Consider the following 57,671-nt stretch of genomic DNA (forward strand, 5'->3'; position numbering starts at 1 on the left):
ACAACGAGTTAGCAAGACCCGCGAGATGATGGTGCATAAGTCTGCCGTCAAAACCAAGACACCCCGCCGAATGTCCCGGGCGCAATTGCCCGCTAAGCTGTAAGGGACTTGGTTTGCAGAACCCATCAGGGCCAGCGGTCAAAACCGCGCAAACAGGCCGGACACATGACTGCTTCTGACAAATGCACAAATCTGATCAAAAATGTCTTGCTATGCAGGAGCCATCCACACAGGACATTCGCTGTGAACGCAAAAAAGGACCTACTGCAAATGGAAAGCAGACTTTCGTTGCGATCCACACATCGGGCGCTAGGATCGAGCAGCATGCCAGATGACTGAACCATCTAGAGAATCGCCAATGAGAGCTAGGCCGAATGCAGGAAACAGCAAAAATTGACTGCACGGCTGCCTGACCCAGTCGCTTAATGGCCACATGCATTAAATTCATAAACTTGACGCCATTAGACTTCTTCGAGTTACTTTTTTGGTAGGGGTTCTCTCAAAGCTTCGAATACAGCCTCGCGATCAGACAGCACAAGCAAAAGAACCAAGTCATCGGGTTGGATTTGTTCAAGTACAAATTTTGCACCGGCAGAAGGTGAACTGGCGGAGAAAACTTGTTTATCAGAGAAACCAGCGGCGACTGCCGAAGTCTTGATGAGGTTTGGTATTTCACCAAGCATCCGGCCGCGCAGAAAGTCAGAAATCTCTGCAGCGACGATGAGGTCAGGTCGAAATTGAAGTGCAGTCGCAGTGACCTCATGGATGACTTGATCAGAGTGGTCACCAGGTTGGCTTAGCATCAGAAAACGCCGTTTCGCAGGCATCGTTTCCATCGTATCGCAAACCGACGCGATCGAGTGGGCATTGTGGGCAAAATCAACGATCACGCGCGCCCCGTTGAAGGTAAATTCGTTAAATCTTCCAGGGTTGTTTTGGGGGTCGGACACAAAAGTGGACAGCCCTGTTTTGATATCCTCGCCCGAAATGCCTAAAGCCGCGCAAGCACACATCGCCGCGAGCGCATTGCGCGTGTTATGCTTTGCGGCACCCGATAGAGTTATCGGTACATCCTTTAATGCGATCTGCCACGTCTCGTTGGTATCTGTCTCATAAACCAGTGTGCCTTCTTGGTTATATGCACAAGGTAGGGAAAGGGCCTGCGCATGGGTAATCTGGGGCGAGGCCGCATAAAGAGAAAACCAGCAGATGGTCGCCGAGATGTTTTTGGAAGCATCTACAATATTTGGGTCATCTGCATTCAAGACCAGAACGTCATCCGCAGACAAGGCGCGCGCGACCGCAAATTTGGTCTGCGCCAAATCCTCCAATGTCGTAATCCCGTACTCGCCCAAGTGATCATTGGCTATATTTGTGACAACAGCCACACGGGCACGTCTTGACGCCAAACCGCGGCGCAAGATGCCGCCGCGCGCTATTTCCAGACAGGCGATCTCAACACGGTTGTCGCGCAACGCCATGCGTGCGCCTGCAGGCCCCGAGTAATCTCCGCGATCAAGGATATCGTCGCCGACCTGCACCACATCAGTTGATGTCTGTCCAACGACATGTCCTGCCAAGCGCGCAATTGCTGCGCAAAGACGGGTCGTGGTCGTTTTCCCGTTGGTACCTGTGATGAATGCCAGCGGAACGTCATGGAGATCCGACCACGCTACCTCTTGTGGTTTGGGAACGTTACCGATGCTCCAAGTCCGAGATCCGGTCCCATGGCCAATCGAAATTTCGTCGTCATCAATGAGGATATCGATATCATGGGCCATCGCGGCATCGACCAAGTCCATCAGGGCTGGGTTTTCTTCCTTTGCCCCGACCGCCTTTAGATCATTGATCATAAGGTCAAAAGCCTGCGGCGCGACACTCAAAAGGTCGGCCGCGCAGCAATGCCATGCTGTTTGGACGGCGAAGACGGCGGTGTATAGTTGATCTTGCGGTGCCGATATCGCCAGTGTGGCTCCACCACGGAACAGACGGAAACCTACCCTTTCCGCTTGCCAATCCAGCGCATCCAACACGCGGCGTGCATGGTTTTGCCAAAGCGACACGAGATGCTGTCCATCGATGCCTTCGAAATGGACATCCACGACAGCACCAGTCCGGTCCCACAGCATGCCCGGTCCGGTCAGCCGTCTTACAGGATCGAGGCGTATATGATCAGCTTGCGCCCAATGGATATCAAGTGCGTCCTCTAGGTTTTCAAGATGGTTCATTCTGCGACCTTCCAATCAATCGCCGTCTTCTACGTCGTCGCGTGCCAGTCTTACACCTCGTTCATCGCGGACCATGCTAAAGTCACTGTCGCCGAGGTCCTCAAGAGGTGACGCTACAACGATACTTGCTGATTTGGCTGCCAACTGGGCGCCTTGATCCGGGACGTTGAAGTATATGATCTGCTTCCAGCAACGCGGACTGTTGTCGCCGAAAATGATAACAAGATCATCCGTTTGCGCCATCTCGAGACTGGCGGCAACGGCATCTTCTTCATTTGGAACGACGGAAATCTGATCTTCGGCCACGCCGTGCGATATCAATGCTGCTTTGAACAAAAGGGGTATCTCACCATGGCCACGCTTTCGTCTGTTGTCGTCAGCCTTGCAGATGAAATAATCAAAATGGCCAGCAAGTGTACCCGCCGCATCAACCACATCACTATCCCGACGGTCGCCCGGTATTGAAACCACAACAATCCGCTTGCCTTTGACGTCCAGTCGGTCGGCAAGACCTGCCATCGCACTCATGGCGGCAGGGTTATGACCGTAGTCGAGGATTACCTTGAAGGGGTGTTCATCAAACACGTTCATACGACCAGGTGCTTGGAAATAGCTGGTGTCAAAGGTGCGCAGGCCATGGCGGATATTGTCCAGATCGACATCAAAGCTATAAGCCATAGCCGCGGCAAACATCGCGTTTTGCACGTTATGGATTGCCTTACCTTCAAGGGTTGCCGGGATCAAATGCGACCAAAGGACAGGCATGTGCAGGCCGTTGTCGTAGAGCGTCAGCATATCGCCACTCATGCCCGGCTCCAACACAATCGCCTTGCCCCCGGCCTTGATATGTTCTTTCACAAGCTCATGGCTCGGGTTCACGGTGACATAGCAGATAGACTCCACATCAGCATAATCGGCCATCTTCAGGCAGTTGATGTCATCTGCGTTCAGCACAACGGTTTTTGTCGCGCTTTCAACAACCACGCGCTTGACGACCGCCAATTGCTCTACGGTCTCAATACCGCCAACGCCAATGTGGTCTGCGGTGACGTTCAAACATGCTGCAACGTCAGAATGTTGGTAGCCAAGTCCACTGCGCACAAGTCCGCCGCGGGCGGTTTCCATGACGGCAAAGTCAACGGTCGGATCTCGCAATACCATTTGCGCAGAGTGCGGCCCCGTCATGTCGCCTTTGACGCTTAACTTGCCATCAACATAGACACCATCGGTCGATGTCATACCCACAACCTTGCCACTGGTTTTCATAATATGGGCCAACATACGCGACGTTGTCGTCTTGCCGTTCGTACCCGTTATCGCCGCGATCGGAATACGGCATTTCTGCCCCTGCGGGAAAAGCATATTGATCACATCGCCGGCAACATCTCGCGACTTACCTTCAGATGGTGACACATGCATTCGAAAGCCGGGGGCTGCGTTTATTTCGACAATAGCGCCACCGATCTCCTTATATGACTGGGCAATATTATCGATCAGAAAATCAACGCCGCCGACGTCTAGACCCACCGCCATGATCGCGCGCTCCGCCATATCGCGGTTATCTGGGTGGACGACGTCGGTCAGGTCAATCGCCGTTCCGCCTGTGGACAGATTGGCCGTTGAACGCAGGTAAAACACTTCCCCATCTGGCAAAACGGTTTCGACAGTGTGCCCCGCATCCGCGATCAAGCGTTTGGCTTGATTGTCGATTTCCAGCATGGTCAGCACTTTTTGATGCCCAATACCACGACGAGGGTCCAAGTTTACGACATCAATCAATTCAGCAATTGAATGCTTTCCGTCACCGATTACATGACCCGGCACACGCTTAGCTACGGCGACCAATTTGTTGTTCACAACCAGCATCCGGTGATCAAAGCCGGTTACAAAACTTTCGACCAGTATCGCGGCGCTTTTGGAATGAAGCTCTGCCTCGGCAAAACCCGCTTCGACGTCTGCGTCTTTGGTCAGGTTGATCGAAACACCACGCCCATGATTGGCATCCAGAGGTTTGACCACAACAGGAAAGCCAATCTTTTGCGCCGCCTGAACCGCCTCACTTGCGCTATAAACAATGCGCTGTTGTGGCACTGGCAGGCCAAGATCGTTCAACAAATTATGCGTGTCTTCTTTGTCGCAGGAAATTTCCACTGCGATGTGTTTAGTCTGCGACGTGATAGTCGCCTGAATACGTTGTTGATACTTTCCGTGGCCAAATTGAACGAGCGAATTTTCATTCAACCTGATCCAAGGGATGTCGCGATCCTGAGCCGCATTTACCAAGGCCCCTGTCGAAGGACCAAACTCTTTGCGTTGGGCATGCAACACAAAGCGGCGTAGTTCTGCATCCCAGTCAAACGCGGCGTCGCAGGCGTAGTCGATTTGGTCTTGCAGCGAATTTGGAAGAAGATGCATCAAAAGCCGCAGGGCAAGCTCGCCTGCTGCTAATCCGACATCACGTTGCCGGTAGGCATAGACCATGTTGTAGTGTCCAAGTTTACCGGTGCTACGCGTCCGCCCGAAAGTGACGTCTGTGCCTGCAACATTCTGTACTTCAATGGCACAGTGCTCCAGAATATGGCCCATCCACGTGCCTTCATCTTCGCGCAAACGACGCAAAAAACCCCCAGCCTCGCCATACGAACACCCATGATCCAAAAGACCCGGCAAAGCAGCAACGAGCCCCTCGACAAATTCGGACCCGATTTTCGCAGAAGGCCATTCCTCCAATACTCCCAGATCTATGACGTGACGAATTACAGGAAAACTTGCCCAGACATTTGGACCGACAAAGACATTGGTTGAGACTATTTTCAAATGGTGACCTCATTGAGTGATTGTGTTTTGCGCATGCGGGTCATTTTACGTGTCGGTGTCACTGCCAGACGACAGGCCCAAAAACTGCGGTGGTGGATACCCGACGCGCGCCTTGAGATCATAGCGGCAGCCTTCTCCCAAGACGTCGAGACGAAGTCCGATCAGGCTCAGCGCCTCTCCGGGTTTTGCATCCCACATTGACGAATGCGTTAATTTACTGGCGTCAACGACAGTGACGGTCCCACTTCCAACAACCTCCAAGACGTTGTCGGGTCCGATAAAGGCGGCGGTGTCTTCGTCGATACCAAGACCGATCAGAAAAGGGTTGAACGATGACGCAGTTAGCAGCCGACCAAGCCGATTTCGCTGGGTGAAATGTTGATCGATGATGACTGCATTTGTGAGGCCAATGCCCGGGGCCAATGTAACAGTCCCCTCGGCAGGGGACTCGTTGCCCTGACCTCCCGCCACCATATGCTCTGACATAATTGATGCGCCAGCAGACGTGCCGGCGACAGGAACACCCGCTGCATTCTGTCGCCTGATCTTGGTCACCAAAAGCGTCCCACCCAGAATGGCTGACAGCCGCAATTGGTTTCCACCGGTAATGAAGATGCCCGTGGCTCTATCCAACATCTCAAAAAACGTGGGGTTATCACAATCCAGACGGCGCGTAATTGGCAGGTATTCAACTTTTCCAGCCCCAAGGCTAGAGAAGATGCGATTGTAGTCTTCACCAGTCTCGCTAAGCATGGATGCCGTTGGGATCACGACAATGTACGCGTCGGCCCCTCCCGACAGCTCTACGAATTTGCTGTGAATCTGCATTTCCTTAACGCGGTCTTCACCGCCACCGATCGGGATAATGAATCCGCGGCCATTTTCATCGGTCAACGTCGTTGCGCACATATAACGGAATCATCCCTGAGTATGAATATTTGGGCCCAGTTTCGCGCCCGTATTGGCACACCATAGGGCATAGCTCTGACAATGGTAACTGAACAAAGTCGTCTGGCGTCGACCATTCTTGAACTTAGGGTATAAAAGCGCCATTGGCCGCACCCGGTTGGCAAAAAAGATGTCGCAATAGCAGCTGCTTGAGCCCAGAATGAACAGCAAGGTCGGGTTTCGAACTGGGCTTGCCGATTAGGGTAAGCAAAAATATCGTCCGCATCCCACAAGTAGTCTGCCGTCTTCGATCGATATTATGGACTGATCAGTATTGGCGTAGCTTTAGTCATGACACCAAGGCCCTGGTCGCCGCAGTGTCAGCGACATGCGAACAGCAGTCATGATGAGTGATTGTCCGGTCTGGGAAAGCAAATTAGCAATGAGGATTGATGTATTGAACGACCGGTTTGGGCCGTGAGTGACATAGGCGCCACCCGCGGCACAAGGGGCGGATTCGCAACGAAATTCTTGAGCGTGGGAACGTAGATAAAACTCCCGTGCGATCACCGGGCCGTCCGGGCGTTAGGCAAGCTATCGAAGACTCGTTCCATGCTCTCAATGACGCAGGCAGGATCGATCCAAAGGCAAGCCAAATGTCGCATTACCCAAAGGTCCGGGACTGGCTCGAAAGAAACCGGCCCGATCTAGAAGTGTCGCCAGCACAAATGTCTGGCAAAACAGTAAACAAACATTTTTCACGCCTTTTCAATGAATTGAAGAAAACCCACGATCTATAAATTATTTCGTCTTTTAGAGATATTTTTGGAGATTAGAAATTGAGCCAAGTCTGGAGCATCAGCTATCCACAAGGGAGTAAACAGATGCTGACGCCAGAACGCGCAAACGACAACAACAAGCCCACCGTCGATTATCTCGACGGGTTTATCGACGAGACACAAGCCGCAGACTTCCTCTGCCAGAGCGTGCGCACGCTGCAGAAATGGCTCGTGTCGGGTTTCGGACCGCATTTCTACAAGCCGGGCCGGTCGGTGCGCTATCGCCGCCGCGATCTCCTGGTTTGGGTCGAGAGCTGTCAGGGCACGCAGAGGTGAACTGAAAGGTTTTCGAATTGAACATGTCCAAAGACTAAGCCTCGTTATTTGTATTGTGGCAAAGCTTTAGGAGGCTAAGATACGTTGCCTAAGGTGGCGAGAGCCGAACGCAGAGTTTTAAGTATTTTGATGATGGCGGGCTTTTGGGCTGGTTGAATTGTCGGCCTCCAAAAATGTTATTTAAAAACAGTTTATTGTAACATTTTTTGGAGCGGGTAACGGGAATCGAACCCGTAACTGAAGCTTGGGAAGCTTTCGTGATACCTTTTCACCATACCCGCATCTGAGCCGGTGAAATATGGGTTTGCAGGGGCGCGGTCAAGGGCCGATGCATGAGGGCGGCGATTCCGTATTGCAGTACGCGCGTGGGTTTCACCCACCCTCCGGGTTCGGTTGAGGGGTGTGCCAGATCATGGTGCCGCCTACCCGGCCCGGCACACGCGTGTCGCATCATTGTGTAAGGGGCGGTGCGTATGGGAGAAGTCGCTGCCCGGCGGCGCGGTGCGCCATGATTCCGGGCGTAGGGTGGGTGAAACCCACGCTGGCACAGCGCGACAAAGGAAAACGCCGCCGACCCAAGGACCAGCGGCGTTTCATGTCGTCCCTCGCAGGCGACTGGCTTATTTTGCCAGTGCGGTCTGCGCCTGTGCCACGATCGCGCCGAAAGCGGCGGGCTCGTGAACGGCCAGATCGGCCAGAACCTTACGGTCCACTTCGACACCAGCCAGCGACAGGCCGTTGATGAAGCGCGAATATGTCAGCGCCTCGTCGTGGCTGCGCACAGCGGCGTTGATCCGCTGGATCCACAGCGCGCGGAAATTGCGCTTGCGGTTCTTGCGGTCGCGTGTGGCGTATTGGTTGGCCTTGTCGACGGCCTGCGCGGCCACCTTGAAGGTATTCTTGCGGCGGCCATAGTACCCTTTGGCTGCCTTGATGACTTTCTTGTGACGGGCGTGGGTAACTACCCCACTTTTAACGCGTGACATTGATCATATCCTCCTTAGCGCGCGTAGGGCATCATTGGCTTGATGATACCTTCATCAGCCTTTGACAGCGTTGTCGTACCGCGAGCGTTACGAAGGAATTTGTTGCTGCGTTTGATCATGCCGTGGCGCTTGCCTGCCTGACCGGCAACAACGCGACCACTGGCCGTCACTTTGAACCGCTTTTTGCAGCTCGATTTGGTCTTCATCTTGGGCATTTCCGGCTCCTCTTAGATCGGACGGTATAGGCGCGACTCGGCATGCCACTTTCGGCCGGTCGCGCATTGAGAGGCGCCGTATACGCGCCTCATAGTGAAATCGCAAGGGGTCTTGGCGCGGTTTGATCCGCTTCAGGTCAGATAGCGCGCGATCACCCGGACAAGAACGTTGGGAAGGTCGCTAAAGTCATAACCGCCGGGCTTGTTGGACAGGGCCCACACAATAAGAACGCCAGAGGCGATCATGGCAAAGGCGGCCACGCGTGGCGCGCGCCCGTCCGAGATGGCCGACATGATCGACGGGACGGTAAACACGCCAAGCACAACGCCAATCGCCATAGCTAGATCAGGATCCATTCGTCAACTCCGGAACACACATAAAGGTAAAACTATGCGAGTTTAGCCCGGATCTGTCGCGTAAATCAAACTTTCCTGACAGGGCGCAACCCTTAGGATGTTGGTTGATCCCGGCACGTTGAACGGCACGCCTGCAATCACCACGATCTGATCGGTTTCTTCTGTGTAGCCTTGCGCGCATGCGGCGCGCGCCGCGTTGATCACCGCAAGCTTGAACCGCGTCAGCTCGCCGGTCATGACGCAGTTTACCCCCCAGGTCAGGGCAAGTCGGCGCGCGGTGTCGCGCAGGCTCGTCAAGGCAATGATCGGCACGCGCGGGCGTTCGCGCGCTGTTAAAAGTGCGGTGGTGCCCGATTGGGTGTAACAGCAGATCGCCTCGATATCGGTGGTTTCGGCAATTTCGCGGGCGGCGGCGACGATCGCGTCGGCGACGGTCTGTCGGTCGGCGCGCCGACTTGCCTCAATCACCTCGCGATAGGTCGGATCGCTTTCCACCTCGATGGCGACGTTGTTCATGGTGCTGACCGCCTCGACTGGGTAATCGCCCGCCGCCGATTCCGCTGAAAGCATGATCGCATCCGCGCCCTCGTAGATCGCGGTTGCCACGTCCGAGACCTCGGCGCGGGTTGGCATTGGCGATTCGATCATCGATTCGAGCATCTGCGTCGCCACGATCACCGGCTTGGCCACCGCGCGACAGCGCCGCACAAGGCGTTTCTGGATCGGCGGTACGTTCTGCACCGGAAGCTCGACCCCAAGATCGCCGCGGGCCACCATGATCCCGTCGCTGACCGCGAGGATATCGTCAAAGCATTTCACGGCGGCAGGTTTCTCGATCTTCGACATGATCGCCGTCCGGCCCTTTGTCAGGGTGCGCGCCTCGTTCACATCCTCTGGGCGCTGAACAAAGCTTAGCGCAAGCCAGTCAACGCCAAGCTCGCAGGCAAATTCAAGATCGGCGCGGTCCTTTTCCGACAGGGCCGCCAGCGGCAACACCACATCGGGTACATTGACGCCCTTGCGATTCGCGATCGTACCGCCGGCCACCACGATGCAATTGGCAAAATCCTTGCCGCAATCGGTCACTTTCAGGCGGATTTTGCCATCGTTGACCAAAAGGTTCGCGCCCGGCTCGAGCGCCGCGAAAATCTCGGGATGCGGCAGGCAGACGCGGGTCGCGCTGCCCTCGGTCTTGTCGAGGTCAAGCCGGAACGCTGCGCCCTCTTCAAGCTCTTCCTCGCCATTGGCAAAGACACCGACCCGCAATTTCGGCCCCTGAAGGTCAGCCAGAATGGCAATCGGGCTATCGAGTTCTTCTTCGATCTGGCGAATGATGCGATGGCGTTCGGCGATCTCTTCATGGGCACCATGGCTCATGTTGAGGCGAAACACATCTGCGCCGGCCTCATGCAGGGCGCGGATCGTCTTGTAATCCGACGATGCTGGGCCGAGGGTGGCTACGATCTTTACGTTGCGGTGGCGTCTCATGTGTCTATCCTCATCTCTTCGCGGCGCGCGGAGAATGTTATCGCTAACAAAATTCTTGCTCGCCTTATTGCGCAATTCACATCCTGTCGCAACTGTCCTAGAGGAAGTTCAGAGGAAAAACCAACCCGATGATGTATCAGCCATATGACATAGAAGGGGCCACACGCCCGGGCCGCTGGCTTGTGACCTGCGATCACGCCACCAATATCGTGCCGCCGTTTGTGAATGGTGGCTCGCTAGGGCTTATGGATGAGGATATGAACCGCCATATCGCCTATGACGTGGGGGCGGCGGGTGTATCGCGTGCGCTTGCGGCGGCGCTTGACGGGCCTGTGATCCTGTCCAACTTTTCGCGCCTCGTGATTGATCCCAACCGGGGCGAGGATGACCCGACCCTGTTGATGAAGCTTTATGACGGCACGATTATTCCCGGCAACCGCCACGCCGGGCCGGAGGCGCTGCAAGAGCGGCTGAACAAGTGCCACCGTCCCTACCATACCGCCCTTTCCGAATTGGCGGCGCGGCGTCAGGACACGGTGATCGCGTCGATCCACAGCTTTACCCCGCAGCTGAAATCAGGCCCGCCCAGGCCCTGGCATCTCGGCGTGCTTTATGCGGCGGATACGCGGCTGGCGCGGCCGATGCTGGCGCGGCTGCACGCCGAAACCGATCTTTGCGTCGGTGAGAACGAACCCTACGGCGGCCATTTGCCCGGCGATGCGATCGCGCGCCATGCAATTGCCCATGAGCGGCCCAATATCCTGATCGAGCTGCGCAACGATCTGATCGAAACACCGGCACAACAGGCGGCCTGGGCGGCCCGGCTTGCGCCGATCCTGCAAGAGGTTCTGGCCGAGACCGGCCTGTGACGCCCGCCCCTTGCGCCGCGCCCCCTGCCATCACATCTTGACCCCAGACCAAGGAGACACGCCATGGATGACCAAACCCGGATCGAGCTTGAAGCCGCTGCCTTTCGCGCCCTGCGCCATCACCTTATGGAAAAGCGCACCGATGTGCAGAATATCGACATGATGAATCTGACCGGCTTTTGCCGCAACTGCCTGTCACGCTGGTATCAGGAGGCCGCCAATGAGCGCGGCATCGAGATGACCAAGGACGAAGCGCGCGAGATTTATTACGGCATGCCCTATGACGACTGGAAAGTCCGGTGCCAGACCGAGGCCAGCCCCGACAAACAGGCCGCCTTCAAGACCGCCTTTGCCGAAAACGTTGGCGACAAGAGCTAGACACAGCTGATCTTTCATCTTTCTTCAAATACTCATCCGCGCCGTTGCCCCCGGATGCGCGCCAGAGGCTTGCCATGACAGAGACCTATCGCCTGCACTACGCGCCCGACAATGCCTCGCTGATCATTCGTCTCGCGCTTGAAGAGCTGGGCCTGCCCTATTCCTGCGTTCTGGTTGATCGCGCTGCGGCGGCGCATAAAACGCCCGCCTATCTGGCTCTGAACCCGAACGGGTTGATTCCGGTCCTGGAAACGTCCGAGGGGGTGATGTTTGAAACCGGCGCGATCCTGCTCTGGCTGGCGGATCGGCATGGGCGCCTTGCCCCGCCGATACAAAGCCCGGAGCGGGGTGATTTCCTGAAATGGCTGTTCTTTCTGGCCAATACCCTGCACCCGGCGCTTCGGATGACGTTTTACCCGTCCCAATATGTCGGCGAAGACCAAAGTGCGCAGGAAAAGCTGCGCCGCCATATGCAGGGTGAGATTGCCCGCCACCTTGACACGCTTGAGGGACTGGCCGCCTCCGACCCTGCGTTGTTGTGCGCGCCTGAAATGTCGGCGCTTGATCTTTATCTGGGGCCGCTTTTGCGCTGGATGGTGTTTTATCCGGCACCGCAGGGGGGCACTGACTGGTTTTCGATCAAGAAATGGTCGCGCCTGCATGATATGGTGACGCGACTTGAGAGTCGCGGTTGTGTTATTGCTGCAATAAGGGCCGAAGGTCTGGGCAAGACGCCCTTTAGCGCCCCCATATATGCCACGCCACCAGAAGGTAGTGCCACCTGATGTTTCTTTCGGTTTTCGACATGTTCAAAGTGGGCATCGGCCCGTCCTCGTCGCATACGATGGGGCCAATGGTGGCCGCGGCGCGGTTTCTGGACAAGATGCGCGCGGCGCCGTTTCACTATGGCGGATTGCGCGGTTCGCTGCACGGCTCGCTTGCGTTTACCGGCGTGGGCCATGCTTCTGACCGGGCCACCATTCTGGGGCTGGCCGGGTTTTTGCCCGACACCTATGACCACGAAAAGGCCGAGGCCGCGCTCGAGCAGATTCGCGAGACCGAGACCGTGACGCCACCGGGCCTGCCCGAGCTCAAATTTCATCCCAAGGAAGACCTGATTTTTGATTTCGGTCCCAATCTGCCGGGTCATGCCAATGGTATGATCCTGATGGCGACCGATGCGCAGGGCGACGTAATCCTGCAGGAAACCTATTATTCCATCGGCGGCGGTTTCGTGATGACCGAGGCCGAGCTTGCCGCCGGCAAGAACACCGACGAGGGCGATCCTGTGCCCTATCCGTTCAAATCCGCCGCCGAGATGCTTGAGATGGCCGAGACCAGCGGCAAGACCATCGCGCAGATGAAAAAGGCCAACGAGATCGCGCGCGGCGGGCCGGAAAACCTGCGCTCGGGCGTGGCGCGGATCTGGCAGGTGATGGATGATTGCATCGAACGCGGCCTTAGCACCGATGGCATCCTGCCCGGTGGCCTGAACGTCAAACGCCGTGCCAAGGGCATTCGCGATGCGCTGATCGACGAGCGCGGCACCAACCTGAATGCGCCGCATAAGATCAACGACTGGATGAGCGCCTATGCTATGGCGGTGAACGAGGAAAACGCCGCCGGCGGACAGGTCGTGACCGCCCCCACCAACGGCGCGGCCGGCGTTGTGCCCTCGGTGATCAAATACTGGCTCGAGCATGTGCCGGGCGCCAGCGAGGACCGGATCGAGGATTTCCTTCTGACCGCCGCCGCGATTGGCGGGCTGGTCAAGTTCAACGCCTCGATTTCGGGTGCCGAAGCGGGATGTCAGGCCGAGGTCGGCTCGGCCGCGGCGATGGGCGCGGCGGGGCTATGTGCCGTGCTGGGCGGCACGCCCGAACAGATCGAAAACGCGGCGGAAATCGCGCTTGAGCATCACCTCGGCATGACCTGCGATCCGGTAAAGGGCCTTGTTCAGGTGCCCTGCATCGAGCGTAACGGTCTGGGCGCGATCAAGGCGGTCTCCGCGGCCTCGCTGGCGCTGCGCGGGGATGGCACGCATCTTGTGCCGCTGGATGCCTGCATCGAGACCATGCGCCAGACCGGCGCCGACATGAGTGAGAAATACAAGGAAACCTCGCTTGGCGGTCTCGCTGTCAATGTGCCGAACTGCTGATCGCGCTTGATGGATAATCCGGGCCGGACCTCTTTGGGCATCCTGCTGATGGTGGGCTTTGCCATCATCGCGCCGATGATGGATGCCTGCGCCAAGCTGATCGGCGATGCCTTGGCGGTGGGGCAGGTGGCGGCGACCCGTTTTGCCGTGCAGGTGGCGCTTTTGATGCCCCTGGCGGCGTTGGCGGGGTGGCTGCATCGGCCGCGCTTGGGCGAACTCGGGCTTCATCTGGTGCGCTCTGGCTTGATGCTTGTCGCGACGGGATGCTTTTTCACGGCGCTCAGGGCGATGCCGATTGCCGATGCCATCGCGATCTTTTTCGTCGAACCGTTCATCCTGACCATCCTTGGCGGGCTCTTGCTGGGCGAGCCGATTGGCCCGCGCCGCTATATCGCCTGCGCCATTGGCTTTGTCGGGGCGATGATGATTATCCGCCCCAGTTTTCAGGATGTCGGAGCGGTGGCCCTCTTGCCCTTGGTGACCGCCGGGTGTTTTGCGGTCTACATGATTCTGACGCGCAAGATGGCGACGCGGATGCATCCGATCACCCTACAGGCCTATACCGGGATTGCGGCGCTGGGTCTGGCCTTGCCGGTGCTCTGGATATTCAACGGCTCGGGCGTCGACCCGCTTGATCCTTCCTGGCCGGAGGCGCGAGAGTTGCGCCTTTTGATGATCCTCGGGCTGTTTGCCACCCTTAGCCATGTCTGCATCAGCTATGCGCTGTCGTTTGCGTCGGCCTCTTTGCTCGCCCCGCTGCAATACCTCGAGATCGTGGCGGCGACCGTGCTTGGGTTCTACATCTTTGACGACCTGCCCGACGGTACAAGCTTTGCCGGGATCGCGCTGATCGTCGCCTCGGGGCTTTTCGTGTTCCTGCGCGAACGCCATCTGGGGCGGCGTCCGCGCCGCCCGGTGCCGCCGGTCTAGATCAGGTCGAGCACCTGTTCAGGCGGGCGGCCAATGACGGCTCGTGTCGCGGTGATCGCAATGGGCCGCTCGATCAGGATGGGATTGTCGGCCATGGCCGACAAAAGCGTCTCGGCGTCGCTGTCGCGGGTAAGGCCAAGCTCTTTGAAACGCGCCTCACCGGGGCGCATCATGTCGATCACATCCCCGCCCAAGAGAGCCTGCACACGCCGGAGTTCGGCGAGGTCCGGGGCATCCTCAAGATAACGACGCAGGCTAAGGCGCGCGCCCGCCTCTTGCAAAAGGGCAAGCGCGGCGCGCGATTTTGAACAGCGTGGATTGTGCCAGAGCGTGATCACAGCCAGTCACCCCGCTTGCTGCCAACCGCCTCTGCGACAGTGGCAAACCCATCCTTGGCAAGCAGGGCATCAAGCCCCTGTGCTATCTCGCCCGCCAGCGACAGGCCCTGATAGACCAGTGCCGAATATAGCTGAACCGCGCTCGCCCCGGCGCAAATCTTGGCATAAGCTTGGTCCGCGCTGGCGATGCCGCCGACCCCGATCAGGGGCATTTCGCCGCCTGTCAGCTGTGACAGACGCGCCAGAACGCGGGTGGATTTCTCAAACAGCGGCTGGCCAGAAAGCCCGCCCGCCTGATCCTTCTCCGGGCTTTTCAGCCCGTCTCGCGACAGCGTCGTGTTGGTGGCGATGATCCCGTTCAGCCCGGAGGCGCGCGCCACATCGGCAATCTCGGAAAGCTCGCTGTCGTTAAGGTCCGGCGCGATCTTGAGAAAGATCGGGATCGGATTGGGCAGCCAGTCGCGGGTTTCCATCACCCCCTTGAGAAGCGCCGAGAGCGCTTCGGCCCCTTGCAGATCGCGCAGCTTTTCGGTGTTCGGGCTTGAGACATTGACCGTGGCAAAATCCAGATGCGTGCCGCAATGGCCGAGCACGCGGGCGAAATCTTCGGCGCGGTCATCACTGTCCTTGTTGGCGCCAAGGTTAAGGCCGATCACCGCATCCTTGGGGCGCGTCGCCAGACGTGCGGCGGCGGCCTCCATCCCGAGGTTGTTAAAGCCGAAACGGTTGATCACCGCGCGGTCTTCGCTCAGGCGGAACAGGCGCGGGCGTGGGTTGCCCGGCTGCGGGCGGGGGGTGACGGCACCGACCTCGATAAATCCGAAACCCGCACGCGAGAGCGGGCTGAGGGCCTCGGCGTTCTTGTCAAACCCTGCGGCCAGTCCCACCGGGTTGGGCAGGGTAAGCCCCGCAACATCGGTCCTGAGCCGCGCCGAGGTGACCGGGCCGGGCTGGGGCGCAAGCCCCAGGCGCAGCGCCTTGAGCGCAAGGCCATGCGCGGTTTCCGGATCACACCGGTGCAGGGCCGCAAGGCCGATCCGCTCCAGCGGTGTCATGCGAGGCCTGCGGGAAACTGATGCGCGCCGCCCACCAGCGGCAGCGGCTGCGCCCAGGCCACATCGCTGAGCCGTAAATTACGGTAAAGATGCGGAAACAGAGCCCCGCCGCGCGATTCTTCCCACCTTAGGTCATCGCCAAGCCGGTCCACCTCGATCGCCACAAGCATCAAGCCGTCTTCGTCGGCGAAATGTTTCGCGGCGGTTTCAGGCGCCTGTTCAATCGTCGAGAAATGCACAAAGCCATCGGCCACATCCACCGGCGCGCCGGGCGTTTCGCCCCTGGCGCGCAGGTCGGCCCACTCGGGGGCACGGAAAATCTTGTAAATCTGCATGGCCGTGGTGATGCCTTGCCAATCCATCCGGGTCAAGCGTCAAGCGATGCTTGAGCCTTTGGCGGCAATCGGCTAGCTAGGTGGCCCGGGAAAAAGAGGATGGCACCGATGGCCTTTACCATTGCGATAGACGGGCCTGCCGCGGCGGGCAAAGGCACGATTGGCCGGGCCGTGGCGGCGCATTTCGGCTTTGCCCATCTTGATACCGGGCTTTTGTACCGCGCGACGGGGCGGCGGATGGTGCAGGGGCTTGATGCGGTCGAGGCCGCGCAAAGCCTTCAGGCGAGCGACCTTGAGGCCGATGATCTGCGCACCCCCGAGGTGGGACAGGCCGCCAGCCGCGTCGCCGCCATCCCCGAGGTGCGCGCCGCGCTGGTGGATTTTCAGCGCGCCTTTGCGCGGCGTTCCGGCGGGGCCGTGCTTGACGGGCGCGACATCGGCACGGTGATCTGCCCGGATGCCGAGGTCAAGCTCTACGTAACCGCAGGCGATGACGAGCGCGCGCGCCGCCGCCACAAGGAGCTGTGCGAAAAGGGGCACGAGGTGACCGTTGAAGAGGTGCTTGACGACCTGCGCACCCGCGACGCGCGCGACAGCGCCCGCGCCACCGCGCCCCTGAAGCCCGCCGATGACGCGATCCTGCTCGATACCTCGGCGATGTCGATCGAGGCCGCCGTTCAGGCCGCGATTGATCTAGTCACCAAAGGTCTGGCCACGGCTGGGCAAACCGATCACCCGCAATAATACGGACAGGCATGGGGAATAGATGCCCCTGGTGTTTCTGCTCAGCATTCTCTCTTGCGTTTTGGGGTGCCGGTGCAACGGTATTTAACGACAGGAATGGCTTGATTATCGCTCTGCCAGGCGCTATAGACGCCTCGTCGAGAAGGTGGAAACCACCGCACTACATTGAGATTGAGCAGGGTCGGGACAACCGGCCCTCTTTGTTTTGCGTTTCGCCTTTGACCAATGAAGCACCAAGACCTGCGGAGACAACCGCGCGGCCAGAAAAATTTTGTAAAGGAAACCAGAGACCACATGGCTCAGAACACAACGATGGAGGAATTCGAAGCCCTCCTGAACGAAAGCTTCGAAATGGACACGCCCGACGAAGGGTCCGTTGTCAAAGGTAAGGTCATCGCAATCGAAGCGGGCCAGGCCATCATCGACGTAGGCTACAAGATGGAAGGTCGCGTCGATCTTAAAGAATTCGCAAATCCCGGTGAAGCCCCCGAAATCGCCGTTGGCGACGAGGTAGAAGTCTTCCTGCGCTCGGCCGAAAACTCGCGTGGCGAAGCCGTCATTTCGCGTGAAATGGCCCGCCGTGAAGAAGCCTGGGATCGTCTTGAAAAAGCCTATGCCGACGAAGAGCGCGTTGAAGGCGCGATCTTTGGCCGTGTCAAAGGTGGCTTTACTGTTGATCTGGGCGGCGCTGTTGCGTTCCTTCCCGGCTCTCAGGTTGATGTGCGTCCCGTGCGCGATGCCGGCCCGCTGATGGGTCTGAAACAGCCCTTCCAGATCCTGAAAATGGATCGTCGCCGTGGCAACATCGTTGTATCGCGTCGCGCCATTCTGGAAGAAAGCCGCGCCGAACAGCGCGCCGAAGTCATTGGCAACCTGACCGAAGGTCAGAATGTCGAGGGCGTGGTCAAGAACATCACCGAATACGGTGCGTTCGTTGATCTGGGCGGTGTTGACGGCCTGCTGCACGTGACCGACATGGCATGGCGCCGTGTGAACCACCCCAGCGAGATCCTTGCCATTGGCGAGACCGTCAAGGTTCAGGTCATTAAGATCAACAAGGAAACTCACCGCATCAGCCTTGGTATGAAGCAGTTGCAGGAAGATCCGTGGGATCTGGTTGCTGCCAAGTATCCGCTGGAATCGGTGCACACCGGCCGCGTGACCAACATCACCGATTACGGTGCATTTGTTGAGCTCGAGCCCGGCGTTGAGGGTCTTGTTCACGTCTCGGAAATGTCCTGGACCAAGAAGAACGTACATCCCGGCAAGATCGTTTCGACGAGCCAGGAAGTCGAAGTCATGGTTCTGGAAATCGACAGCGCCAAGCGCCGCGTCAGCCTTGGTCTCAAGCAGACCATGCGCAACCCGTGGGAAGTGTTTGCAGAAACACACCCCGAGGGCACCGAGGTCGAAGGCGAAGTCAAGAACATCACCGAATTCGGTCTGTTCATTGGCCTCGAAGGCGAGATCGACGGCATGGTTCACCTTTCGGACCTGAGCTGGGACGAGCGTGGCGAGGAAGCCATCCAGAACTATCGCAAAGGCGACATGGTTCAGGCGGTTGTGTCGGAAGTCGATATCGAGAAAGAGCGTATTTCGCTGTCGATCAAAGCGCTTGGCGGTGACAAGTTCGCCGAAGCCGTTGGCGGCGTGAAGCGTGGCTCGATCATCACCGTGACCGTCACCGCGATCGAAGATGGCGGGATCGAAGTGGAATATGAGGGCATGAAGTCCTTTATCCGCCGCTCTGACCTGTCGCGTGACCGTGCCGAACAGCGCCCCGAGCGTTTCTCGGTCGGTGACAAGATCGACGCCCGCGTGACCAACGTTGACAGCAAGACCCGTCGTCTTGGCCTGTCGATCAAGGCACGCGAGATTGCCGAAGAAAAAGAAGCAGTCGAACAGTATGGCTCGTCCGATTCGGGCGCCTCGCTGGGCGATATTCTTGGCGCGGCTCTCAAGGCCGACAAAGACTAAGGCCCAGCGGCTTTGGTCAGAGATTGAACGGCCCCGCCTTCACTGGCGGGGCCGTTTTTCTTTGCGGACCCGGCGCATCGGGCCAAGCGCGTTGACTTTTCTCCATCGCTCGCCAAGCTGGGGCAAAAGCGGGGCAAAGGCGGGCAGATGGACAAGCGGCAAACAGGGCAGGTGGCCGGGATCGACGTCGGCGGCACCTTCACGGACCTCGTGCAGCTTGATGCAAAAACCGGCAGCGTGCGCTTGGCCAAGGTGCCAAGCACCACCGACAATCAGGCCCATGGCGTGATCGAGGCGCTCGCCGCCGCAGACTGTGATCTGGCCAGTCTTGACCTGATCGTGCATGGCACGACGACCACCACCAACGCCGTGCTTGAACGCAAGCTGAGCCGCACCGGATTGATCACCACCGCGGGCTTTCGCGATGTGCTTGAACTGGGCCGTCGCACCCGGCCACAGCCCTATGGCATGACCGGGCATTTCACCCCCATCATCCCACGCGATCTGCGCCTTGAGGTGGCTGAGCGTGTTGATGCCAGCGGCGCGGTCGTGACCCCGCTCGACGAGGCGGCGGTTCTGGCCACCGGGCAACAGTTGCTCGATCAGGGCTGTATCTCTGTGGTGGTGCATTTCCTACACGCCTATGCCAATCCCGATCATGAGCGTCGCGCTGCCGAAATTCTGGCCACGATCTGGCCCAATGACCACATCACCATGGGCCATGCGATCCTGTCGGAAAGCCGAGAGTTCGAGCGCGGCGTGACGGCGGCGGTCAATGCCAGCGTCCAGCCCATCCTTGCGCGTTACCTGACCCGGCTCACGAATGAGTTGGCGGCAGGGGGCTATGCCCGCGACGTGCTGGTGATGAACGGCAATGGCGGCATGGTGTCGGCGCGCACCGTTGCGCGCGAGGCGGCCAAGACGGTGATGTCGGGCCCGGCCTCTGGCGTGATGGCGGCGGCCTATACCGGGCGGCTGGCGGGGATGGAGAACCTGATCACCTATGACATGGGCGGCACCTCGACCGATGTGGCGCTGATCCGGGGGGCGGAACCCGCCGTGTCGAACGAGATCGAGATCGAATATGCCATGCCGATTCATGTGCCGATGGTTGATGTGCGCACCGTGGGCGCGGGCGGCGGATCAATCGCGCGCGTGAATGCCGCCGGTCTGCTTGAGGTCGGTCCCGAGAGTGCCGGCGCACAGCCCGGCCCGATCTGTTACGGGCGCGGCGGCAGCGAGCCGACGATTTCGGATGCCAGCCTGATCCTCGGGCGGCTTAATCCGGCGCAGCTTGCCAAGACCGGGGCGATTGCCCCCGATGCGGTGGCGCGGGTCTTCGCGGCCCGCCTTGGCGATCCCCTGGGCCTTGACGTAACCGCCGCCGCCGAGGCGGTGATCCGCATTGCCAATACAAAGATGGCCGGGGCCATTCGCATGGTGTCACTGTCGCTTGGGGCCGATCCGCGCGATTTCGCGCTGTTTGCCTTTGGCGGGGCGGGGCCCTTGCATGCCGCCGCCCTGGCGCGCGAGTTGGGCCTGCCGCGCGTACTTGTGCCCGCGCGCCCCGGTATCACCAATGCCATCGGCTGTGTCGTGGCCGATCTGCGACATGATTTCGTGCGCACCCTGAACACGCCGCTTGATGCCCTCCCAAAGGGCGCCTTGGCCGAGGTTTTTGCCACGCAGGCCGCCGAGGGGGACCGGTTGATCGACCGCGAAACCATTGCGCTCAGCGGGCGGCGCTATCTCTATTCGGTCGATATGCAGTTTATCGGCCAGACGCATTTGCTCCGGGTCGATCTGCCGGGGCCTTCGGTGGACAATGCGACGCTTCATGCGCTGTTCGAGGCGGCCTATTTCAACCGCTTCCGGGTCAGGCTTGCCGACATCCGCGCCAACCTTGTCAACGCCAATTGCTCGGTCATCGGCGCGCGCGCGCCGCTTGATCTGTCGACGCTGATCGACCCGTCGGGCCGCCGCGCCACCTTGGACGAGGCCGAAATTGGGCGGCGACCTGTCTATTTTAACGGCGACTGGCAGAATGTGGCGATCTATTGGCGCGATCACCTGCCGCTGGCGTTTCAGATGCCCGGCCCTGCGGTGATCGAGCAGATGGACACCACCACCCTGATCGAGCCGGGCGATGTGGCCACCGGCGACGCGCATGGCAATATCATCATTCATATCGGGGGGCTCTGTCATGACGCTTGATCCGATCACCCTGTCGGTCATTCAGGCCGGATTGCAGCAGGTCTGCGACGAGATGGATCTCGCGTTTTCGCGCGCCGCCTTTTCGCCGGTGATCGCCGAGGCGAATGACCGCTCTGACGGGATTTATGACGCCGCTGACGGCGCGTTGATCGCCCAGGGGGTGGGCGGGTTGCCGGTCTTTGTCGGCACCATGCAATATTCCACCCGTACCCTGATCGCGATGATCAAGGAGGGCCGCGCCGGTGCGCCGGAACCGGGCGATATCTATATCGTCAACGACCCTTACCTTGGCGGCACGCATCTCATGGATGTGCGGTTTGCGCGGCCCTATTACCGCGATGGCGCGCTGTTTTGCTGGCTCAGCAATACCGGGCACTGGCCCGATACGGGCGGTGCTGTGCCGGGCGGGTTCTCGGCCTCGGCCACATCGGTCGAACAAGAGGGGCTGCGCCTGCCGCCGGTCAAGCTGTTCAAGCGCGGGGTGATGGACGCCGAGATTTACGCCATCATCTGCTCCAACATCCGTGTTGCCGATCAGAGGATTGGTGATGTCACGGCGCAGGCGGCGGCGCTTGATCTCGGCGCGGCGCGGCTTGATGCGCTTTTGGATCGCTATGGCGATGATGTGGTCGCGGCGGCGATTGCCGAATTGCGCAGCCGCGCAGCGGCGCAGATGCGCAGCTTTATTGACGATATCGGCCCCGGCCCGCACCGTGCAACCGCCTATGTCGACAGCGACGGCGTGGTGAACGAACCGCTTGAAATCTGCCTGAGCGTGACCCGCGAGGGCGAGAATCTGCTGTTTGATTTCACCGGCTCAAGCGCGCCCTGCCGGGGGCCGATGAATTCGGTGCGCGCCACGACGCTTAGCTCGGTTTACCTGGCGATGCGCCATATCTTCCCCGAGGTCCCGATAAGTGCCGGCGCGTTCGAGCCACTGCGCGTGACGGGGATCGAGGGCACCTTTCTGGACGCGCGTTATCCGCGTCCGGTGTCGGGCTGTGCCGCCGAAGTCAGCCAGCGGATCGCCGAGGCGGTCTTTGCCGCGCTTGTGACCGCCTTGCCGGGGCGGGTGACCGCCGCCCCCGCCGGCACAAGCGGCAATTTCGCGCTTGGCGGGCATGACCCCGATAAGTGCCGCGATTTCGTGATGTATCAGCTGTCTGGTGGCGGCTATGGCGGCTCTGTCATGGGCGACGGGCTTAGCAATGGCTGCTCGACGATCGGTATCTCCAAGGCGCCGCCGGTCGAGGTGATGGAACAGGCCTTTCCGGTGCTCTATCACCGCTATGCGCTGCGCGAAGGATCGGGCGGGGCGGGAAAGCATCGCGGCGGTTTCGGCCTTGAATACGAGGTGGAATTGCGCCGGGGTGCCGCACAGGCCAGTTTCGTGATGGATCACGGGCGCTTCGGGCCGCAGGGCGCGCTTGGCGGGGCCGATGGTGCGGTGAACGAGGTCACCGTCTGGCAGGCGGGGGTGCCTCATGTGCCGGTGCATCTGTCCAAGGAACAGGATATTCCGCTGGCGCCGGGCGACAGGGTTTGCGTGCGCACCCCCGGTGGTGCCGGGTACGGCGATCCCTTTGCCCGCGATGCATGGGCGGTGGCCGAAGATGTCAGGCTTGGGCGGTATACCCGAGCCGAGGGCGAGGCCTTGTTTGGCGTTGTCTTGACTGGTGCGCCGCATTGGAAAGTGGATGAGAGTGCAACCACCCTGCGGCGGCTGGCGCGGACCGAAACCTAGGCGGCCACTACCCAAAAGGCGGGCCGGGGGCTTCGGTCATGAACCAAGCCCCCGATCCCATTGCAAGATCCGCCCTGTCAGATCGCGGTTTTGACGGCGCTCACGACATCGTTGATCACCCTGTCGAGCACGGCAGGGTCAATCGCCTCGGCCATAACGCGAATAAGCGGCTCGGTTCCGGATTTGCGGATAAGAAGGCGGCCGTCGCGACCGAGATCCTTTTCGGCCTTTGCAATCGCAGTTTGCACAACATCGGTTTCCAGCGGCGCGGTATTGGCGGAATAGCGCAGATTGATCAGCTTTTGGGGAACCGGCTGGAACACGCGGGCAAGCGCGCTTGCCTTTTCGCCGGTTTCCACCATGCAGGCCAGAAATTGCAGGGCACCGATCAGGCCGTCGCCGGTGGTGGCATAATCGGTCATCACGATGTGGCCCGACTGTTCACCACCCAGATTGTGCCCGTCGGCGCGCATCGTCTCAACAACATAACGGTCGCCGACAGCTGTGCGCTTGAGGCCGACGCCTTGCCCCTCAAGATAGCGCTCCAGCCCAAGGTTCGACATGACCGTGGCGACCAGAGTATTGCCCGCAAGCCGCCCGTCTTTCGCCCAACGCCCGGCAATCAGGCCCATGATCTGATCGCCGTCGGCGATGCGGCCGGTCTCGTCGATCAGCACCACTCGATCAGCGTCGCCATCCAGGCAGATGCCGATGTCTGCGCGGGTTTCCACAACCTTGCGCGCCGCCGTTTCCGGGTGGGTCGAGCCGCAATCGAGATTGATGTTGCGCCCGTTGGGATCAACCCCGATGGCAATGACCTCGGCGCCCAATTCCCAGAGGACCTCGGGGGCGGTGCGGTAGGCCGCGCCATTGGCGCAATCCAGAACGATGCGCAGCCCATCCAGACGCTTGCGCTGTGGGAAGGTGGTCTTGGCATATTCAACGTAGCGCCCGCGCGCGTCCTCGATGCGCTTGGCGCGGCCAATGTTTTCGGGGGCGGCCGGGGTAACGCCGGTGTTCAGAAGCTCTTCAATGCCGGCCTCCGCCTCATCGCTGAGCTTGAAGCCGTCGGGGCCAAACAGCTTGATGCCGTTGTCGCTTGCGGGGTTGTGGCTCGCAGAGATCATCACGCCGACATCGGCGCGCATGCTATGGGTGAGATACCCGATCGCGGGGGTGGGCACGGGGCCAAGCAACAGAACGTTCACGCCGGTCGAGGTAAACCCTGCGGTCAGGGCGTATTCGATCATATAGCCCGAAAGCCGCGTATCCTTGCCGATCACGACGCGGTGCTCGTGCTGGTCGCGGCGAAAATAACGCCCCGCCGCGGCGCCAAGCCGAAGCGCCATGTCGGCGGTCATCGGCCACGTGTTGGCGCGTCCGCGCACGCCATCGGTTCCAAAGAGTTTCTGACCCATGAATTCGCTCCTGAGTAATGTGTTGTCGCGTTTGGTGGCCCGGTGCTATTTGTGTCCTCTTACAGCGCCGGGCCGGTGCTGTCCAATGGCTGTGTCGTTGGGCATTCGCCGCATTTGGGATCGTTGACACTCTTGCCGGTGCGCCGCATTACAGGCCAAGATCAGCGATTACAGTCAGGGGTATTGAAGATGAAAATTGCGATGATCGGGACCGGTTATGTCGGGCTTGTGTCCGGGGTTTGTTTTTCGGATTTCGGGCATGATGTGGTCTGCGTTGACAAAGACCCTGACAAGATCGCCATGCTGGAGCGCGGTGAAGTGCCGATTTTCGAGCCGGGCCTTGATACGCTCATGGCCAAGAACGTCGAAGCAGGGCGGCTGACCTTTACCACCGATCTTGCCGCAGCTGTTGACGGCGCCGAGGCGGTTTTCATCGCCGTGGGCACGCCGACGCGGCGCGGTGACGGGCACGCCGATCTGACTTATGTGATGGCCGCCGCCGAAGAAATTGCACATGCGGCAAAGGATTACGTGGTGATCGTCACCAAATCCACCGTGCCCGTCGGCACCAACCGTCAGGTCAAGCAGGTGGTCAAAAAGGCTCGCCCGGACCTTGACTTTGATGTGGCCAGCAACCCCGAGTTCCTGCGCGAAGGGGCGGCGATTGACGATTTCATGAAGCCTGACCGCGTGGTTGTCGGGGTGCAGACAGAGCGCGCCGCCGAGGTGATGGCCGATATCTATCGCCCGCTTTATCTGCGTGAATTCCCGATCCTCACCACCGATCTGGAAAGTGCCGAGATGGTCAAATATGCTGCCAACGCGTTTCTGGCGGTCAAGATCACCTTTATCAACGAGATCGCGGCGCTGTGCGAACGCACCGGCGCGGATGTGAAACAGGTCAGCAAGGGCATCGGTCTTGACGGGCGCATCGGCAATAAATTCCTGCATGCCGGCCCGGGTTATGGCGGCTCCTGCTTTCCCAAGGACACCAAGGCCCTCGCCCGGATCGGGCAGGAACACGGCTTGCCGATGCAGATCACCGAGACGGTGATCAAGGTCAACGAAGAGGTCAAGCGCCGGATGATTGACAAGCTTCTCGATCTCTGCGGCGGAAGCTTTAACGGCAAGGTCATCGCCGTGCTTGGCGTGACCTTCAAGCCCAACACCGACGACATGCGCGACGCGCCCAGCCTGACGATCGTTCCCGCCTTGGTGGGCGCCGGCGCCAAGGTGCGGGTGGCCGATCCTCAGGGTCAGCGCGAAGGTAAGGCGCTTTTGCCCGGTGTGGTCTGGCAGGAAGATCCCTATAAATGCGCGCATAACGCCGATCTTCTGGTGATCCTGACCGAGTGGAACGAGTTTCGCGCGCTCGACCTCAAGCGCATCGCGCGCAAGATGAACGCCCCCCGCATGGCCGATCTGCGCAATATCTATTCTGTTCAGGATGCCAACCGCGCCGGCTTTGACGTCTACGAAAGCATCGGGCGCGCCGGGTTTGAACGCAAGGGGAAGAGTCGTTCTTCAGACCTTTGAGATTGCTGAATCTACCAGCGGCCGCGGGATACTGATGGGGTGAACGTCGATCTCCGACACGAGGCGCTGTTCCCGATGCTGACGTCGATGCCCCCGAAATGCAGTTCTTGATTGTGGGATTCGGTGGGGCCTTGCGGGGCGAACAGCTTCAGGCGCCTCCACCCAAATTTCGGGTTGCATTCGCCAATAGCACCGCGCAAGTTAGCCAAAATCCAGCTCCGAGTAGTACAACTATGTTCAAACGCGCCAAAGGCATGAACTACCGAGGTTTTTTCCGTCGTATCCATGAAGCTCACGCTTTTGAATGGTATCTCGAAATTGGCTGCCGCAACGGGCGTATACTAGATTTGGTGCAGGGAAAAACAATCGGGGTCGATCCGGTTTTCCGCCTTGAAAAACCGCTTCTTGGCCGAAAACCCCAACTCCATTTGTTTCAGGAAACTTCAGACTCCTTCTTCGCGGCAAATCGCCTGGAAGCCTTAGGCGCCCGGCCAACAATCGCCTTCATTGATGGAATGCACCTGTTTGAATACGCTCTACGAGACATTCTTAACACGGAAGCCCATGCCGATCCGGACGGGGTTATCTTCGTTCACGATTGCTGCCCGTTCAGCATAGAGATGACGACGCGCGATCTTCATAATCTGCCAGATATCTGGACTGGGGATGTTTGGAAGCTGATCCCGATCCTTAGCGAGTACCGGCCCGACCTAAAGGTGTCGGTTCTCGATGCTCGTCCCACGGGGCTTCTCGCGATCACAGGCCTCAAGCCGGGGACTGTTCAGCCAGAGATCGACCTTTTCGAGATTATCGAGCGCTACGAAGCCATTGATCTTGATAGCTTCGGGCTCGATAACTTCGCCGACCACTTTGAATTCACTGACGCTCAATCGGTCCTGGAAGAAGACCAGTTAGGCCTTTCGTCTCTTGCCGGAGTGGGATTGACCGCTCCCGAACAAGACCTGGTCACGCCCTGATTGGGTGAGGCCTCAAGCATTTGACTTTCGACGCCGGGCACGCAACCAATCTGATCGCTGTTGATCGGGAATAAGGCGTGTACCAGGCGCGAGCCCAGCGTGAAGTGATGCGCTGACCTCAGGGGCATATGGCTCCCGCCAACGAGCCTGCGGAGACAGGAAACGCCCCGCCACAAGCCTGTCCCGCAGGATATCGAAATCAAGCGTGGCAATGGACGTATTATCCTGTCGTTGAGGAGGCCAATAAATCTTGGAAATAGCGTCTATAGAGTAATGATCCGCTGGCCCATCCCGCAGCTGGCCGACCATCAGTTGCGGCAAGGGGTTTCGGCGCTGGATCAGGCCGACTCGTTGGCCCGCACGCTGAACAAGGCCATAAAGGTGAAGAGCAGAGCTTTCCGCAAAGACCAAAGTCTCAGCATCCTGCATAAGCGCGACTTGCTTGGGCAGGCTCATTCGTTCTGGTGCAACAACTTCGTATCCATCGGCGCGAAGTAAATGCTCAATGAGCTCTTCGTTGCAATATCGTCCCACCTTCGGGCCAAGTTGAGACCGCGTTAGGTATACCCGACGGCCTTTTGTGATTGGCCCGGTCGGCGGAAGCCGCTGCCAGAGCCAATCCCGCATTTGTGCTTTCATTGCACCGGTATGCCGTTCCCCAAAAAAGTCTTCGGAAGTGTAAAGAGAACGATACCTCATCGCCTCATTGTGGAGAAGTACCCGGCTTTTAATACTCAGCAATTCAAGAATAGGTTTCAGGAAGGGATAGTGCGCAAAATTCGCTTGATTTCGAGGTAAGTAAAGCAACGCTGTATCTGGCGGTAGATACTGAAGTGCCCAGAGCCGGCCCAGAGAGTTGAGTATCACATGACCGAACTGCTGCGGAGCCAGCCCGGCAAACAGAACAGGTTTTACAAACTCGCCGACAGGTGCATCGCTTAGATATTGGGCTCGCGGTGCAGAGGTAAAAAGGTTACCGGCAGTATCGCACGCTGGGATGGGAAGACCTTCTCTGGTGTAAAGTCCGAACTCCGAGTGTCGCCCCAATCGATCACCGCGAATACCTAAAGCATCAAACGGGCCGTGAACGCCTTCAACTTTTATCCCGTTCCGTTTAACTGACCGCTTCGTTGGCATATCGCATCGTATCCATTTGTCGCCACGAAAGCATCAGTAACCGCGTTTTTGGCGAGCGAAAAGACTGAAAGCTGCCGATCTTACTGTCGAACTTCCGCGTAGATCCCCTCAAGATTGGAGGCTCCACCGAGATTTCCTAATGCTTGCCCAACGGTTTGCCACCAAAGCATTTTCGCTTTCTGCTATTGTACCTGAAGTTAGAATCGTGGTTTTCTCTCGTCTTTGGAGCACCGTTGAGAGCCAATATTACTTCCGCTTATACCTTGGTGGCGAAGGGTCGCTGAATCAGACAAGTAGGGTCGGTACGGTTGATTGGAGCCACAGCCTTTTAAACATTCCGACCGCATCCAACGCCCCACCCACGGGGGTACAAAGCCGCTTTGACGTATATGGCAGACCGTTCAGAGATTTGTGGTGGAAAACGTTGCAGGACCCATAAGTGTGGCGCGGGGTGTTCACCTAGGCCGTCCGTCTCGACGTACTTCGTTCGGTTCGCAGGGAGTTCCTGCAACACCTCCTTGAACATTCGGGCGTCCGCTTTCCGGTAGCTTGAGATCGACCGATCCCCAGCCAGTTCCAAAAAAAAGCCCCAACCAGACCGAATAGTCCGCGCCTAGCTTGGCGGACCACTCCTCGCTCCGGTTTGCTTCGGCCTGACGGGCGGCAAACATATCAGATAGCATCGGGCTAGTTGTTTGCTGAAGTAGTCAATGACTGCTGCCCGGAGTGTTGCGTGGTCCATGCGTACATCTTTTAGTTGTTGCTTCAACGTGAACCCGCAACTTGCGAGATGTCGTGCGAACATTCCAGCCTCTTCTGGACACCTCGTCTTTAATGACAGTCGAAGGGTCTTTCGGGTGGCCCGGTGGTCATGTGTTGGCAGTGGCCAGCGGAAGTAAAATATGCCGTGTCGTGATTGGCTCAGATACGCATGTAGCTTCATCTTCTGTCACACCTGTGTGTCACACCACTCTAGTATTCAGCTAACATATTGATCTGTAGGGTATTGGTGGAGCCTAGGGGGAGCACCGCCAGATCATTAAGGTTTTGTTATTGAACACTAATTAGGTGTTATGTTTTCTCTTGTGTCACACCTTAGTGCCTGACTTTATCGTTATGCAACCTGTTCTCTGTCATAGCCGCAAATCCGGAACTTGACGCGTTCGTCTTCCATGAGAGTTGCGACAGCACTGACCTTGCCAAATAGCCTGCCCGGCAATCATTAAAGTTTGAGATTTTAGCTAAGTGCCAGATGCGAACTACCGCGGCTAGCGACCTGTCTTTTGTAGTCTAGACCTCGCCGTACGTCGCTTTTAACCTCAGGCGTGGCATGCGCGATAGGCACGCCCCTGTGCCACGGTGTATTTCAAACTAGGATAGGCGCACCGTCGTTGCGCGAGATTGGGAAACAGATCAACAATGGCTTCGCGCGCTCTGACATCCAGCAGGCTGATAGCCTTGGGTGAAGGCCGGAAACTTTCGATCGGCAGCCCTTCGGCGCAAAAAACTTCGTGGCGGTCAAAAACTAGATTGTAGAATATCACCTCATCCGCCGCACGATCCATATATGCCGCATCGCTGACCAAAGCGACCGCATCAATGCGCATAATATATGATTTGTCATCGGGCACACCCGCAATCAGATATCCTGGGATCAGCCCGCGATGACCACTTGCAATGCGCAAATCCCGGGTTGGCATCATAGGTCCGATGGCGCGTGGCTTCAGGCGGATGGGGGCGAGATCGGGTTGGGCGCGCATGTCAGCGGCGCTGACGGTTCTGGTCCAGATCATACGAACCGGTTGAAGACCATGGTCGCGGGTTACAACCATGTCACCCGGGTTCAACATCTCGACGCGTCTGGGGCCAAGCGGCGTACGAATATTCGCATCTCCACAGATGCCAGTCAGATACCGGCGATCCACCTTTTCAACCATAGCAGTCTTCTTTGCGAACCCCACGAGCCGTCCCTCCGAAATTGTGCTTTCCGGATTAACAATTGTGAAACATTGTGCCGAAACTGGGGTGGATTAATGAAATAAACATGAACGATCCCGAAAATCACCAAGCAAACCAAACAAAGCGTCTACAAATCTAGGAGGCACGTCAAAAAGTGTCATGTGTGGGAGTTTTCTCAGCTTGTGACCACACATAAAAGGCCGGTAACTATGGGCGGAACGTGGGTCGTTGGTATAACGATAAGTTCTTACCCGAGTTGGGTTTGAAGGAAGCCGGTCTGGTATTCCACAGCTTCCGGCACACCATGGTCACAAAATTGAGCCGGAGTGATGTCGCTGAGGGTACCGCTCCACTGCTTCTCGCGTCTGCACCAACGTGTCGCCTTCTTTCATGTACACCTGATGCGTAACGCCCTGCCGTTCATGTCCGACAATGAACTGGATACGCTCGGTCGGCACATCGGCCTGACCCAATCGCGTTGCGAAAGTATGGCGTAATCCATGGAATACATGCGCATCGGACTTGATGCCCAACTGCGTTGTGAAAGTCCGGTTGAACCACTTGCTCAGCTTGTCGCCATATCCATGCTTGGGGCTATAGGGGTAGTCTGGAAAAAGCCGCTCTTCGCCCCGCTGTTCCAGTTTGGAGCGAAAGTCCAACAACCCCAACTTGATAAGTTGAGAATGGACGGGAACACGGCGACGTGCAGCGGAAGACTTGAGGCGTTTCAATGCGTCCCCGTCTTCGGTTAGATTGAAAACCCAAGTGTCCTCAACTTGGGCTATGTCCTGCACCTGTAATTGACAGACCTCGTTGAGCCTTGCCCCCGAGAACATCGCAATCAAGGTCGCCCAGCGGTGGCTAGTCTTGCAGTAGAACTTGCTGTCCGGATCGGTCAGTGCAGTGTAGGTCGCCTCTAGTGCGTCTTGTGAGAAGGGTTTGCGGTTCCTTACAGTACCAGCCTTCTGTCCAACCTTCAAGAACCCGCATGGCGTGAGGCCAATATTCGTCACGCGGTAGCCCGGCGGTTTCAAAGAACCGGGCCAACTCTTGCTCAGCTTGATCGCGCCCCACGAGTTGCCAGAACTCGATATTGCCCTCTTCGAGCATACCAACCGTGGTCAAGACCTGTTCGCGCTCCTTTGGTGTGTAAGGCCCAAGAGATACACGGCGCGCTTTCGCGTCGGCTAGTTGTTTGTGGAAGTAGTCAATGACTGCGGCCCGGAGTGTTGCGTGGTCCATGCGTACTTCTTGTAGCTGTTGTTTCAACGCGAGCCCGCAACTTGCGAGATGCCGTCCCAACATACCAGCCTCTTGTGGGCATCTCGTCTTTAATGAAAGCCGAAGGGTCTTTCGGGTGGCCCGGTGGTTATGTGTTGGCAGTGGCCAGCGGAAGTAAAATATACCGTGTCGTGATTGGCTCAGATACGCATGTAGCTTCATCTTGTGTCACACCTGTGTGTCACACCACTCTAATGTTCAGCTAACATGTTGATCTGTAAGGTATTGGTGGGCCTAACGGGAGAAAGCTCGAACCAGCTTTTTCAGGTCCTCGAAGAATGGGAACGCCATCTCGCATCGTTAGACTCTAAGAGTCTGAGGTGCGAACATGACCCATTCGCGCCATAAATTCAATGAGATAGCCAAGCCAGAGGCGGGGAAATCAAAGTATCCGCCACCGTTCTCGCTGCGGCTGACTTATGAAGAACGGGCACGGCTCGACGCTGAGCGGGGCGACAAAACCCTCGCCGCATACATCCGTGAACGGCTGTTCGGTGATGATGCTGCACCGCGCAAACGGCGTGGGAATAGCCCTGTTGGCGATAAAGAAGCCCTTGGCCGCTTGGTGGGCGCGCTCGGGCAGTCGCGCTTGTCTTCCAACCTTAATCAACTCGCCAAGGCCGTGAATACGGGTTCCTTGCCTGTCACACCGGAAACCGAAGCTGAACTGATCGAAGCTTGTCGCGATATCTCGGAAATGCGCGATGCGCTCCTGGCAGCGCTCGGAAAAGTGCCGGAGAGCAAGCCATGATCCTGAAAGCCAAAGAACGCGGCAATGCCCCGCAGCTTGGTCGCTACTTGCTGGCGATGCGAGACAACGAGCATGTCGAACTGCATGAGGTGCGCGGCTTCATCAGTGATGATCTTGTCGGGGCCTTCGGCGAAGCCGATGCCATCGCAAAAGGTACGCGCTGCGAGAAGTATCTGTTCTCAATGAGCTTCAATCCGCCCGAAGATGTGAATGCCAGCATTGAGGATTTCGAAGACGCTATCCGCAAGGTTGAAGAAAAGATGGGGCTGGAGAATCAGCCCCGCGCCATCGTCTTCCATGAAAAAGACGGGCGGCGGCACGCGCATGCTGTCTGGTCACGGATCGACAGTGAACGGATGCGGGCACTGAATGCTCGCGGCAGTAGGGAAGCCTTGGGAGGCTGACTCTGTCTTCTTTGCGTTGGGGTCTGCGACCCCCTTCGCCGTCAAGACCAAGCCCTCCGCATACGCTGCGGGCGCAATCAGCGGTCTCCCCATCCTTCCGCACTTCGCTTGTGCAGGACGGGTGATCCCCCACCGCTGTCTACGGTCTTGACGGTCTAACGCGCGGCGAGCAAGGAATGAACAGGAACTAGCTATACTTTGAGCCTCGAAAAACAGGAGAAGCCATTCCATGAAGGGAGCAAAAAAGGCTCAAACTGCGCATTTTATCTAGTCTATCTGCGGGCAGCCAATTCATCTTCAGTAGCTTGCTCGACCCTAAGCAATGCTTCTTCCCAGGTTTCCCCAGGAGTACGCCGTGCGAGAAAATTCTTAACGTGCGTGTATTGGCGGTGTAGCTGACGTCGAGAAAATCGAGCTTTGCGCATAAGCTGATGGAGTGCCGCCTTTTCATGGAAATTGAAGCCGTATCGGACGCAGCGCCCTAATTGGGATTGCGCGGCCCCCATCGGTTCTGGGTTCTCCAATCCAACCTGAGCGCGCTCATGCAAAAGAGCTGGCAGGCCGAAAAGGAACGCGAATTCGGGCACTACGCGCAGAACGAAGCGCCGCGCGCCATCGCAGGTCTTCAGCTTGGTCGGATCGGTGCCCAAGGCCAGCTCCAATTCCCTAAGCGGCTCCCCCCGCATCCAAAGCCAAACCAACTTCGCCAAAACGGGGAGCACAAGAGAAGATTTCTCCTCAACGGTCTCAAGAGAAGCGTATCTCTTCCGGCCAAAGAGTTCAGCCAAAGTCTCAGGCCGGAATATCTGCTCCAAAAGATCTGGGTGCTCAGAAAGCCAGCGAAAAAACCACTTTCGCCACATCGGTACAGTAGCCTCCCTTCCCGGACTACTCAACTTAAGTGCACTGGACAACCGCCTGACTACTTCAAGGGGTAGCCCAAGACTGGCTGCAACCTGGCTCTGTACAAGTTCAGCCTCAGTTTCGGGAGCATCGCCACCGAAGGATTGCTTGGCGGCGTCAATGCGCTTTTCGAGCCAATCGCTATCTTCCCGCTTCCGAGCAAGAAAGCCAGCGAAAGAGCGGTTGATCGCTGTTTCAAGGTTCGACGCCTGCTCCGACCTGTCTGCACCCGAAGCAAGGCGGGAAAGCGCGTAACTATCAATTTCGTGAGTGTCTGAAATACCTGCATGAACGCGGTCGAGCACTGCCGTGAGGGGATCATCTATCGAGAGACACTGATCGGACTGCCCGAATACCTCTCTAAGCTCTGTCCAATGGGCTCCAATTGTAGATGCCTCCAGATCGATACCAACGACCTTGCCAGGGATAACCAGGACTATTCCGCTGCCCCCCTCACCGGCTCTTCCCGCACGGCCCGCCGCATTTAAGAGTTCTTGAGCCTTGAGAATCTCTTTCTTGTCGGTTGCCTCATCAAACCGGCTGTCTTCTCCAATCAATACCAGTTCACTGGGAAGGTTCATCCCTTGAGCGAGCGTCGAGGTTGCCGCGAGTACCTTGATGCCGTTACGCCTTTTGTAAAGGCTCTCACAGAGCAGACGCTCTTCCGGCAAGAGGAGACCATGGTGCACGGCAGCTGCGGCGGTCACCCTGCCATTATCAATCTTGTTATAGAGGTGACTTTCGTCCCCGAGCTCTAGCACAGCGACATCCGCCCAGCCTGCTTCCTCATCAGTGAGCTTGACTGAAACGGCTTCAAGCTGATCGGAAATCTGATTGGCCGCGCTCGCTGCGTTCTTGATCGTCTGAAAGAATACTAGCACCTTAACATTGCTCTGCACCGCTGCCGCTGCAATCGCCGATGAGACGGCTACTGCATTGGGCGTTAGTCGCCAGTAGTTGCTCGCACTAAGTAGCACTTTATCATTCAGGAGGCGCACCAACGTGTAGTCGGCTCGCTTACTCGTAGCCCAGGTTTGCTTCAGGCTGAACAGGGCAAGTGGATATGCACCTAGTTCCCGCTTGACGGCTACAGGAGGATTCTTGGTAGTCCGGCCTTTTTTCGAACGGCGCAGCAGGCTGGCAAGATCATCGACTTCACTTTGTTGATAGATGACGCTTCCCCGCAACTGCCTCGTTGGCTTCCAAGCCAAGGAAAGTGGAAGGCAAGGCCTACCGGTCAATTCAATTATCCATTCCGCAATATCATCCGTATTCTTCATCATTGCCGACAAAAGCAAGAAATCTATCTGCGGCGCAATCCGAGGAATAATTAGAAGACAAAGCATCGCATCGATTGCACGTCGATCATTTGGCTTGTCGTTCGGGTGCAGCAAATGACATTCATCAAAGACAAGAAGGCCGACATCCTCAAAAATGCTTGAGTCTATGCTTAATTGAGCCAAGCATGCTTCCGGCGTCATCACAAATATCTCTGGAAGCTCATCGTCTCCAGTGGCGAACCCGAATTCGTCTAGACGCTCGCCCTGAACGGAAGCGGTCGGAAATGTTTTTCCGAGATTGCGTGCTGTTTGGTCCACAAGAGCATGAGTCGGGCACAAAAAAATGACACTCTTGCTTCCTAGAAGAGCGGCATTGATTTTCAATTCGGACAGCGTAGACTTGCCTGCTCCCGTAGGAAACCCAACTGCTGAAGATGTGCCGGGTTCCAGGTATCCTTGCTTGATTGCTTCCCTGTGATTACGCCATAGGTATGGTCGTGCTTTCGCAACACGCTGCATGCTCTCACCCCATTTCTGAGGATCAATGCCGGAAGGCGGCGGGATGTTGGCAACTGCACTATCGGTCAAATCGCTCGCCACAGCTATGAGAAGCGACGCGAGGTGATGAGGCCCTGAAAAAGTACTTGTGGAGCGCTCGGCTTCACCGTCGAAGACAGCTACGTCGCCCCCAATGCAAAGTGTTCTCACCCGACGAAAGATTGAGATAGCACTTTCAGACTCTGCAGTTTCTCCGCCAGACAATAGCTGTCTAGCAAGCGCATGAACTCCACGGAGCAGCTCGAAATAGAGAGCCAGAGAACCTGCCTCGGCTAAATCTCCGGTCGCAATTGCGTCTATGGAAGGCATTGAGCGTTCAAGCAGAGCCGATAGTCGGCCCTCGGCCATGTCAAGCAGACCATGAATTAGAGCATCTATGATCGGATCGCTTGCATCTGGTAGAATTGCTCTAGCAACTTCAGCCGCATCGGACGTTGCCTCAGCTACCAAAAACAATAGCAGTGCTGCGACATCGCTCGAAATTGATCGGGGTCGCAGGTAGCTCCCCTGCGGTTCATCGCCTCGAAGAGAATAGGCGTTCAGACTTAGTTGATGGGCCGTCGCCGCAACAAAGGCGGCTGCGCTTCGATCTTCTCGTTCCGGAAGCAAAGATACAAGCGCTTCATTTGTTGAGGCCAAGCGCCTTGTTGTCTGCAGAATCTCTTCCAGGTCGTCTGGGAGAGGTTCGTCTCCTGCGCGCAACCGAACTCGCGCAGCCGCAATCTGCGCAAAGGCATTTGTGAGTAGATCGGGAAGTGATTGGCGGTCGAGTCCTTCAAGCTCAGGTGTCGAGCGAATTAGCGCAGCAGTGTCTTGGTCAAACATTTCCTGCCTCCCATTCATCAATTAATTGCATGGCGTTTTCCGCAATATTCGCCATCCAATCCCGCATCGGCACCTTGTAAAAAGTATCTGCTCTCCTGAACTTGACATGAGAGCGATCGACAATCTTCTTGTATCCCTTAAACAGTTTTTTGCGCCCCTCGTCAGAATTCTCGTCATCGCCCACGGTGACCGACACGCTGTACGCCCTGGCATTCGCCCAAAGAATTTTTTCAATCATTTCGTCAGCGTCAGGATGCCGACTTTTTTCTAGAAGGGTCGTAACTTCAGCAATCAATTCGTTGTCGCGTGCACCCTTTTCGAGTTCCCGAAACTCTGGCCAAACTTCGCTAGTGATTTTGCCTCGTGGACCGGTTGATGCCTTTTGCTCGCAAATAACAACCATCTCCGCACCGCCCGCATGGTCAAGTCGCACTTGAATGCCATCGAATCCTTTGTGCGCATGGATCATATGTGGCGGTGCCTTCAGTGCTTCTACATCTTGTAGGTGCGCAGCGATCCACGCGATCACCTGGAACAACCAGCCGTCTCGGTGCCACGGTTTTGAAGGGTCTGCCGCGGTTAGCAATTTTTTAGCGCCCACGACGGCACTTGGAATCAGACCTGGAGTAATCACTTTCGTTTCGATGAGTATTTTCTCCACATGACGAGCCTGCCCTAGCGCAACTCTCGCAACGAGAGCGGCCAGTGAATCCTCGTCAGTGATGGTCCAATTTGTACCAGCCCAAAACTTGCCATTTGAAATTTTCTCAAATTCGATCATTTTCAAGACATCCGTTTTAATCTGAGTACAATGTCTTCTGCATGTTCTGAAACGCTTCTTTAATTGCCGCGAGGCCGCCAAGCTTCGCCTTGCCCTCGCTCACGCTGCCGTAGCGTGCTGTGAGGAAGGTTCCCAGCTTTTTGGTAGCTAGTTCACTCTCCCCCCGTGCCTCATAAGCCGCGAGAATAGCTAGCAAGAGTTGCTTGAGCCCTTCGTCTGCATCGCCTATGCCGTCTGCACGCACGGAGTCAGCGCGTTCGTGCCGTGTCTTAGGCTCATTTGTGAAAAGCACATAGCTGAGGACATCGAACAGATCGCTGTCAGGCGCATCGACAAGTCTGCGGATATCGTCAAGGCGGTCTTGCTCATACCCACGGTCGGCAAGCTGTTGAAGAAAGTGCTCGCGCGTGTCGGGATCGCACCAAACCGCGCGAAGCTGATCCTCGTCCGCGACGATACCTGACAAATCACCGAAGAGCCGTACAAGGAACTCTGCTGCCGAAATCGGTTTTCCTTCTGGGCTCCAGTAGGTCGTTGACGCAATGTACTTAATCTTGCGAAAACTACCGTCCGAGAGCTTCACGACGATTTTCTCGCGCGGTGGCTCGTCGGTACAGTCATCACCTGGTTCAGGCGGGTCGCCTTCCGGTCGAGGCTCCGGTCCGTCTATCGGCGGGCGTGGTCCCTTTGGAGGTTCTGGCTCAAGCGGCTCACCATCCCATTCGGGATCATTGAAGTTCTCGTGGGCCCTCACGAAATCCCAGATGGTGAAAAAGTCCTTGCCTTCATACGTGCGCGTTCCGCGTCCGATAATCTGCTTGAATTCGATCATGGATCGGATCGGGCGCATAAGGACTATATGCCTGACGTTTCTTGCATCAACGCCGGTTGAGAGCTTCTGTGAAGTCGTAAGGATTGTCGGGATCGTTTTGTCGTTATCTTGAAAGTCACGGAGGTGTTTTTCGCCAATAGCTCCATCATCTGCAGTGACGCGGTGGCAGTAATTCGGGTTCTTTCCGTCCTTCACCTGGTTGATCAAGTCTCGCACCAAAGCCGCATGATCTTGCGTAGCGCAGAACACCAACGTTTTTTGACGCTGATCGATCTGGCTCATGAATTCTTTCACGCGGCTGAGTTCACGATCTTCGATGATGATGCGCGTGTTGAAATCGCCCTCGCTAAATGCTTCGCCGTCTTCAATCTCACCTGCAATAAGCTCGTCGGAGCCGTCAAAGACGTATTCATCGATGGTGCTCGCCATCTGGCGCACCTTGAACGGCGTCAGGAAGCCGTCCTCGATCCCATCACGCAGAGCGTAGGTGTAAACAGGCTCACCGAAATAGGAGTAGGTGTCGGCGTTGTGTTTGCGTTTGGGCGTGGCGGTCAGGCCAAGCTGGGCGGCGGGTTCAAAATACTCCAGCAAACGCCGCCATTCGCTTTCGTCCTTGGCCCCGCCCCGGTGGCATTCGTCGATCACGATGAAGTCGAAGAAGTCTGGTGGATACTGCGTGTAAACTGGGTCGCCTTCGCCAGTCATGAAAGTCTGGAAGATCGTAAAGAACAGGCTGGCGTTCTTGGGCGGCTTGCCCCCGTTCTTGCGGATTGTATCGGGGTCGATCCGGGTGACGGCATCATTCGGAAAAGCGCTGAATGCGTTGTAGGCCTGATCGGCGAGGATGTTACGGTCGGCAAGAAACAGGATGCGCGGGCGGCGCACTGGTTCGCCCGATAGATTCCATTTGGCCTGAAACAGCTTCCACGCGATCTGGAACGCGATGGAAGTTTTGCCCGTTCCGGTGGCCAGTGTTAGCAGGATACGCCGGTCGCCTTTGGCTAGCGCCTCAAGTGCGGCGTTGACGGCTTTGTGCTGGTAGTAGCGCAGTTCCCACTTGCCGCCGTCTGTTTCGAAATCGACGGCCCCGAAGCGCTCGCGCCAGTCGTTGTGGATGGCGAAGGTGCGCTCCCATAGTTCATCGGGCGTGGGAAACGGCAAGGCCATGTCGGCCTCGGCCCCCGTGGTCATGTCGATCTGATACCAGCTCAGCCCGTTGGAGGCGTAGGCATAGCGAGACCCAAGACGGGTGGCGTAGTCTTTGGCCTGACCGACGCCGTTGCGGTGGCTGACGCCTGCGCGCTTTGCCTCCAGTACGGCGAGCTTTTGGCCCTTGTGGATCAGGACATAATCGGCAGACAGCCCCTTGCCGCGTGTGCCGCCTGACTGGATGCGCCCTGGGCAGATGACCTCACGCCGAACCTTCGAGCCATTCGCTCCCCAGCCCGCCGCCGCAAGGACGGGGTCTATGCGTTCGGCGCGGGTATCGGCTTCGGTTTCGTCGTGAATGCTCATCAGGTCTACTCGTTACATCATGTTAATTCGCCCGCGAAGGCTTTTTGCAAAAGGGATTGGCGGAGATCGTCGATGTCTTGAAGCTTGTCTCTAAATGCTTCTTCAAGTCGCTCCATATCATCATAGGCGCTCTGGCAATTCGCTGCGATTGCACGCTGGCGATCAAGGTTCTTCGGAAACCTCAAAGGCACAGTCTTTAGCAGCTTCGCCTTGATACCAACTACAGTTGCGCCTGTGCCGCGTCTGTGAATTTCGGATTGCATGGGGGGTGCCATCAGTGAAAATTTCAAGAACTCCGCCAAAATAACGTCTTCATCTGCCTGCATAGTGATCAATCGCTGACCGATAACGACAGTTTCTTCAGTGTCTAATTGTGCAACGTTTGCAAGCGGTGCCTCGGTCGAGAACAAGACATCGCCTAGTTTTGGAAAACCGCGTGTCATCCATCCTTCGTAAGCACTTTCCAAAATGAACTCTTCGGGTTCGCGTTGGATGTAGCCCATCTTCACATTCTTGGCTGTAATCAGCCTTATACCGACTTCTGTTTTCGGAGGAGTCTTCCCGCGATAGTCAATGAAACGCACATGATCGTTGAGCTCACATTCATCCCAGCCTGCTTCATCTCCGGAAAAGGCCGTCGCAAGGTAGCTCTCAAACAACTCCCGCGCATTCTGGAGGTTGGCTTCTGCGTTGGCGCGGGCGCGAGCTAGACCTTCGAACGCCTCGTCAAGAACCGCAACAATCAGCTTTTGTTCTTCGGGTGGCGGGAGGGGAATTTCTAAAGACTCGACAAGCTCTTTGGGCACCCGCTTGTGCCCGACCGCCCCAGTCATTTGCCCCTTGGCCCAATCTCGAAAACTTTGTCTGTTCAGGAAGTGGTAGAGGTAACCTGCCAGAAGCTTGTCATTCGGTCGAAGAACAAAGAACTCACTTGACCCAAATCCAACACCGTTCGTTAAACCATTCGCGATACCGAGCTTTCCATTTTCGAAACAGGGCGTGATTTTAGCCAACAGGACATCGCCATCGCAGAAGTATGTGTACCCGCTGTAGACCTTACCGAGAGGTCTTGCTTCCTGTTCTGAAAGTGTAACTTGATCGACCTTCAGGCAGTCCATCGGGACGAAAGACACATCGTCCTCATCCGCCAAGACTGATTTGACCTCTTTCTTATTGGGCCGAAGTAGCGCAACGTCACCAAGCTTTGGCGCTTCCCAACCCGTCTTCACAGCATCCCCCGGATGTTCTCCAGAATGCCCGCCGTTTCGGCATCCCGCGCCAACATATCGGCGATGATCGTTTCGGGGCTGCGCAAGGCCTCGGCCTCGGGCGCGTTAGGGTTCTTGACCGATAGATCAAAAGTCTCGTCGTCCAGATCGGCGCGGTTGACGATCCAGCTTTTCGGTCCGTTTGGGCGGGTGCGCTGTAAATCTACAAATTCCGCCAGATCGGCGTCGTTCAGTGGGTTGGTCTTACCCATGTTTCGGCCCGGATCGAGCTGGTAAAACCAGATGTCCCGCGTCGGCGCACCCTTTTCAAAAAACAGCACCACGGTCTTAACCCCCGCCCCCTGAAACGTGCCTTGCGGGCAATCGAGGATGGTGTGCAGCTCCGCCGCCTCCAGCAGTTCCTTGCGCAGGGCGACGCTGGCGTTGTCGGTGTTGCTGAGGAAGGTGTTCTTGATGACGACCGCCGCGCGGCCCCCGGCCCGCAGCTTGCGGATGAAGTGTTGTAGGAACAGATAGGCGGTCTCGCCCGTGCGGATCGGGAAGTTTTGTTGCACCTCGCGCCGCTCGCCCCCGCCGAAGGGCGGATTGGCGAGGATGATGTCGTGGCGGTCCTTTTCCTGAATATCCATCACGTTTTCATTGAGCGTGTTGGAGTGGACAAGGTTCGGGGCCTCGATTCCGTGCAGGACCATGTTCATGATCCCGATGATATAGGCGAGGCCCTTCTTTTCTTGCCCGTAGAAGGTTTTGGTTTGCAGGGTCTCGAATTCGGACGCTGAGAGCTTGTCGGTGCGCATGTAGTCGTAGGCTTCGCAGAGGAAGCCCGCAGAGCCAACCGCACCGTCATAGATCGTCTCGCCGATCTTAGGGTCAGTTACCTTGATCATGGCGCGGATCAGCGGGCGCGGTGTGTAGTATTCGCCCCCGTTGCGGCCCGCGTTGCCCATGCGTTTTATGCGCGTTTCGTAAAGAGAGGAAAGTTCGTGCCGCTCTTCCTGTGTGCCGAAGGATAGGCTGTCGATTTGTTCCAGCACATCGCGCAGGATGTAGCCCGAGCGGAATTTGTTACGCAGTTCGTTGAAGACTTCGCCGATCTTGTAATTGATCGTATCCGGGCTGGTCGCGGACTGGCGGAAGGACGCTAGGTAGGGGAATAATTCCTGGTCAACAAAATTGATCAGGTCGTCGCCGATGCGGGCGCTGTTGTGGTCGAAGTCGCCGTCCTTTCTTGGGGCGGCCCATTTATCCCAACGGAATTCGCCATCAATAATCGGGGTGTAATCCTCGCCATCGAGTTCGGCACGATCACTGCGCTCGGTTTCGAGGTCGTGAAGGTATTTCAAAAACAGAACCCATGAGGTCTGCTCGACGTAGTCTAATTCGTTGGCGATGCCTTCTTCGGCGCGAAGGTCTCGTTCTATTTTGTTGAATGCGTTCTCGTACAATGTGTCCTCGACTCTCAAGCTTTTCGACGAGATTAGCAGCTTGGCTAGTGTTATGCACCATGCGTTGCACAAGATGTGGAGTTTTCCACAGAGGGCAGCCTGGCGTGCCAGTTTCGCATGGTTCGGTGCCGGTGGAGAGGCATTTCTCCTGGTCCGGCGAGCTGGGCTCAGGGGCGGTGCTAGGCCCCCAAAAGTGATCCATCTTTGGCAAGATGGCGGCATCCAATCCGCGCAGGGTTGGTCGATGGGAGGTCCAGGCAGGGAGAGCGAAGTCTCCCTCTTGGTCAGGGTTGCAAGGGGCGCGAAGACTCCTGCTCGATGGGATGGTTCCAAGGTAAGGGCAGCTATGAAATGCTCCCTTCCATGGTCTCGATGAAGTCGCCTCCATGGCATGGTCAGGATTTCACAAGGGCAGGAACGCCCTTTGATCGATGGGTGCAGGGAGAGCGAAGTCTCCCGCGAGTGTTTGACCGGCGATACGGTCTGCTGGCTCTGGCATGGGTTCAATGCCCTGACTGAGCCACGGCCTGGGGGATGCAACGGGGGCGCGCAGCGAGCCCCCTTGCCAAGAGGGTTTTGTACTACAAAACACATCTTGCGGTTTCGCCTTACGGCAGCCTTTAAGGCATTGTACTACAATGGTTTGTTGCGGCGCACCAATATGTGCCTAGTTTGCTTTTCGGTAACCTCGACTGAGTTTCATCAGCTTTCAGAATCCAACATTACCTGCAAGTCAGGAATGTCCATGGCTGGCAGGCCGGAAAACGGACCCAACTCTGCAAACCGCCCCAAGTTGGCAATATAGGTAGTGGCCGTTTCCGACTGGCAACTGCCACCGAGCATCCTTTCCGCGTCCACGGAGCCCGCAAAGGACGTCATGATTGCATCACGGGCCGCAGCCTGATCTTCAGCGCTGACGCAGCGTCCCACACGCCCATAGATGTTCACGCGGCAACCAGGACGGTTGAAAAGCATGTTCGCGAACATAAGCACAGCACGCTGTGCTTCTGCTTGGTTCTTGACGTCTCCTTGCATGATACGCTGGATTGCAGAGGTACTTGCTCTCATCGCAAAATTCCCGAGAGCGCTCTCACTTGCTCCGCGAAGGTTGGATTGCACTAGCCCAGGACACTTTTCTTCCATCGTACGTAGTGTCGTCGTGATGTATGCAATCTCCTCAAGGCCCTCATAAGAAACTTCGGCCCAATGCCCCTTGATTACAGCACCGGCAATGTCGGGACGCGTATATCTTTCAGGGTTGTACTCGGCTTTCTTGCGATTGATCGCGTCGTTCAGCTCCGTATAGTTCGAAGGAAAAATTGCGGACCCAAAAAGGTTGTTGGCCCAGGTTTCAATCAACCGCTCAGCCGTTGCGGATGGTGGAAGCGCTTCAACCCACCTTAGAAGTGTTGGCATTGAACGCGTGGTCATGCCGTCAAGAGTTTCGCGGTACTTCGTTCTATACGAAGAGTGAGCCTCATTGAGTGTCGAATCGGAAGACGGATTCAAGAATTGCGACAGGAAGGCGGCATCAACTCGCAGATCGCGAAGACTACTCCATCCAGCCAAACCACGACCAGCTTGGCCCTCAAAGATCAGTTCCGACCGAGAAAGCAAACTATCCCATTCTAACGCCGCTCGATCGCGTGTGTTTGTAACGAACCCTTTGACGAAGGCTTTGTGCGCAACGTTATATCCCAGCTCTCTCATTTTCGCTGTTTGCTCATCCGCAAACTGTTCAACCTCGGCGAGACCGGAAATCGATTGCTCAAACTCAGGCAGCTTTGCCAAAAGCACGCTTGCGAGCCCGCGTTGCTTCGTTGTTGCAATGGCGCGAAGTTCGCTCATTGCTTGTGCTTTTTCACTTTCAAGAACGAAAGCCATGCGTCCTTCATTCCCCATAATCGAACGCCCAATGGCTTCGATCTCTGCAAGGCCTTGCCAATTCCCGGCTTCCAGATTGGCCTTTTGCAGGCCTTCGGCGATTTGCTCTGCAGCTTCGCGGCGCACAAATGGCATCTGTTCAAGAATGACCCAGTCCAATTGACGCCCGTAGCGATCCGATATCAAAGCTCCCGGCGTCCACGTTGTAATGCCCGCTACGAGACTACGATCTTCGGCTTGTAGACTAGAGGTCAACAAAGATTGGCAATGTCTTGAGATGGTGCGCAAACCATTCGTTGCTAACCTATCCCAGCTTTGAGGGTCCTTTCCAAGTACGCGTCTGATCTCATCATGATCTAGAAGTTGCGACATGATGCGATTTCTTCCAAGGCGAAGTTCCTGCCCGGAAGCCAGCCAACTCGCATAGGCGACACAGTCGCCCTTTGTCAGATCGTTCCGCCCTGGACGCGCGCCCTCGTATCCATCGACTTTGAACAAGAGTCCGGCAGGATTAGATGGAACCGGACTTTGTGCCACAGCATACCCACGTAGGTCATCGCAGGACTTGGCTGAGACAACTTTGCCGGAGATGCGCTGTCCATCAGCCGAAATTTTTGCGTCTAAGCCAAGCGGCTCGGGGTTACCCAAAACTGACCCATAGTCTCTCACCCAGGCCTTTGGCTCTAAGCGTAAATTACCGTCTTCATCTAGTGTACCGGAAACCAGAAGGGCAGCCCGCTGCTGGGTCAACTCAACCCCAGGTCCGATTTCTAAGAAACCTTCAGCCAAGCCGCCGGTTTCAGAGTAAACAACACGGAAGTAATGTTCCTTTCCATCGCATGCATAGAAGCCTTTCCACTCGTGTCTCGGCTGACCGACTTCTACGCTGGCCAACACTGTGTTCACAGTTTCTGAAACCGAGGTATCTACCGGTATTGATGTGCTGTCGGCAGTTGATGGCGTTCTGTCAGAAGAAGGCGCCGTATCGACCGAAGCGGAAGAAGCGTTCGAACCGGCTTCGCGTACTTTCGTCTCCAGTGCATCGAACCGATCTTGATGAATGAATCCGAGAGCTAAGCTCCAAACTGCGCCATCCATACTTGCATCGCGACTGTGAGGAAGAACCGCCAACCCTGTTGCCGCGAATTTTCGGGTAAGCTCTTTGAAACTGGCCTTTCGCCTCGGGTCGTTTGTTTTGCGCAAAAGGCCCGTGCAGTGGCGAGCTAGTCTCAGTAGCTTCTGCGTGTCTTCTTGGGTCCAATTGTAAAGTGACCGACCTAAGACGTTTACAAGACCTTCTTCATCTCTCAAAGCAGTATTGTAAATTTGACCAATTCGAACTTTCTCACCCTGTAAGGCCCACTCCGCGAGGCCGAAACACTCGTCTTCGGTAATTTCAGACAGCGAGCCGTTTGCCGCATCGGGGACTTTGAAAATCAAACCATCGGGATTGTCGGGAAGAGCACCTACATCGAACCGTTCTAATTGAACGGCGCACGAGACGCCTCCATTTGCACGTCCGCGCAGAATGTCGGTGCCCGGAACCAGACCAAGCTCCATCGACACAGGTTCCCAATTTCGCCTCGGTCGGTCAGCTATCCAGAATTCTGGTTCTAGCCTAAGTGTGCCGTCATCGACGGTGCCGGTCATCGAAAGGGTTGGTGTCAGCCAGTTTAGTTCAGCAGTTAGTTCATTGTCTGCACTTCGGACTCTGAGCATCACACCTTGGCGCTGCCGGTCACAGTCAGAATAGCCAAGCCAATCGCCTTCGAAGTTAGCGCCTTGCGCAACTGCTTCTGAACCTACGAAATTTCCAAGGCCAACAGATAGCAGCAAGAAAAGAGAACAAAACTTCCGCATCCCAAGCCCCTAAGATCAATGAATTAGAGCCAGAAGACTGCATCGGGCCGTGCACAGTCAACAAAGTTTTGAACTGAGAAGGCCTTCCAAACGCGGCTCAACCTTCGCCCGAAGTAGTTCGATCAGCTCAGGATCAGTGCGGGCATGCCTCGCGGGGCTTCGGCTCCTGCCGCTATGTGAGCTGGTGCGCCTATTACGGCGTCCAGGGTCGCAGGGTTGAAAAGCCAGCTCATGGCGAGCGCTGCCAAGTGGTGACGGTGTTGCCGCTCGATTGGAACAAGATGTTTGGAGGGTTTTAAGATGGAAGAGTATTTTTACACGCTGGATATGGGTTCAATCTACGGGCCAAAACTCGAAGCTCTGGCTGAAAAGGCGAGCTTTGATGATGTCGAAGCCTTTGCAGCCATGATCCTTGCCCACGCCCTCGATGACATGGTGCAGCGTGATCTCGAAGAGGATCAGGCTGAGCGGCCAGATGCTGAATTTGGCGGTGATGGTTGGCGTAGCGGCGGTCAAGAAATGGATGACGACATCCCGTTCTAACCCTCTGAATTTGCGGGATTTCAGACAATTATGGTAAAATAAAAGTGGGTATTAAGACATACCCCTCCGAAGTGGGAGAAGACGATGAAACATGATTTTAACACTACAGGTCGGGCGGTCCTTGGGGATAGTGCTTTAGTGCCGCCAAACCGCTCGCTGACCGTAGATGTCGAGAAATATCAGGCTTTCCTTGATGGTTCCGGCATGACTGACGCGCAGAAAGAAGAGTTCTTGCAAGGGATGTGGAGCATCATCGTCAGCTTTGTTGAACTCGGTTTTGGGGTGCATCCGCTGCAAGAAGTCTGTGGAAAAACCGCTGAGATCGATCAACGGGATGCCAAAGATGCCTTCGATGAGGTATCTTCAGAGGAACCCGATGACAACGATAACACTAATGGATTCAGCGCCTAAAGGCAGGCTGGAGGTAAGATGAACAATAATAATCATAAAGATCAGGAGGCTACCAAGGCAGTCATTTACTGTCGTGTGTCGAGCACGAGACAAAAGCTGGAAGGCAGCGGGCTTGAAAGTCAGGAGCACCGCTGCCGCCAGTATGCTGAACTCAAAGGATATGAGGTTGAGGTAGTCTTCCCAGATGATGCGTCTGGCGGCGGCGATTTCATGAACCGTCCAGGCATGGTTGCGCTTCTCAGCTATCTCGATGCGCAGCCCAATAGAAATTACGTCATCATCTTCGATGATTTGAAGCGTTTTGCCCGCGATACCGAGTTTCACATGAAGCTTCGCAGGGAATTCCAAAAGCGCGGCGCGCGCATTGAGTGCCTGAACTTCAAGCTTGATGACTCCCCCGAAGGCAAATTCGTGGAAACGATCTTTGCGGCGCAAGGCGAGCTTGAGCGCGAACAAAACCGCCGCCAGGTGATCCAGAAGATGAAGGCACGGGTGGAGAAAGGCTATTCTGTCTTCAACGCGCCTATCGGTTACAAATACGCCGCTGATCGCGCGCACGGAAAGATTCTAGTGCGGGACGAACCTGTGGCCTCAATCATTGCAGAAGCTCTCGAAGGCTTCGCTTCGGGGTATTTGCAGACGCAGGCCGAGGTGAAGCGTTTCCTGGAGTCAAAGCCTGCCTTTCCAAAAGATACACCGGATGGCGAGGTTCGCTGGCAGCGTGTTCAGCGGCTGCTGTCGCACCTGACCTATGCGGGTTACGTGGAAGCGCCAAAGTGGGACGTGTCGCCGCGCAAAGGTCAGCATGAGCCTATCATCAGTCTTGAGACCTTCGAGCGTATTCAGGAACGCGTGAAGGGCAAGGCACGGGCTCCTGCGCGAAAAGATATCAGTGAAGACTTCCCGCTTCGCGGGTTCGTGCTGTGCGATGATTGCGGAGAGCCGATGACTTCGTGCTGGTCCAAGGGACGCTCGAAGCTCTATCCCTATTATCTTTGTGATACGCGCGGCTGCGAAAGCAACCGCAAGTCAATCCCCCGCGATAAGATCGAGGGCGGGTTTGCAGAGATACTTAAGGGCCTTCAGCCGACCAAACAGCTCTTTGCGTTGGCCAAGGCGATGTTTTCAGACGCGTGGGACATGCGGCTGGCACAAGCGCATCAGGAGAAGGATGAGATCGCCAAGCAACTTCGCGATACCGAGAAGCAAATCGAAACACTGCTGGAGCGCATCGTCGAGTCCGACAACCCAATTGTTGTGAGAGCTTACGAAGGCAAGATTGCGAAACTGGAGCGGAACAAGGCTGTTTTGGGCGAAAAAGCCACTCGAATCGTGCCTCCGAAGGGCAGGCTAGAGGAGTTTATCGAACCGGCGCTTCAGTTTTTAGCAAGTCCTTGGAATATATACGAAAATGGTAGCTTAGCATTCAGGAGGACAGTGCTTAGATTGGCCTTTGCAGAGCCATTGAGGTATTCACTGAATTCGGGTTATCGAACCGCTGAAATTGCCTTACCTTTCAAGGTGTTAGCGGAAATTTCAACGTCTAAATGCGATATGGTGGAGCCTAGGGGGATCGAACCCCTGACCTCTTGCATGCCATGCAAGCGCTCTCCCAGCTGAGCTAAGGCCCCATCAGTGTGGTCCCGAAGGACCTGTGCGCCGCTATCTAGGGAAAGCGGCGGGCGGGATCAAGAGGAAAATCCCGCCCATGCGTTTTTCACGACTCGGTGTCGTCTGATGCGACGTCGGCGATCTCGTCAAGCGAGACATCGTCGTCGTCGTCGTCATCCTCAAGGAGGTCGTCATCAAGATCGACATCCACGTCATCATCATCCAGCAGATCGGTGCTTTCATCCGCATCAGATGTTTTCAGCTTCTTGGTCTCGGCATCTTCGGCGTCGGGCGTCATCGACCGGGTTTTGCCGGTGGCAAGTTCAACCACTTCGCCCGTGTAGGGGCTGATGATCGGATTCTTGTTCAGGTCATAAAAGCGCTTCCCGGTTGTCGGGCAAAGACGCTTTACGCCCCATTCTTCTTTGGGCATTGGTGATCCCCTTTAAATCTCTGGTCTTGTCGACGGTCCGCGCCACCTGCCATAACAATGGTCAGCTGTCAAAGGCTTTAGTCGCCACGCAACCCGCCAATCAGGAGGCCATATGGGCCATCACGTGCTTCCGGGCAACCCCCCAGTTGAACTTAGCCTGCGCCGATCCCCGCGTGCGCGGCGGATTTCGCTGCGTGTTTCCGGGCTGGATGGGCGGGTTACGCTTACTTTGCCGCGCGGCGTGCCCGAGGCCGAGGCGCTTGATTTTGCCCGCACCAAGGTTGATTGGCTGCGCGCTCAATTGGCGCAGCGTCCGGTCACGGTTGCCGTGACCCATGGGCTTGAACTTCCCCTTGAGGGCCAGGTGATGCGAATCGTCCAGGGAACGGGGCGGCGCGTGGTGTCCGATGGCACCACTTTGCATGTGCCGGGTGACCCGGATACGGCGGGCGCGCGGCTCGAAGGCTGGCTCAAGGCGCGGGCGCGTGACCGGCTGGCGGCGGCCTCGGATCACTACGCGGGGCTGCTGGGGCAAGGCTATAGCCGGATTACCCTGCGTGACACCCGTTCGCGGTGGGGGTCGTGTTCGTCTTCCGGCGCGCTTAGCTATTCCTGGCGGTTGATCATGGCCCCGCCCGAGGTGCTTGACTATGTCGCGGCGCATGAAGTGGCGCATCTGGCGGAAATGAACCATTCGCCCGCCTTCTGGGCGGTCGTGTCGCGCCTGATGCCCGGCTATGGCACACAGCGCGCATGGCTGCGCCGTGAGGGTGGCGCGTTGCACCGCTATCGTTTCAATGATTGACCCCGCCGTTATTTGTGATCACATAACGCCATGCTTTTGACTCCGCGCCCCGATCCAACCCCATCGGCGCATGACCGCGTCTATCGCGGCCTGCGCACCCGGATCATGCATGGCGAAATTGCGCCGGGGCAGGCGATGACCTTGCGCGGCATCGGGGCCGAGTTCGGCGTTTCAATGACCCCTGCGCGCGAAGCGGTGCGCCGCCTGTCGGCCGAGGGCGCTCTGACGATCTCAAGCTCGGGACGGGTGAGTACGCCAGAGCTTAACAACGAGCGGATCGAAGAGCTGGCCGCGCTGCGCTCTTTGATCGAGGTTGAACTGGCAAGCCGCGCTCTGCCGCGCGCGCATATTGCGCTTATCGACCGGCTTCAGAGCATCAACGCGCGCGTCGCCGAAGATATCGCGCGCCAGGATGCGGTCTCTTATATTCGCCGCAATCTTGAATTTCACCGCACGCTCTATCTGCGCGCTCAGGCGCCCGCGATGCTGGCCATGGCCGAAACCGTCTGGCTTCAGCTTGGGCCGACCATGCGTGCCCTCTACGGGCGTCTGCGGCGCAAGGACCCGCCCCATCACCACCGCCTTATCATTGCGGCGCTCAAGGCGGGCGACGAACCAAGCCTGCGCCTCGCCGTGCGCTCGGATGTGACGCAGGGCCTCAAGATGCTGCTCGGATAGCGCGGCATGGATCACGCTACCCTGATGATCACGCTTGGCGCGCTGTTCCTTCTGGGGCTGGCCGCCGATACGGTGGGGCGCCGCACCAGCCTGCCACGGGTCACGCTTTTGCTGATCTGCGGGATTGTTGCGGGCGGCTCCGGCTTTGATCTTATCCCGCCCGAGGTGCGTGCGCTCTACGATTTCCTGTCGGTCATGGCGCTGACCATGGTGGCGTTCCTGCTGGGAAGTTCGCTGACCGGCAAGGCGCTCAAACGCCATGGAGAAGCGATTTTCGTGGTCTCGCTGGCGATCGTGCTGGCGACGGTTCTCGGGGTCACACTCGGGCTGTGGCTGATTGGCGTGCCCTTGCCCGTCGCTTTGCTCTTGGGGGCGATCGCCTCGGCCACGGATCCGGCGGCGACACAGGATGCGATCCGTCAATCCGGCTCCAAGGGGCCGTTCGTGGACAAGATTCGCGGCATTGTCGCCATCGACGATGCCTGGGGCCTTCTGGCATTTTCGCTGGCTGTGGTTTTTGCCCAGATGCTTGGCGGCGACGGCCATACCACCGCCCTGTCAGAGGCGCTCTGGGAAATCGGCGGCGCGGTTGGCCTTGGCGCGCTGATCGGGTTGCCTGCGGCCTATCTGACCGGGCGGCTCAGCAAAGGCGAGCCGCTTCAGACCGAGGCGATAGGCATCGTGTTTCTCACCGCCGGGCTGGCGATTTGGGCCGGGGTGTCTTTTCTGATCGCCGGCATGGTCGCCGGCGCGATCATCGCCAATCTGGCGCGCCACCATGGTCGCGCCTTTCACGAGATCGAGCATGTGCAATGGCCCTTCATGGTGCTGTTCTTCCTGCTCGCGGGCGCGCGGCTTGAACTCGGCCTTCTGGCTGAAATCGGCCTGCTTGGCCTTGCCTTCATTGCCCTGCGCACCGGCGCTCGGGCGGCTGGGGGTTGGATCGGCGGCGCGATGTCGGGCGTGCCTCCGGCCGAGCGCAACTGGTTCGGCGCGGCGCTCTTGCCACAGGCGGGGGTTGCTGTCGGCATGGCGCTTGTGGCGGCGCGCGAATTCCCGGAATACGGCGAGATGATCCTCACCCTGACCATCGGCACCACGGTCCTGTTTGAACTCATCGGCCCGCTGATGACCACCCTTGCGATCCGCCGGGTGCAAAAAAGCCCCGATTGAAACCGGGGCCTTGCGTTTCTTCTTGCCTTAAATATCCCCGCCGGAGGCACCCGCACTCTTCGCGCGCGCGCCGCTTGCGATGGCGCGCCCCCGCTTACGCGGCAAGCCCCTTCGAGCCGATCTTGAGAAACTTCTCGCGCCGGTCCTTGATCAGGGCCGCGCGGTCCTTTTTCGCCAATTCATCCAGCATAGCGCTGATCGCCTTGCCCACTGCCGCAATCGTGGTGTCGCGGTCGCGATGCGCGCCGCCAAGTGGTTCGTCAATGATGCGATCCGCGACGCCAAGCTTGATCAGGTCCTGCGCCGTCAGGCGCAGCGCCTCGGCCGCTTCGCGCATCTTCTCGGAATCCTTCCACAGGATACTCGCACAGCCTTCGGGCGAAATCACCGAATAGACCGAATGATCCAGCATCGCCACGCGGTTGGCCGAGGCAAAGGCCACCGCCCCGCCAGAGCCGCCTTCGCCGATGATCACGCTGATCAAAGGCACGCCGATCTTGAGACAGGTTTCGGTCGCGCGGGCAATCGCCTCGGCCTGGCCGCGCTCTTCGGCGCCCTTGCCGGGATAGGCGCCGGGCGTGTCCACAAGCGTAACGACCGGCAGGCCGAACCGGTCCGCCATCTCCATAAGGCGCACCGCCTTGCGATAGCCTTCGGGCCGGGCCATGCCGAAATTGCGGGCAATCCGGCTTTTGGTGTCATTGCCCTTTTCATGGCCGATCACCATCACCGGGCGATCGCCAAGCCGCGCCAGGCCGCCCATCACCGCGTCATCCTCGCCAAAGGCGCGATCGCCCGCCAGAGGGGTGTATTCAGTAAACAACGTCTCGATATAGTCGCGGCAATGCGGGCGGTCGGGGTGACGCGCCACCTGGCATTTGCGCCAGGGCGTGAGGTTCTTGTAAAGATCGCGCAGCAAATCCGCAGCCTTGCGGTCAAGCGCGCCGGCCTCGGCCTCGACATTCATTTCGGAATTGGCCCGCGCCATCGCGCGCAGCTCTTCAGCCTTGCCTTCAATCTCGGCGAGGGGCTTTTCGAAGTCGAGGTAATTGGTCATCGCTTACTCCACGGTTGCCGTTGCGATATATGGCGGTGCGGCGGGTGATTTGCAATCATAACCGCGCCAATCCGACCCGAAGCGCCAGTTCCGGCGAGGATAAAACCGCAACACCCAGATCCTCCAACATCGGCGCCGCCCCCGCCATCGAGGCCTGCGCCAGAACGATTGCGCCAAGATCGGGCATCTGCACCGCCTGTTTGAGAATCGCGAGCGCAAGCGCCTTTGCAAAATCCGCCAGCTTGGCCTCGGCAAAAAGCGGCCAAAGCGCGGGCAGGGGCAGCGGGACAAGCGGGCCGGGATGATTGGCCGCCGTCATCGCATCCTGCAACAGGGCAAGGCTTGGCGCGCGGGTGCTCTCCAGGCAATAGACCATCAGAATTGCGCCTTTTGTCTCGGCGGCGGCCTGCATCATCGGCCAGTCAACGCGGATCGCGCCCGCCCGCGCCGCAGCCGGGCCGATGGTTGTGCAGGTGCAGATCACCGGCCCCGGCGCGGCCTTGATCATCGTGGTAATCTCGGCGTCTAGGGCGGCGTCAATGCCATCCTGTGCCCGCTCAAGAAAATCGGGGCGCACGACGTGCTCAAGACGCATGCCCGGCGCGATCTTGTCGCGCAAGCGGTCAAAACTGGCACGATGCGCCTCGGCCGTATGCAAAAGGGTCAGGGTCATGTCGGGGCTTTCGCGGCGGGTCACTGTGCCGGAAATAGCACGGGGATCAGGGTGGTGACCAGCAATCCGGCCATGATCCAGTTGAACATCCGCAGGCGCGCCGGGCTTTTGAGAAACCGGCGCATCTGTTGGCCGAGCACGGTCCAGCTTGTGGTGCTGATCCCCGACACAAGCACATAAATGCCCGCCACCCAGAGCACCGCCACAAGATCGCGGCCCCCGGCATATAGCGTGACCGCAGACAGGGCCATGCTCCAGGCCTTGGGGTTGACCCACTGAAACGCCGCAGATTGCAGGAACGTCAGCGGGCGACCCTCGCTTGTGGCTTCCTTGGGCGGGGCGGCGTTGGCGATTTTCCACGCCAGATAAAGCAGATAGGCGACCGACACGAGCTTGAGGATGACATAGCTCGTCGGCCAGAGGTCAAAAACCTGCATCACCCCGATGCCGACCAGAAACACCATCGTCGGAAACCCGAGCCCGATGCCAAGCATATGCGGCACGCTCCGGCGAAACCCGAAATTCGCGCCCGAACTCATCAGCATAAGGTTGTTCGGCCCCGGCGTGATCACCGTGACAAAGGCAAAGCCGACGAGGGCGGTCAAGAGATCAAGGGTCATCACGGCAATCCTGTGCGAAGGCCTGCCCATCTGGAGGGCGTTTGAGGGCGAGGGTAAAACCGCTCTGCACCCAAATGCGCCGATGAACAAGAGTGACGCCCCGAGATTTCAGGCAAAGCGGACCACGGCACAGCGGATCGAGGCCATTTCAAAATGAAAGGGGGCCGTTGGTTCGGCCCCTCAGTCATTCCTGCCACGTATTCGGGTAACCCTTGTTGCCTAAAGGTTCGGGAGGGTGAGAACCTGCCCGACGGTCAATCTGTCCGCATCCGCCAGCGTCTCGCGATTGGCGCTCAGGACGTTGGCCTGAGCATCGGTGCGCCCGTAAAACCGATAGGCGATCGAGGCGAGGCTGTCGCCGGAGCTGACGATATAGGTCTGGATTTCGGGGGCGGTATGGGCGGACTCTGAGAGGGTGGCGAGCAACAACGCGGTGTCGACCTGCCCTTCGGCGGTCACCAGCGATTTTGGCGCCTCGACACGGCCCTTTTTGGCGGCGTCATTGACCAGCGCGTGAATATAGCTTTCCGACTGGCCCTGACGCAGGGCCCGGATGATCAGCGCCTCAAGATCGCTCGGTGCGCCGGGGAGTGTGGGGGACATGGCGGGTGCTGCCGCAGTTTGCGGCACTTCAATGCGTGCCGTGGCCTCTTTCGACCGCACGATACGCGGCGCTTCAGGCGCAGGTGCGACGGCTTCGGGCTCTGTTGGTACAGGTGCGAGCGCCGCAAGGCTCGACAGGTCGGTGTCGGCACGGGTCACATCGGCGACATTCGGCGCCGCAAGATCGGCAGAGCGACGCGGTTTGCTTGGTTGAACAAGGATCAGCGCGATAGTGACAGCAAAGAAAGCGGAAACGATCAGGAAAACACGTATCATTTTAAATACCCTTCAATACCATACGTCGAAGGGGCCTGCCCGGTTGGGCACGGGCCTGCGAAGGTCGAAATATGGCCCTTAGCATGCGCAAACACCGCGCGTCCCCCAAGTGTTTAACCGCCGACCTTTTGGGGCCGTGCCGATCAAGTGGCCCAGATATAGTCGAAAGAGGACGAATCGGTCAACATAAAGTGATTCGGTCCGTGGTAACTTTTGGATTTTGCAATCTTTAATTGCGAGGTGGGATTGGGGTTCCCGTATTTGGGCATTTTAGTCCCGTGAAACCTGCCAGTCCGCTAGCCATTTTCACGCAGAATTCCACCGGCAAGATAGAGCGATCCACAGATCAGGATGCGCGCTTTTGGTGTGTGGGCGACAATCGCACGCACAGCATCAAGCGCGCTCTCTGCGGTGCTGGCGGCAAGGCCGACGCCTGCGGCTGCGCGGGCGGTCTCTTCGGCGGGCAGGGTATTGGCCTCGCCGGGGATCGACAGCGCTGTCAGGCTTGTGGCCTCGGCCGCGAGTGGCGCGAGGTAGCCGGAAATGTCCTTGGTGTTGAGCATGCCACAGATCAGATGCGTCGGCCGTTTCGCCAGACCGGCAAGATGCGCGCCAAGCGCAAGACCCGCTGCCGGGTTATGCCCGCCGTCAAGCCACAACTCGGCCTCGGGGGCGGCCTCGACCAGCGGGCCGGTCGTAAGGCGCTGCATCCGTGCAGGCCAGAACGCCGAGGTGACGGCGGCCTCAAGCGCCGCGTCGCCCATCTCAAGGTGGCGCAGCGCGGCAAGGGCGGCGCCGGCATTGTCGATCTGATGCGCGCCGGGCAGGTTGGGAAGCGACAGGTCGCGCAAGCCGGTTTCGTCCTGAAAGACAAGGCGGCCACGCTCAACGCTGACGTGCCAATGCTGGCCCTGCGCGATAAGGGGCGCGCCAAGACGGCGGGCGGTGGCCTCGATCACCTGCATCGCCTCATCCTCTTGCGGGCCGACAACGCAGGGCACGCCACGCTTGAGAATGCCGGCCTTTTCGCCCGCGATCTTGGCCAGCGTGTTGCCGAGGTACTGCTCGTGATCGATCGAGATCGGCGTGATGATCGTCAGCGCGGGCTTTGCCACCACATTGGTGCAATCAAGCCGCCCGCCAAGTCCGGTTTCAAGCAGGGTAAAATCAGCAGGCGTGCGCGCCATGGCAAGGATCGCGGCGCAGGTGGTGATCTCGAAATAGGTGATCTGCTCGCCGTTGTTGGCGGCGTAGCACTCATCCAGAACCTCGGTCAGGTGGTCCTCGGAAATCAACGTGCCCGCAAGCCGAATACGTTCGTGAAACCGCGCCAGATGCGGCGAGGTATAGGCATGCACGCGCTTGCCTGCGGCCTCAAGCCCGGCGCGGATCATCGCCTGGGTGCTGCCCTTGCCATTGGTGCCAGCCAGATGGATCACCGGAGGCAGATCGTTTTGCGGATTGCCAAGCGCGTCCAAAAGACGCCAGACCCGATCAAGCGTGAGGTCGATGATCTTGGGATGCAGGGCCATCATCCGTTCAAGAATGGCGTCGGATGTGGGGGCGGTCATTTTTTGGCGGGTTTCTCGTTGGGCAGCGTCTCAGCCTTGACCGGCTGCGGTGCGGGGGGGCTTGCCTCGGGTGCGGGCAGATCGCCACGCACGGCGGGCGGCATTCCCATCAGCATGCGGATGATGGTGATCAGCTCGTCGCGCATCTCGGTGCGCGGGGTCACACGATCAAGCATGCCATGTTCAAGCAGGTATTCGGCGCGCTGAAACCCGTCGGGCAGCTTTTCGCGGATCGTCTGTTCGATCACCCGCGGCCCGGCAAAGCAGATAAGCGCGCCCGGCTCGGCAATATGCACATCGCCGAGCATCGCATAGGAGGCGGTCACGCCGCCGGTGGTCGGATGGGTCAGCACGACGATATAGGGCAGACCCGCCTCGCGCAGCATTTGCACCGCAACGGTGGTGCGCGGCATCTGCATGAGGCTGAGGATGCCTTCTTGCATGCGCGCGCCACCCGCCGCCGAGAACAGGATCAGCGGGCGCTTGAGTTTGACCGCCGTTTCAGCGGCGGCAATGATCGCATTGCCCACATACATGCCCATCGAGCCGGCCATAAAGCTGAAATCCTGAGCGGCGGCGACAATCGGCGTGCGGCCAATCTCGCCGGTGGCGACAAGCATCGCCTCTTTCTCGCCGGTGGTCTTTTGCGCGGTGCGCAGGCGGTCGGGGTATTTCTTCTGGTCGCGAAACTGAAGCGGGTCGGGGTTTGGCAGGGGCACGTCCACTTCCGAAAACACGCCGCCGTCAAACAGCCCGGCAAAGCGCTCGCGTGGGGTGATCGGCATGTGATTGCCGCAACTGGTGCAAACGTTCAGGTTGCCGCTCAGCTCGCGGTGAAACAGCATGGTGCCGCAGTCGTCGCATTTGGACCACAGGTTTTCGGGCACTTCGCGGCGCGAGAAGATCGAATTGATCCTTGGGCGCACGTAATTGGTGATCCAGTTCATCGGGCCGGTCCCTCAGTTGCGTTTCGCCCCTGAGATAAGCGGGGCAGAGAGGAAATGCAATCAGCCACGCAACGCAAGCCGGATTGCCAGCCAGCCACAGGCAAGGATCATCATGTCAATCGGCATGAAGGCCCAGAAGGCATCGCCATCCTCGACCGAGAACGGATAGGAATAAAGCGCCAGGCCGTCAAACTGTCCCTGCGGGGCAGTGACCAGGATGGCGCCGAAATTGTTGATGAAATGCAGCGCGGTTGCCGGGCCAAGCGTGCCAAAGCGCGCGGTAAGATCGCCCGCCGCAATGCCGAACGCCCCCGCCCAAAGCACCACGGCCCAGGCATTGGTGCCAAAGCTGGCCGGGTCAAAATGCAACAGGGCAAAGCCAATCGACGGCAGGCCGATCCAGATCAGAGGCGAGGCAAACCGCGCCGCAAGCTGGCTTTGAAGGTAGCCGCGAAACACCACCTCTTCGGCAAAAACCTGAATGAACAGACCGACAAGGGCGAGCGGCAGGAACTTCAGCCATGTGCCGAAGGCCAGATTCGGCTCGGGCTCCATGCTCTCGGGCAGGGGCAGCATCATGATCACCACGTAAAGCACCAGCATCGCGACAAGCGCGCGGCGAAACTGTCGGGTGGCCGGGCCAAGCGCGCCGACAAGGCTCAGGAACCTGCGCTTGTGCACCACCCGGAGTGTCACGGCGAGCGCGATGATCAGCATGGCAAAGATAAACAGGTTTATCAGCACGCCAACCGGGCTTGTGGCGTTTTCTATGCTGGGCGAAATACGCGCCCAGACATCGCTGGGGAAAACCTGCTGCAAGATCTGGGCATAGCTGTAACTCAGACCCAGAAACAGAAGC

General features: G+C 57.9%; 47 protein-coding genes, 2 tRNA genes and 1 pseudogene (1 of these 50 running past the window's edge). 20 read left to right on the forward strand and 30 right to left on the reverse strand.

Annotated features, from left to right (window positions below):
- Positions 1–476: 476 nt before the first annotated feature.
- The 3 genes from BUB78_RS07335 to BUB78_RS07345 are packed head-to-tail and all read right to left on the reverse strand — an operon-like array spanning position 477 to position 5,939.
- Positions 477–2,228 (reverse strand): Mur ligase family protein, encoded by a 1,752-nt coding sequence (locus BUB78_RS07335; protein WP_073196636.1) that lies wholly within the window; start codon positions 2,226–2,228, stop codon positions 477–479.
- Positions 2,229–2,243: 15 nt separating this feature from the next.
- Positions 2,244–5,045 carry a cyanophycin synthetase gene (cphA, locus tag BUB78_RS07340; protein WP_073196638.1) on the reverse strand — a complete coding sequence of 934 codons (2,802 nt, stop codon included), beginning with the start codon at positions 5,043–5,045 and terminating at the stop codon, positions 2,244–2,246.
- 45 nt (positions 5,046–5,090) lie between these two features.
- Positions 5,091–5,939 carry a cyanophycinase gene (locus tag BUB78_RS07345; protein ID WP_220083992.1) on the reverse strand — a complete coding sequence of 283 codons (849 nt, stop codon included), beginning with the start codon at positions 5,937–5,939 and terminating at the stop codon, positions 5,091–5,093.
- Between the two features lie 878 nt (positions 5,940–6,817).
- On the opposite strand from BUB78_RS07345, the gene BUB78_RS07350 reads away from it, so the two are divergent.
- Entirely contained in the window at positions 6,818–7,048 is a 231-nt protein-coding gene (locus tag BUB78_RS07350; RefSeq protein WP_084732797.1) for a helix-turn-helix domain-containing protein, read from the forward strand.
- A gap of 207 nt (positions 7,049–7,255) precedes the next feature.
- On the opposite strand, the gene BUB78_RS07355 is transcribed toward BUB78_RS07350, so the two are convergent.
- From BUB78_RS07355 to pyk, 5 genes are all read right to left on the reverse strand, one after another.
- Positions 7,256–7,329 (reverse strand) — tRNA-Gly (locus BUB78_RS07355).
- Between the two features lie 339 nt (positions 7,330–7,668).
- Positions 7,669–8,034, reverse strand: a complete 366-nt coding sequence (rplT, locus tag BUB78_RS07360) for a 50S ribosomal protein L20 (RefSeq protein ID WP_073196642.1) — start codon at positions 8,032–8,034, stop codon at positions 7,669–7,671.
- Between the two features lie 14 nt (positions 8,035–8,048).
- Complete coding sequence (rpmI, locus tag BUB78_RS07365; protein ID WP_073196644.1) at positions 8,049–8,249, reverse strand: 50S ribosomal protein L35; 201 nt, start codon at positions 8,247–8,249, stop codon at positions 8,049–8,051.
- A gap of 132 nt (positions 8,250–8,381) precedes the next feature.
- The gene (locus tag BUB78_RS07370) at positions 8,382–8,606 is read right to left on the reverse strand and encodes a hypothetical protein (protein ID WP_073196645.1); all 225 of its coding nucleotides are present in this window, start codon (positions 8,604–8,606) and stop codon (positions 8,382–8,384) included.
- A 42-nt stretch (positions 8,607–8,648) separates the two neighbouring features.
- Complete coding sequence (gene pyk, locus BUB78_RS07375; RefSeq protein ID WP_073196647.1) at positions 8,649–10,094, reverse strand: pyruvate kinase; 1,446 nt, start codon at positions 10,092–10,094, stop codon at positions 8,649–8,651.
- A gap of 128 nt (positions 10,095–10,222) precedes the next feature.
- Between pyk and BUB78_RS07380 the strand changes: the two genes are divergently transcribed.
- The 5 genes from BUB78_RS07380 (at position 10,223) to BUB78_RS07400 (ending at position 14,429) form a co-directional block, all read left to right on the forward strand.
- Complete coding sequence (locus tag BUB78_RS07380; protein ID WP_073196649.1) at positions 10,223–10,963, forward strand: N-formylglutamate amidohydrolase; 741 nt, start codon at positions 10,223–10,225, stop codon at positions 10,961–10,963.
- Between the two features lie 63 nt (positions 10,964–11,026).
- Positions 11,027–11,341: a DUF1244 domain-containing protein gene (locus BUB78_RS07385; RefSeq protein WP_073196651.1), complete on the forward strand. Its 315-nt coding sequence runs from the start codon at positions 11,027–11,029 to the stop codon at positions 11,339–11,341.
- 74 nt (positions 11,342–11,415) lie between these two features.
- Positions 11,416–12,126, forward strand: coding sequence for a glutathione S-transferase family protein (locus BUB78_RS07390; protein ID WP_073196653.1), 711 nt, complete (start codon positions 11,416–11,418; stop codon positions 12,124–12,126).
- Positions 12,126–13,499 (forward strand): L-serine ammonia-lyase, encoded by a 1,374-nt coding sequence (locus BUB78_RS07395; protein WP_073196654.1) that lies wholly within the window; start codon positions 12,126–12,128, stop codon positions 13,497–13,499. The genes BUB78_RS07390 and BUB78_RS07395 overlap by 1 nt, the downstream gene beginning before the upstream one ends.
- Positions 13,500–13,508: 9 nt before the next feature.
- Complete coding sequence (locus tag BUB78_RS07400) at positions 13,509–14,429, forward strand: DMT family transporter (RefSeq protein ID WP_073196656.1); 921 nt, start codon at positions 13,509–13,511, stop codon at positions 14,427–14,429.
- Here BUB78_RS07400 and arsC read toward each other — a convergent pair.
- From arsC to BUB78_RS07415, 3 genes are read right to left on the reverse strand one after another with little or no spacing between them, the layout of a single operon-like run.
- Positions 14,426–14,767, reverse strand: coding sequence for an arsenate reductase (glutaredoxin) (gene arsC / locus BUB78_RS07405; protein ID WP_073196658.1), 342 nt, complete (start codon positions 14,765–14,767; stop codon positions 14,426–14,428). The genes BUB78_RS07400 and arsC overlap by 4 nt on opposite strands.
- Positions 14,764–15,822: a quinone-dependent dihydroorotate dehydrogenase gene (locus tag BUB78_RS07410; RefSeq protein ID WP_073196660.1), complete on the reverse strand. Its 1,059-nt coding sequence runs from the start codon at positions 15,820–15,822 to the stop codon at positions 14,764–14,766. Before BUB78_RS07410 ends, arsC begins: the two co-directional genes overlap by 4 nt.
- Complete coding sequence (locus tag BUB78_RS07415) at positions 15,819–16,157, reverse strand: DUF952 domain-containing protein (RefSeq protein ID WP_073196925.1); 339 nt, start codon at positions 16,155–16,157, stop codon at positions 15,819–15,821. The genes BUB78_RS07410 and BUB78_RS07415 overlap by 4 nt, the downstream gene beginning before the upstream one ends.
- Positions 16,158–16,265: 108 nt before the next feature.
- On the opposite strand from BUB78_RS07415, the gene BUB78_RS07420 reads away from it, so the two are divergent.
- The 4 genes from BUB78_RS07420 to BUB78_RS07435 all read left to right on the forward strand — a co-directional run bounded on the left by BUB78_RS07420 (position 16,266) and on the right by BUB78_RS07435 (position 22,836).
- Entirely contained in the window at positions 16,266–16,901 is a 636-nt protein-coding gene (locus tag BUB78_RS07420) for a (d)CMP kinase (RefSeq protein WP_073196927.1), read from the forward strand.
- Positions 16,902–17,126: 225 nt separating this feature from the next.
- Positions 17,127–18,878 (forward strand): 30S ribosomal protein S1, encoded by a 1,752-nt coding sequence (gene rpsA / locus BUB78_RS07425; protein ID WP_281248848.1) that lies wholly within the window; start codon positions 17,127–17,129, stop codon positions 18,876–18,878.
- 147 nt (positions 18,879–19,025) lie between these two features.
- Positions 19,026–21,092 (forward strand): hydantoinase/oxoprolinase family protein, encoded by a 2,067-nt coding sequence (locus BUB78_RS07430; protein WP_073196662.1) that lies wholly within the window; start codon positions 19,026–19,028, stop codon positions 21,090–21,092.
- Positions 21,082–22,836, forward strand: a complete 1,755-nt coding sequence (locus tag BUB78_RS07435; protein ID WP_073196664.1) for a hydantoinase B/oxoprolinase family protein — start codon at positions 21,082–21,084, stop codon at positions 22,834–22,836. The genes BUB78_RS07430 and BUB78_RS07435 overlap by 11 nt, the downstream gene beginning before the upstream one ends.
- A 77-nt stretch (positions 22,837–22,913) precedes the next feature.
- Here the strand turns inward: BUB78_RS07435 and glmM are convergent, their stop codons facing one another.
- Entirely contained in the window at positions 22,914–24,254 is a 1,341-nt protein-coding gene (gene glmM / locus BUB78_RS07440) for a phosphoglucosamine mutase (protein WP_073196666.1), read from the reverse strand.
- Between the two features lie 189 nt (positions 24,255–24,443).
- Between glmM and BUB78_RS07445 the strand changes: the two genes are divergently transcribed.
- Together BUB78_RS07445 and BUB78_RS07450 are read left to right on the forward strand one after the other, a co-directional pair.
- Entirely contained in the window at positions 24,444–25,790 is a 1,347-nt protein-coding gene (locus BUB78_RS07445) for a UDP-glucose dehydrogenase family protein (RefSeq protein WP_073196668.1), read from the forward strand.
- A 233-nt stretch (positions 25,791–26,023) separates the two neighbouring features.
- Positions 26,024–26,767 (forward strand): class I SAM-dependent methyltransferase, encoded by a 744-nt coding sequence (locus BUB78_RS07450; RefSeq protein ID WP_139279278.1) that lies wholly within the window; start codon positions 26,024–26,026, stop codon positions 26,765–26,767.
- A 12-nt stretch (positions 26,768–26,779) separates the two neighbouring features.
- Here BUB78_RS07450 and BUB78_RS07455 read toward each other — a convergent pair whose 3' ends face one another.
- From BUB78_RS07455 to BUB78_RS07465, 3 genes are all read right to left on the reverse strand, one after another.
- Positions 26,780–27,904, reverse strand: a complete 1,125-nt coding sequence (locus tag BUB78_RS07455; RefSeq protein WP_084732799.1) for a glycosyltransferase 61 family protein — start codon at positions 27,902–27,904, stop codon at positions 26,780–26,782.
- A 1,319-nt stretch (positions 27,905–29,223) separates the two neighbouring features.
- The gene (locus tag BUB78_RS07460) at positions 29,224–29,841 is read right to left on the reverse strand and encodes a Hint domain-containing protein (protein ID WP_139279279.1); all 618 of its coding nucleotides are present in this window, start codon (positions 29,839–29,841) and stop codon (positions 29,224–29,226) included.
- Positions 29,842–30,171: 330 nt separating this feature from the next.
- Positions 30,172–30,876: a site-specific integrase gene (locus tag BUB78_RS07465; RefSeq protein WP_073196676.1), complete on the reverse strand. Its 705-nt coding sequence runs from the start codon at positions 30,874–30,876 to the stop codon at positions 30,172–30,174.
- Between the two features lie 596 nt (positions 30,877–31,472).
- Between BUB78_RS07465 and BUB78_RS07470 the strand changes: the two genes are divergently transcribed.
- Both BUB78_RS07470 and BUB78_RS07475 read left to right on the forward strand, forming a co-directional pair.
- A complete protein-coding gene (locus tag BUB78_RS07470; RefSeq protein WP_073196678.1) occupies positions 31,473–31,895 on the forward strand; it encodes a hypothetical protein in 423 nt (140 codons plus the stop codon).
- Positions 31,892–32,299, forward strand: a complete 408-nt coding sequence (locus tag BUB78_RS07475) for a relaxase/mobilization nuclease domain-containing protein (protein ID WP_139279280.1) — start codon at positions 31,892–31,894, stop codon at positions 32,297–32,299. Before BUB78_RS07470 ends, BUB78_RS07475 begins: the two co-directional genes overlap by 4 nt.
- Before the next feature lie 272 nt (positions 32,300–32,571).
- On the opposite strand, the gene BUB78_RS07480 is transcribed toward BUB78_RS07475, so the two are convergent.
- From BUB78_RS07480 to BUB78_RS07505, 6 genes are all read right to left on the reverse strand, one after another.
- Entirely contained in the window at positions 32,572–35,865 is a 3,294-nt protein-coding gene (locus tag BUB78_RS07480) for a DEAD/DEAH box helicase (protein WP_073196680.1), read from the reverse strand.
- The gene (locus BUB78_RS07485; RefSeq protein ID WP_073196682.1) at positions 35,858–36,646 is read right to left on the reverse strand and encodes a hypothetical protein; all 789 of its coding nucleotides are present in this window, start codon (positions 36,644–36,646) and stop codon (positions 35,858–35,860) included. Before BUB78_RS07485 ends, BUB78_RS07480 begins: the two co-directional genes overlap by 8 nt.
- Before the next feature lie 16 nt (positions 36,647–36,662).
- Positions 36,663–38,993 (reverse strand): EcoAI/FtnUII family type I restriction enzme subunit R, encoded by a 2,331-nt coding sequence (gene hsdR / locus BUB78_RS07490; protein WP_073196684.1) that lies wholly within the window; start codon positions 38,991–38,993, stop codon positions 36,663–36,665.
- 17 nt (positions 38,994–39,010) lie between these two features.
- On the reverse strand, positions 39,011–40,222 hold the full coding sequence (locus BUB78_RS07495) for a restriction endonuclease subunit S (RefSeq protein WP_073196686.1): 1,212 nt from the start codon (positions 40,220–40,222) through the stop codon (positions 39,011–39,013).
- Positions 40,219–41,685, reverse strand: coding sequence for a class I SAM-dependent DNA methyltransferase (locus BUB78_RS07500; protein ID WP_245813402.1), 1,467 nt, complete (start codon positions 41,683–41,685; stop codon positions 40,219–40,221). Before BUB78_RS07500 ends, BUB78_RS07495 begins: the two co-directional genes overlap by 4 nt.
- Before the next feature lie 684 nt (positions 41,686–42,369).
- Positions 42,370–45,411 carry a hypothetical protein gene (locus BUB78_RS07505; protein ID WP_139279281.1) on the reverse strand — a complete coding sequence of 1,014 codons (3,042 nt, stop codon included), beginning with the start codon at positions 45,409–45,411 and terminating at the stop codon, positions 42,370–42,372.
- A 300-nt stretch (positions 45,412–45,711) separates the two neighbouring features.
- Here BUB78_RS07505 and BUB78_RS07510 point away from each other — a divergent pair, with 300 nt between their 5' ends.
- From BUB78_RS07510 to BUB78_RS07520, 3 genes and pseudogenes are all read left to right on the forward strand, one after another.
- Positions 45,712–45,954 (forward strand): hypothetical protein, encoded by a 243-nt coding sequence (locus BUB78_RS07510; RefSeq protein ID WP_073196692.1) that lies wholly within the window; start codon positions 45,712–45,714, stop codon positions 45,952–45,954.
- 84 nt (positions 45,955–46,038) lie between these two features.
- Positions 46,039–46,365: a hypothetical protein gene (locus tag BUB78_RS20285; protein WP_139279282.1), complete on the forward strand. Its 327-nt coding sequence runs from the start codon at positions 46,039–46,041 to the stop codon at positions 46,363–46,365.
- An 18-nt stretch (positions 46,366–46,383) separates the two neighbouring features.
- Positions 46,384–47,415, forward strand: a pseudogene (locus BUB78_RS07520) (recombinase family protein); the annotation flags it as partial.
- A gap of 505 nt (positions 47,416–47,920) precedes the next feature.
- On the opposite strand, the gene BUB78_RS07525 reads toward BUB78_RS07520, so the two are convergent.
- Together BUB78_RS07525 and BUB78_RS07530 are read right to left on the reverse strand one after the other, a co-directional pair.
- Positions 47,921–47,996: transfer RNA gene (locus BUB78_RS07525), tRNA-Ala, on the reverse strand.
- Positions 47,997–48,082: 86 nt separating this feature from the next.
- Positions 48,083–48,409: a TIGR02300 family protein gene (locus BUB78_RS07530; protein ID WP_073196696.1), complete on the reverse strand. Its 327-nt coding sequence runs from the start codon at positions 48,407–48,409 to the stop codon at positions 48,083–48,085.
- 112 nt (positions 48,410–48,521) lie between these two features.
- Between BUB78_RS07530 and BUB78_RS07535 the strand changes: the two genes are divergently transcribed.
- Genes BUB78_RS07535 through BUB78_RS07545 form a run of 3 tightly spaced genes read left to right on the forward strand, consistent with a single transcriptional unit; the run spans position 48,522 to position 51,065 of the window.
- Positions 48,522–49,214: a M48 family metallopeptidase gene (locus BUB78_RS07535; protein WP_073196698.1), complete on the forward strand. Its 693-nt coding sequence runs from the start codon at positions 48,522–48,524 to the stop codon at positions 49,212–49,214.
- Positions 49,215–49,244: 30 nt separating this feature from the next.
- Positions 49,245–49,892 (forward strand): GntR family transcriptional regulator, encoded by a 648-nt coding sequence (locus BUB78_RS07540; RefSeq protein ID WP_073196699.1) that lies wholly within the window; start codon positions 49,245–49,247, stop codon positions 49,890–49,892.
- Between the two features lie 6 nt (positions 49,893–49,898).
- Positions 49,899–51,065: a cation:proton antiporter gene (locus BUB78_RS07545; RefSeq protein WP_073196701.1), complete on the forward strand. Its 1,167-nt coding sequence runs from the start codon at positions 49,899–49,901 to the stop codon at positions 51,063–51,065.
- Positions 51,066–51,159: 94 nt separating this feature from the next.
- On the opposite strand, the gene BUB78_RS07550 is transcribed toward BUB78_RS07545, so the two are convergent.
- From BUB78_RS07550 to BUB78_RS07580, 7 genes are all read right to left on the reverse strand, one after another.
- Entirely contained in the window at positions 51,160–52,122 is a 963-nt protein-coding gene (locus tag BUB78_RS07550; RefSeq protein WP_073196703.1) for an acetyl-CoA carboxylase carboxyltransferase subunit alpha, read from the reverse strand.
- Between the two features lie 55 nt (positions 52,123–52,177).
- Positions 52,178–52,795, reverse strand: a complete 618-nt coding sequence (locus BUB78_RS07555; RefSeq protein WP_073196930.1) for a hypothetical protein — start codon at positions 52,793–52,795, stop codon at positions 52,178–52,180.
- A gap of 20 nt (positions 52,796–52,815) precedes the next feature.
- Positions 52,816–53,415, reverse strand: coding sequence for a LysE family translocator (locus BUB78_RS07560; protein ID WP_073196705.1), 600 nt, complete (start codon positions 53,413–53,415; stop codon positions 52,816–52,818).
- 219 nt (positions 53,416–53,634) lie between these two features.
- Positions 53,635–54,294, reverse strand: coding sequence for a LysM peptidoglycan-binding domain-containing protein (locus BUB78_RS07565; protein WP_073196707.1), 660 nt, complete (start codon positions 54,292–54,294; stop codon positions 53,635–53,637).
- A 296-nt stretch (positions 54,295–54,590) separates the two neighbouring features.
- Positions 54,591–55,865, reverse strand: coding sequence for a bifunctional folylpolyglutamate synthase/dihydrofolate synthase (locus BUB78_RS07570; RefSeq protein WP_073196709.1), 1,275 nt, complete (start codon positions 55,863–55,865; stop codon positions 54,591–54,593).
- Positions 55,862–56,812: an acetyl-CoA carboxylase, carboxyltransferase subunit beta gene (gene accD, locus BUB78_RS07575; protein WP_073196711.1), complete on the reverse strand. Its 951-nt coding sequence runs from the start codon at positions 56,810–56,812 to the stop codon at positions 55,862–55,864. Before accD ends, BUB78_RS07570 begins: the two co-directional genes overlap by 4 nt.
- A 60-nt stretch (positions 56,813–56,872) precedes the next feature.
- Positions 56,873–57,671, reverse strand: the 3' portion of a protein-coding gene (locus tag BUB78_RS07580) for a CPBP family intramembrane glutamic endopeptidase (protein WP_073196713.1). It continues 89 nt past the right edge of the window; the window shows 799 of its 888 coding nt (coding positions 90–888); its start codon lies off the right edge, out of view; its stop codon occupies positions 56,873–56,875.

The organism is Roseovarius marisflavi, assembly GCF_900142625.1.
GTDB classification, from domain to species: domain Bacteria; phylum Pseudomonadota; class Alphaproteobacteria; order Rhodobacterales; family Rhodobacteraceae; genus Roseovarius; species Roseovarius marisflavi.

Bases quoted from the DNA above. Each gene is read 5' to 3' on its own strand.
- BUB78_RS07335 (WP_073196636.1), bottom strand. From the start codon at position 2,228: ATGAACCATCTTGAAAACCTAGAGGACGCACTTGATATCCATTGGGCG.
- BUB78_RS07350 (WP_084732797.1), top strand. From the start codon at position 6,818: ATGCTGACGCCAGAACGCGCAAACGACAACAACAAGCCCACCGTCGAT.
- rplT (WP_073196642.1), bottom strand. From the start codon at position 8,034: ATGTCACGCGTTAAAAGTGGGGTAGTTACCCACGCCCGTCACAAGAAA.
- rpmI (WP_073196644.1), bottom strand. From the start codon at position 8,249: ATGCCCAAGATGAAGACCAAATCGAGCTGCAAAAAGCGGTTCAAAGTG.
- BUB78_RS07370 (WP_073196645.1), bottom strand. From the start codon at position 8,606: ATGGATCCTGATCTAGCTATGGCGATTGGCGTTGTGCTTGGCGTGTTT.
- pyk (WP_073196647.1), bottom strand. From the start codon at position 10,094: ATGAGACGCCACCGCAACGTAAAGATCGTAGCCACCCTCGGCCCAGCA.
- BUB78_RS07380 (WP_073196649.1), top strand. From the start codon at position 10,223: ATGATGTATCAGCCATATGACATAGAAGGGGCCACACGCCCGGGCCGC.
- BUB78_RS07385 (WP_073196651.1), top strand. From the start codon at position 11,027: ATGGATGACCAAACCCGGATCGAGCTTGAAGCCGCTGCCTTTCGCGCC.
- BUB78_RS07390 (WP_073196653.1), top strand. From the start codon at position 11,416: ATGACAGAGACCTATCGCCTGCACTACGCGCCCGACAATGCCTCGCTG.
- BUB78_RS07395 (WP_073196654.1), top strand. From the start codon at position 12,126: ATGTTTCTTTCGGTTTTCGACATGTTCAAAGTGGGCATCGGCCCGTCC.
- BUB78_RS07400 (WP_073196656.1), top strand. From the start codon at position 13,509: ATGGATAATCCGGGCCGGACCTCTTTGGGCATCCTGCTGATGGTGGGC.
- BUB78_RS07410 (WP_073196660.1), bottom strand. From the start codon at position 15,822: ATGACACCGCTGGAGCGGATCGGCCTTGCGGCCCTGCACCGGTGTGAT.
- BUB78_RS07415 (WP_073196925.1), bottom strand. From the start codon at position 16,157: ATGCAGATTTACAAGATTTTCCGTGCCCCCGAGTGGGCCGACCTGCGC.
- BUB78_RS07420 (WP_073196927.1), top strand. From the start codon at position 16,266: ATGGCCTTTACCATTGCGATAGACGGGCCTGCCGCGGCGGGCAAAGGC.
- rpsA (WP_281248848.1), top strand. From the start codon at position 17,127: ATGAAGCACCAAGACCTGCGGAGACAACCGCGCGGCCAGAAAAATTTT.
- BUB78_RS07430 (WP_073196662.1), top strand. From the start codon at position 19,026: ATGGACAAGCGGCAAACAGGGCAGGTGGCCGGGATCGACGTCGGCGGC.
- BUB78_RS07435 (WP_073196664.1), top strand. From the start codon at position 21,082: ATGACGCTTGATCCGATCACCCTGTCGGTCATTCAGGCCGGATTGCAG.
- glmM (WP_073196666.1), bottom strand. From the start codon at position 24,254: ATGGGTCAGAAACTCTTTGGAACCGATGGCGTGCGCGGACGCGCCAAC.
- BUB78_RS07445 (WP_073196668.1), top strand. From the start codon at position 24,444: ATGAAAATTGCGATGATCGGGACCGGTTATGTCGGGCTTGTGTCCGGG.
- BUB78_RS07450 (WP_139279278.1), top strand. From the start codon at position 26,024: ATGTTCAAACGCGCCAAAGGCATGAACTACCGAGGTTTTTTCCGTCGT.
- BUB78_RS07455 (WP_084732799.1), bottom strand. From the start codon at position 27,904: ATGCCAACGAAGCGGTCAGTTAAACGGAACGGGATAAAAGTTGAAGGC.
- BUB78_RS07460 (WP_139279279.1), bottom strand. From the start codon at position 29,841: ATGGTTGAAAAGGTGGATCGCCGGTATCTGACTGGCATCTGTGGAGAT.
- BUB78_RS07470 (WP_073196678.1), top strand. From the start codon at position 31,473: ATGACCCATTCGCGCCATAAATTCAATGAGATAGCCAAGCCAGAGGCG.
- BUB78_RS07475 (WP_139279280.1), top strand. From the start codon at position 31,892: ATGATCCTGAAAGCCAAAGAACGCGGCAATGCCCCGCAGCTTGGTCGC.
- BUB78_RS07480 (WP_073196680.1), bottom strand. From the start codon at position 35,865: ATGTTTGACCAAGACACTGCTGCGCTAATTCGCTCGACACCTGAGCTT.
- BUB78_RS07485 (WP_073196682.1), bottom strand. From the start codon at position 36,646: ATGATCGAATTTGAGAAAATTTCAAATGGCAAGTTTTGGGCTGGTACA.
- hsdR (WP_073196684.1), bottom strand. From the start codon at position 38,993: ATGAGCATTCACGACGAAACCGAAGCCGATACCCGCGCCGAACGCATA.
- BUB78_RS07505 (WP_139279281.1), bottom strand. From the start codon at position 45,411: ATGCGGAAGTTTTGTTCTCTTTTCTTGCTGCTATCTGTTGGCCTTGGA.
- BUB78_RS07510 (WP_073196692.1), top strand. From the start codon at position 45,712: ATGGAAGAGTATTTTTACACGCTGGATATGGGTTCAATCTACGGGCCA.
- BUB78_RS20285 (WP_139279282.1), top strand. From the start codon at position 46,039: ATGAAACATGATTTTAACACTACAGGTCGGGCGGTCCTTGGGGATAGT.
- BUB78_RS07530 (WP_073196696.1), bottom strand. From the start codon at position 48,409: ATGCCCAAAGAAGAATGGGGCGTAAAGCGTCTTTGCCCGACAACCGGG.
- BUB78_RS07535 (WP_073196698.1), top strand. From the start codon at position 48,522: ATGGGCCATCACGTGCTTCCGGGCAACCCCCCAGTTGAACTTAGCCTG.
- BUB78_RS07540 (WP_073196699.1), top strand. From the start codon at position 49,245: ATGCTTTTGACTCCGCGCCCCGATCCAACCCCATCGGCGCATGACCGC.
- BUB78_RS07545 (WP_073196701.1), top strand. From the start codon at position 49,899: ATGGATCACGCTACCCTGATGATCACGCTTGGCGCGCTGTTCCTTCTG.
- BUB78_RS07550 (WP_073196703.1), bottom strand. From the start codon at position 52,122: ATGACCAATTACCTCGACTTCGAAAAGCCCCTCGCCGAGATTGAAGGC.
- BUB78_RS07555 (WP_073196930.1), bottom strand. From the start codon at position 52,795: ATGACCCTGACCCTTTTGCATACGGCCGAGGCGCATCGTGCCAGTTTT.
- BUB78_RS07560 (WP_073196705.1), bottom strand. From the start codon at position 53,415: ATGACCCTTGATCTCTTGACCGCCCTCGTCGGCTTTGCCTTTGTCACG.
- BUB78_RS07565 (WP_073196707.1), bottom strand. From the start codon at position 54,294: ATGATACGTGTTTTCCTGATCGTTTCCGCTTTCTTTGCTGTCACTATC.
- BUB78_RS07570 (WP_073196709.1), bottom strand. From the start codon at position 55,865: ATGACCGCCCCCACATCCGACGCCATTCTTGAACGGATGATGGCCCTG.
- accD (WP_073196711.1), bottom strand. From the start codon at position 56,812: ATGAACTGGATCACCAATTACGTGCGCCCAAGGATCAATTCGATCTTC.